The 56270-nt window shown below is 70.9% G+C and carries 52 protein-coding genes (1 of these 52 only partly in view); 31 read left to right on the plus strand and 21 right to left on the minus strand.

Annotated features, from left to right (window positions below):
- The first annotated feature begins 262 nt into the window (after nt 1–262).
- From ACGFJ2_RS48610 to ACGFJ2_RS48625, 4 genes are read left to right on the plus strand one after another with little or no spacing between them, the layout of a single operon-like run.
- The gene (locus ACGFJ2_RS48610; RefSeq protein ID WP_393480237.1) at nt 263–2899 is read left to right on the plus strand and encodes an MXAN_6230/SCO0854 family RING domain-containing protein; all 2637 of its coding nucleotides are present in this window, start codon (nt 263–265) and stop codon (nt 2897–2899) included.
- A complete protein-coding gene (locus ACGFJ2_RS48615) occupies nt 2896–3549 on the plus strand; it encodes a DNA polymerase beta superfamily protein (protein ID WP_358182612.1) in 654 nt (217 codons plus the stop codon). Before ACGFJ2_RS48610 ends, ACGFJ2_RS48615 begins: the two co-directional genes overlap by 4 nt.
- Nucleotides 3546–4283 (plus strand): DNA polymerase beta superfamily protein, encoded by a 738-nt coding sequence (locus tag ACGFJ2_RS48620; RefSeq protein WP_393480241.1) that lies wholly within the window; start codon nt 3546–3548, stop codon nt 4281–4283. Before ACGFJ2_RS48615 ends, ACGFJ2_RS48620 begins: the two co-directional genes overlap by 4 nt.
- Nucleotides 4284–4326: 43 nt before the next feature.
- On the plus strand, nt 4327–7092 hold the full coding sequence (locus tag ACGFJ2_RS48625) for an ATP-binding protein (RefSeq protein ID WP_393480243.1): 2766 nt from the start codon (nt 4327–4329) through the stop codon (nt 7090–7092).
- Between the two features lie 63 nt (nt 7093–7155).
- On the opposite strand, the gene ACGFJ2_RS48630 is transcribed toward ACGFJ2_RS48625, so the two are convergent.
- The 3 genes from ACGFJ2_RS48630 to ACGFJ2_RS48640 all read right to left on the minus strand — a co-directional run bounded on the left by ACGFJ2_RS48630 (nt 7156) and on the right by ACGFJ2_RS48640 (nt 8986).
- Nucleotides 7156–7563 carry an arylamine N-acetyltransferase gene (locus tag ACGFJ2_RS48630; RefSeq protein ID WP_393480246.1) on the minus strand — a complete coding sequence of 136 codons (408 nt, stop codon included), beginning with the start codon at nt 7561–7563 and terminating at the stop codon, nt 7156–7158.
- A gap of 35 nt (nt 7564–7598) precedes the next feature.
- Nucleotides 7599–7925 (minus strand): arylamine N-acetyltransferase, encoded by a 327-nt coding sequence (locus ACGFJ2_RS48635; protein ID WP_393480248.1) that lies wholly within the window; start codon nt 7923–7925, stop codon nt 7599–7601.
- A 116-nt stretch (nt 7926–8041) separates the two neighbouring features.
- Nucleotides 8042–8986: a GNAT family N-acetyltransferase gene (locus ACGFJ2_RS48640; protein ID WP_393480251.1), complete on the minus strand. Its 945-nt coding sequence runs from the start codon at nt 8984–8986 to the stop codon at nt 8042–8044.
- 142 nt (nt 8987–9128) lie between these two features.
- On the opposite strand from ACGFJ2_RS48640, the gene ACGFJ2_RS48645 reads away from it, so the two are divergent.
- Together ACGFJ2_RS48645 and ACGFJ2_RS48650 are read left to right on the plus strand one after the other, a co-directional pair.
- Nucleotides 9129–10103: a hypothetical protein gene (locus ACGFJ2_RS48645; RefSeq protein WP_357953190.1), complete on the plus strand. Its 975-nt coding sequence runs from the start codon at nt 9129–9131 to the stop codon at nt 10101–10103.
- 11 nt (nt 10104–10114) lie between these two features.
- Nucleotides 10115–10660: a hypothetical protein gene (locus tag ACGFJ2_RS48650; RefSeq protein WP_358182597.1), complete on the plus strand. Its 546-nt coding sequence runs from the start codon at nt 10115–10117 to the stop codon at nt 10658–10660.
- 129 nt (nt 10661–10789) lie between these two features.
- Here ACGFJ2_RS48650 and ACGFJ2_RS48655 read toward each other — a convergent pair whose 3' ends face one another.
- Nucleotides 10790–11584: a class I SAM-dependent methyltransferase gene (locus ACGFJ2_RS48655; protein WP_393480255.1), complete on the minus strand. Its 795-nt coding sequence runs from the start codon at nt 11582–11584 to the stop codon at nt 10790–10792.
- A 140-nt stretch (nt 11585–11724) separates the two neighbouring features.
- Between ACGFJ2_RS48655 and def the strand changes: the two genes are divergently transcribed.
- Together def and ACGFJ2_RS48665 are read left to right on the plus strand one after the other, a co-directional pair.
- Nucleotides 11725–12264 carry a peptide deformylase gene (gene def, locus ACGFJ2_RS48660; RefSeq protein WP_358182591.1) on the plus strand — a complete coding sequence of 180 codons (540 nt, stop codon included), beginning with the start codon at nt 11725–11727 and terminating at the stop codon, nt 12262–12264.
- A gap of 79 nt (nt 12265–12343) precedes the next feature.
- Nucleotides 12344–12706, plus strand: coding sequence for an MmcQ/YjbR family DNA-binding protein (locus ACGFJ2_RS48665; RefSeq protein WP_357953198.1), 363 nt, complete (start codon nt 12344–12346; stop codon nt 12704–12706).
- Here ACGFJ2_RS48665 and ACGFJ2_RS48670 read toward each other — a convergent pair.
- A complete protein-coding gene (locus ACGFJ2_RS48670; protein ID WP_393480258.1) occupies nt 12675–13538 on the minus strand; it encodes a hypothetical protein in 864 nt (287 codons plus the stop codon). The two genes, ACGFJ2_RS48665 and ACGFJ2_RS48670, sit on opposite strands and share 32 nt — an antisense overlap.
- 21 nt (nt 13539–13559) lie before the next feature.
- Here ACGFJ2_RS48670 and ACGFJ2_RS48675 point away from each other — a divergent pair, with 21 nt between their 5' ends.
- The gene (locus ACGFJ2_RS48675) at nt 13560–14165 is read left to right on the plus strand and encodes an SAM-dependent methyltransferase (protein ID WP_358182585.1); all 606 of its coding nucleotides are present in this window, start codon (nt 13560–13562) and stop codon (nt 14163–14165) included.
- Nucleotides 14166–14199: 34 nt separating this feature from the next.
- On the opposite strand, the gene ACGFJ2_RS48680 is transcribed toward ACGFJ2_RS48675, so the two are convergent.
- Nucleotides 14200–15108 carry a hypothetical protein gene (locus ACGFJ2_RS48680; RefSeq protein WP_393480261.1) on the minus strand — a complete coding sequence of 303 codons (909 nt, stop codon included), beginning with the start codon at nt 15106–15108 and terminating at the stop codon, nt 14200–14202.
- 88 nt (nt 15109–15196) lie between these two features.
- On the opposite strand from ACGFJ2_RS48680, the gene ACGFJ2_RS48685 reads away from it, so the two are divergent.
- From ACGFJ2_RS48685 to ptsP, 8 genes are all read left to right on the plus strand, one after another.
- Nucleotides 15197–15958 carry a DeoR/GlpR family DNA-binding transcription regulator gene (locus ACGFJ2_RS48685; RefSeq protein WP_357953205.1) on the plus strand — a complete coding sequence of 254 codons (762 nt, stop codon included), beginning with the start codon at nt 15197–15199 and terminating at the stop codon, nt 15956–15958.
- A gap of 34 nt (nt 15959–15992) precedes the next feature.
- Nucleotides 15993–16943 (plus strand): 1-phosphofructokinase, encoded by a 951-nt coding sequence (gene pfkB / locus ACGFJ2_RS48690; protein ID WP_358182579.1) that lies wholly within the window; start codon nt 15993–15995, stop codon nt 16941–16943.
- Between the two features lie 76 nt (nt 16944–17019).
- Complete coding sequence (locus tag ACGFJ2_RS48695; RefSeq protein ID WP_357953207.1) at nt 17020–18192, plus strand: PTS mannitol transporter subunit IICB; 1173 nt, start codon at nt 17020–17022, stop codon at nt 18190–18192.
- 3 nt (nt 18193–18195) lie between these two features.
- Entirely contained in the window at nt 18196–18504 is a 309-nt protein-coding gene (locus ACGFJ2_RS48700) for a PTS lactose transporter subunit IIB (protein WP_357953209.1), read from the plus strand.
- Nucleotides 18485–18925, plus strand: a complete 441-nt coding sequence (locus ACGFJ2_RS48705; protein ID WP_393480266.1) for a PTS sugar transporter subunit IIA — start codon at nt 18485–18487, stop codon at nt 18923–18925. Before ACGFJ2_RS48700 ends, ACGFJ2_RS48705 begins: the two co-directional genes overlap by 20 nt.
- Complete coding sequence (locus tag ACGFJ2_RS48710) at nt 18922–19926, plus strand: zinc-dependent dehydrogenase (RefSeq protein ID WP_357953212.1); 1005 nt, start codon at nt 18922–18924, stop codon at nt 19924–19926. Before ACGFJ2_RS48705 ends, ACGFJ2_RS48710 begins: the two co-directional genes overlap by 4 nt.
- Nucleotides 19927–19937: 11 nt before the next feature.
- Nucleotides 19938–20219, plus strand: coding sequence for an HPr family phosphocarrier protein (locus tag ACGFJ2_RS48715; protein ID WP_225292945.1), 282 nt, complete (start codon nt 19938–19940; stop codon nt 20217–20219).
- Complete coding sequence (gene ptsP / locus ACGFJ2_RS48720; RefSeq protein ID WP_393480269.1) at nt 20212–21828, plus strand: phosphoenolpyruvate--protein phosphotransferase; 1617 nt, start codon at nt 20212–20214, stop codon at nt 21826–21828. Before ACGFJ2_RS48715 ends, ptsP begins: the two co-directional genes overlap by 8 nt.
- Nucleotides 21829–21831: 3 nt before the next feature.
- Here the strand turns inward: ptsP and ACGFJ2_RS48725 are convergent, their stop codons facing one another.
- On the minus strand, nt 21832–22866 hold the full coding sequence (locus tag ACGFJ2_RS48725; RefSeq protein ID WP_393480272.1) for an aldo/keto reductase: 1035 nt from the start codon (nt 22864–22866) through the stop codon (nt 21832–21834).
- A gap of 85 nt (nt 22867–22951) precedes the next feature.
- Here ACGFJ2_RS48725 and ACGFJ2_RS48730 point away from each other — a divergent pair, with 85 nt between their 5' ends.
- Together ACGFJ2_RS48730 and gndA are read left to right on the plus strand one after the other, a co-directional pair.
- A complete protein-coding gene (locus ACGFJ2_RS48730) occupies nt 22952–23644 on the plus strand; it encodes an HAD family hydrolase (protein WP_357953218.1) in 693 nt (230 codons plus the stop codon).
- A 66-nt stretch (nt 23645–23710) separates the two neighbouring features.
- Nucleotides 23711–25135, plus strand: coding sequence for an NADP-dependent phosphogluconate dehydrogenase (gndA, locus tag ACGFJ2_RS48735; RefSeq protein ID WP_357953220.1), 1425 nt, complete (start codon nt 23711–23713; stop codon nt 25133–25135).
- A 55-nt stretch (nt 25136–25190) separates the two neighbouring features.
- Here gndA and ACGFJ2_RS48740 read toward each other — a convergent pair whose 3' ends face one another.
- Both ACGFJ2_RS48740 and ACGFJ2_RS48745 read right to left on the minus strand, forming a co-directional pair.
- A complete protein-coding gene (locus ACGFJ2_RS48740) occupies nt 25191–25961 on the minus strand; it encodes a thioesterase family protein (RefSeq protein ID WP_358182573.1) in 771 nt (256 codons plus the stop codon).
- 11 nt (nt 25962–25972) lie between these two features.
- A complete protein-coding gene (locus ACGFJ2_RS48745; RefSeq protein ID WP_393480275.1) occupies nt 25973–26911 on the minus strand; it encodes a helix-turn-helix transcriptional regulator in 939 nt (312 codons plus the stop codon).
- Nucleotides 26912–26962: 51 nt separating this feature from the next.
- Between ACGFJ2_RS48745 and ACGFJ2_RS48750 the strand changes: the two genes are divergently transcribed.
- Nucleotides 26963–28087, plus strand: a complete 1125-nt coding sequence (locus ACGFJ2_RS48750; RefSeq protein ID WP_393480278.1) for an epoxide hydrolase family protein — start codon at nt 26963–26965, stop codon at nt 28085–28087.
- Here the strand turns inward: ACGFJ2_RS48750 and ACGFJ2_RS48755 are convergent.
- Both ACGFJ2_RS48755 and ACGFJ2_RS48760 read right to left on the minus strand, forming a co-directional pair.
- The gene (locus ACGFJ2_RS48755; protein WP_393480280.1) at nt 27985–28401 is read right to left on the minus strand and encodes an SRPBCC family protein; all 417 of its coding nucleotides are present in this window, start codon (nt 28399–28401) and stop codon (nt 27985–27987) included. The genes ACGFJ2_RS48750 and ACGFJ2_RS48755 overlap by 103 nt on opposite strands.
- Nucleotides 28402–28405: 4 nt before the next feature.
- The gene (locus ACGFJ2_RS48760; RefSeq protein ID WP_393480283.1) at nt 28406–28765 is read right to left on the minus strand and encodes a VOC family protein; all 360 of its coding nucleotides are present in this window, start codon (nt 28763–28765) and stop codon (nt 28406–28408) included.
- Nucleotides 28766–28979: 214 nt separating this feature from the next.
- On the opposite strand from ACGFJ2_RS48760, the gene ACGFJ2_RS48765 reads away from it, so the two are divergent.
- The 4 genes from ACGFJ2_RS48765 to ACGFJ2_RS48780 all read left to right on the plus strand — a co-directional run bounded on the left by ACGFJ2_RS48765 (nt 28980) and on the right by ACGFJ2_RS48780 (nt 33072).
- Nucleotides 28980–29822, plus strand: coding sequence for a helix-turn-helix domain-containing protein (locus ACGFJ2_RS48765; protein WP_393480284.1), 843 nt, complete (start codon nt 28980–28982; stop codon nt 29820–29822).
- Nucleotides 29823–29971: 149 nt separating this feature from the next.
- Entirely contained in the window at nt 29972–30403 is a 432-nt protein-coding gene (locus ACGFJ2_RS48770) for a type II toxin-antitoxin system PemK/MazF family toxin (RefSeq protein ID WP_357953234.1), read from the plus strand.
- Nucleotides 30404–30444: 41 nt separating this feature from the next.
- Nucleotides 30445–31662 carry an NAD(P)/FAD-dependent oxidoreductase gene (locus ACGFJ2_RS48775; RefSeq protein WP_393480288.1) on the plus strand — a complete coding sequence of 406 codons (1218 nt, stop codon included), beginning with the start codon at nt 30445–30447 and terminating at the stop codon, nt 31660–31662.
- Between the two features lie 198 nt (nt 31663–31860).
- Nucleotides 31861–33072 (plus strand): cytochrome P450, encoded by a 1212-nt coding sequence (locus tag ACGFJ2_RS48780; protein ID WP_393480291.1) that lies wholly within the window; start codon nt 31861–31863, stop codon nt 33070–33072.
- A gap of 233 nt (nt 33073–33305) precedes the next feature.
- Here ACGFJ2_RS48780 and ACGFJ2_RS48785 read toward each other — a convergent pair whose 3' ends face one another.
- Nucleotides 33306–33884, minus strand: coding sequence for a helix-turn-helix domain-containing protein (locus tag ACGFJ2_RS48785; protein ID WP_357953239.1), 579 nt, complete (start codon nt 33882–33884; stop codon nt 33306–33308).
- A gap of 94 nt (nt 33885–33978) precedes the next feature.
- On the opposite strand from ACGFJ2_RS48785, the gene ACGFJ2_RS48790 reads away from it, so the two are divergent.
- The 4 genes from ACGFJ2_RS48790 to ACGFJ2_RS48805 all read left to right on the plus strand — a co-directional run bounded on the left by ACGFJ2_RS48790 (nt 33979) and on the right by ACGFJ2_RS48805 (nt 38389).
- Entirely contained in the window at nt 33979–34767 is a 789-nt protein-coding gene (locus ACGFJ2_RS48790) for an SDR family NAD(P)-dependent oxidoreductase (protein ID WP_393480293.1), read from the plus strand.
- Between the two features lie 90 nt (nt 34768–34857).
- Nucleotides 34858–35979 (plus strand): MBL fold metallo-hydrolase, encoded by a 1122-nt coding sequence (locus ACGFJ2_RS48795; protein WP_357953243.1) that lies wholly within the window; start codon nt 34858–34860, stop codon nt 35977–35979.
- Entirely contained in the window at nt 35961–37232 is a 1272-nt protein-coding gene (locus tag ACGFJ2_RS48800; protein WP_393480296.1) for an MFS transporter, read from the plus strand. Before ACGFJ2_RS48795 ends, ACGFJ2_RS48800 begins: the two co-directional genes overlap by 19 nt.
- Before the next feature lie 242 nt (nt 37233–37474).
- Nucleotides 37475–38389, plus strand: coding sequence for a pirin family protein (locus ACGFJ2_RS48805; RefSeq protein WP_357953246.1), 915 nt, complete (start codon nt 37475–37477; stop codon nt 38387–38389).
- 165 nt (nt 38390–38554) lie between these two features.
- On the opposite strand, the gene ACGFJ2_RS48810 is transcribed toward ACGFJ2_RS48805, so the two are convergent.
- Together ACGFJ2_RS48810 and ACGFJ2_RS48815 are read right to left on the minus strand one after the other, a co-directional pair.
- Nucleotides 38555–41089, minus strand: a complete 2535-nt coding sequence (locus ACGFJ2_RS48810; RefSeq protein ID WP_393480298.1) for a serine/threonine protein kinase — start codon at nt 41087–41089, stop codon at nt 38555–38557.
- Between the two features lie 61 nt (nt 41090–41150).
- Nucleotides 41151–42305, minus strand: coding sequence for an Lrp/AsnC family transcriptional regulator (locus tag ACGFJ2_RS48815; protein ID WP_393480494.1), 1155 nt, complete (start codon nt 42303–42305; stop codon nt 41151–41153).
- Nucleotides 42306–42441: 136 nt separating this feature from the next.
- Here ACGFJ2_RS48815 and ACGFJ2_RS48820 point away from each other — a divergent pair, with 136 nt between their 5' ends.
- Together ACGFJ2_RS48820 and ACGFJ2_RS48825 are read left to right on the plus strand one after the other, a co-directional pair.
- Nucleotides 42442–43911, plus strand: a complete 1470-nt coding sequence (locus tag ACGFJ2_RS48820) for an MFS transporter (RefSeq protein WP_393480301.1) — start codon at nt 42442–42444, stop codon at nt 43909–43911.
- Between the two features lie 38 nt (nt 43912–43949).
- Nucleotides 43950–44483, plus strand: coding sequence for a hypothetical protein (locus ACGFJ2_RS48825; protein WP_393480303.1), 534 nt, complete (start codon nt 43950–43952; stop codon nt 44481–44483).
- A 333-nt stretch (nt 44484–44816) separates the two neighbouring features.
- On the opposite strand, the gene ACGFJ2_RS48830 is transcribed toward ACGFJ2_RS48825, so the two are convergent.
- From ACGFJ2_RS48830 to ACGFJ2_RS48860, 7 genes are all read right to left on the minus strand, one after another.
- Entirely contained in the window at nt 44817–45461 is a 645-nt protein-coding gene (locus ACGFJ2_RS48830; RefSeq protein WP_357953253.1) for a hypothetical protein, read from the minus strand.
- 347 nt (nt 45462–45808) lie between these two features.
- Nucleotides 45809–46786: an ABC transporter permease gene (locus ACGFJ2_RS48835; RefSeq protein ID WP_393480306.1), complete on the minus strand. Its 978-nt coding sequence runs from the start codon at nt 46784–46786 to the stop codon at nt 45809–45811.
- Nucleotides 46783–47721 (minus strand): ABC transporter permease, encoded by a 939-nt coding sequence (locus ACGFJ2_RS48840; RefSeq protein WP_358182526.1) that lies wholly within the window; start codon nt 47719–47721, stop codon nt 46783–46785. Before ACGFJ2_RS48840 ends, ACGFJ2_RS48835 begins: the two co-directional genes overlap by 4 nt.
- Before the next feature lie 41 nt (nt 47722–47762).
- A complete protein-coding gene (locus ACGFJ2_RS48845; RefSeq protein WP_357953258.1) occupies nt 47763–49325 on the minus strand; it encodes a sugar ABC transporter ATP-binding protein in 1563 nt (520 codons plus the stop codon).
- On the minus strand, nt 49312–50373 hold the full coding sequence (locus tag ACGFJ2_RS48850; RefSeq protein ID WP_358182520.1) for an ABC transporter substrate-binding protein: 1062 nt from the start codon (nt 50371–50373) through the stop codon (nt 49312–49314). Before ACGFJ2_RS48850 ends, ACGFJ2_RS48845 begins: the two co-directional genes overlap by 14 nt.
- A gap of 17 nt (nt 50374–50390) precedes the next feature.
- Complete coding sequence (locus ACGFJ2_RS48855; protein ID WP_393480311.1) at nt 50391–52901, minus strand: PA14 domain-containing protein; 2511 nt, start codon at nt 52899–52901, stop codon at nt 50391–50393.
- An 11-nt stretch (nt 52902–52912) separates the two neighbouring features.
- Nucleotides 52913–55720 carry a PA14 domain-containing protein gene (locus ACGFJ2_RS48860; RefSeq protein ID WP_393480313.1) on the minus strand — a complete coding sequence of 936 codons (2808 nt, stop codon included), beginning with the start codon at nt 55718–55720 and terminating at the stop codon, nt 52913–52915.
- A gap of 151 nt (nt 55721–55871) precedes the next feature.
- Here ACGFJ2_RS48860 and ACGFJ2_RS48865 point away from each other — a divergent pair, with 151 nt between their 5' ends.
- On the plus strand, nt 55872–56270 hold the 5' end (the start) of the coding sequence (locus ACGFJ2_RS48865; RefSeq protein ID WP_358182511.1) for a DeoR/GlpR family DNA-binding transcription regulator. 402 nt of this gene lie beyond the right edge of the window; only the first 399 of its 801 coding nucleotides appear in the window; its start codon is at nt 55872–55874; its stop codon lies off the right edge, out of view.

Here is a 56270-nt window from a genome sequence, read left to right on the forward strand (position 1 = left end):
GTCGAATTCGGAGACCCTATCCATCGGAGCGGCTCTCGCGCATGCCGGGCCTTGCCGGACTGGAAATTCGGCGGACATTTGGCTATTTGTGCCGGTACCGTGGATCACCGGGGTGGCTCTTTGGGCGTGCTTCCTTCTTCATCTTTCAAATGATTCCAGCGCGCCCGCTCTCCACCTCTCCAGAGGTCGCGCGGTGCTCCCACGCGGCCTCTCTCAATGCGAAGGGTCGCTCCGCGGTCTCTAGGGCATCGGAGGTGCCTCCATGAACGGTCCCGCCGAGATCCTGCTGCGCCGTACGCGGGTGGTCGCGCCCGCGCTGCTGGCCGCCGATCCGCGCATGCCCGAAGCCGTCGGCAAGCTGCCCAAGTCCCTGAGCATGACGCGGGCCGATGTGCGGTCCGGGGTGGCGGCGCTGGAGTTCGAGCTGCTGCAGCTGGGCTTCCTGGTGTCGGCGGAGCTGTATCGGGCGCTGGCGGCGCTGTCGTCGAAGGAGCTGACGCGCGTCGGGCGGCGGCTGCTGCACGGCCTGCGGGGTGAGCTGGGCGCGGCGGTCTCGCACGTACCCCTGTTTAGGAAATTTCCGGACAGCGTGCCCAGGGACACCGGCGACTTCTACGTGCGGCGGGTGTTCTCGCTGCTGCTGCAGCAGCCGGAGCGGCCGTGCGTCCTGTGCGGGAACGTCGGCACCGTCCACGCCGTGGCGCCCTGCGCGCACCTGGTGTGCCGTTCGTGCTGGGACGGGGCCGACTTCAGCGCCTGCCCCATCTGCCACCGGCGCGTCGACCCGGACGACCCGTTCCTGCTCCCGTCGGAGGAGCGCGCGGGCGTCGACCGCGCCGCCGTCACCGCCACCGGCCTGCTGCGTCTCGCGGACGACCCCGCGGCGGCCTGCCGTGAGGTGGCCGTGGACCTGATGACCCGCCGCACCCCCATGCCGCCGCACGACCGGGCCGACCTGGAGGCGCTGCTGGAGGCGTTCTGGCCCGAGTCGGGCGACTGGCTGCCGGAGAGCGTCCCGGTCAAGGAGACGCGCGCCGTCGTGCTCGCCGTCGCGCTGCGCCGGGGCGCCCCCGACGAGCTGCTGCGCAACCATCTGGAGACGGCCACGGACGTGCTGCGGCTGCTGTACGTGCTGATGGACGCCGATCCAGGGCTGCGGATCCGCCCGCGGCGCCGCGTGTCGCTGCCGCGCGCCGTCCGCCGGACCCTGCTGTCGTGCCTGGACGCGATGCCGTACGCGATCGAGGACCTGTTCCGGTACGGCGAGCAGTGGAAGCGCATGGCCGAGGTGCTGCACCCCCACGAGCACCACGCCCGCTACCCGAACGCCGCACTGGCCTTCGCCGCCCTGCGCGGCACCCGGCTCGACTCGGAGACGGCGTTCGGGCGGACCTTGCTGGAGCTGGCCGCGCGGCGGCCGGGGGTGCTGCGGGTGCGCGACGGGCGGCTGGTGGCCACGTCGTTCGCGAGCCGCGTGGAGACGGCCCTGGCCGACGGCCGCCACTCCGACGCGGCCGACCTGCTGGTCCACCGGCCCGGCGAGCTGATGCGGCGGCTGTCGCAGCTGCTCCGCCTCTCCCCCGGCCTGCTGGAGACCCTCGGCCGGGCAGAGGCGGACACACCCGCGTCCGGACCGGCGGTTGCCGGACCGGCGGTTGCCGGACCGGCGGGCGTGGCGACGCCTACCGGGCTGGCGGGCGTGGCGACGCGGGTCGCGCCCGGGGTGCTCCTCGCCGCCCTGGGGCAGCTGCGGACGCCGCCCGGCGGGCTGCGGCTGTTCCTGCCGCGCGGTGGCACCGCGCGCTTCCACACCCGGCCCGACGACCGGCCGCCGCTGCCGGACGAGGTCGTGCTGGAGGCCGAGCGGACGCTGGCCGCCGAGCTGCTGCGCCGCGCCGCCGCGCTCCCCCCGCTGCGGCGGGTGCTGCTGGACGAGGGCCTGGCCGACCTGATCGCGCCGACGTCCGAGCGGACGGCGGTCAAGGCGCTGGTACAGCTGCCGCGCGGCAGCGTCCAGCCCATCCCCGGCGGCGAGCGGCTCCGGTTCTTCCTCCACTGGGCCGAGCCGAAGGACACCCGGGTGGACCTCGACCTGTCCGTGGCCGTCTTCGACGAGCGCTGGGCCTTCGTCGGGCTGTGCGACTACACGAACCTGCGGCTGGGCACGGCCGTCACCCACTCGGGCGACCTGACGTCGGCGCCCGAGCCGCTGGGCGCGTCGGAGTTCATCGACGTGAACGTACGGGCCCTGCGCGGCCGCTACCTCGTGCCGGTCGTCTTCAGCTACAACGACGTGCCGTTCGAGGATCTGGTACGCGGGTTCGCCGGGTTCATGAAGCAGCCGAAGGGGCTGTTCGACCCGCTGGCCGTCCGGCAGCGCTTCGATCTGACGGGGCAGGCCAAGATCCTGGTGCCGCTGGTGGCCGACCTGTGGACGCGGACGATGCGGTGGGCGGACTTCAACCTGGGCGCCGCCGGTTACGGGCACAGCGTGGACGGGAGCGCCGACGAGCTGAGCCTGCTGGGCGCGGCGCTGGAGCAGGCGTTCACGCACCGGGTGACGCTGTGGGAGGTGGGCTGCTGGCACGCCGCCGCGCGCGCCGCCGAGGTCCTCGTCCGAAACCGCCAGGGCGAGCTGGTCCGCTACGAGCGGCGGCCGGGCGAGAACGTGGCCGCGTTCGCCGACCGGCTGATGGCCCGCGCCGACGCCCCGGCCGTCGGGCGGCCCGCGTCGTTCGACGGGGTCGAGCTCGCCATGCTCGTCCAGGGCGACCTGCCCCTGCCCAGCGGCTGCGCGGCGTACGCGCTGCACCCGGACGGCCTCGGCGACGTACACCGGCTTGGAGCGGCCGACCTGCTGGCCAGCCTGTCCCCCGACCCCGTGAAAGTGGCCACGTGAGCGAAGACCTGATCCTCTCGGTCGTGGTGGGGTCGCGGGCCTACGGTCTGGACACCGCCGAGTCCGACACCGACCGGCGCGGCGTGTTCGTGGTGCCGACGGAGGCGTTCTGGCGGCTGGACAAGCCGGTGACGCACCGCGACGGGCCGCTGCCCGAGCAGTTCTCGTGGGAGGTCGAGCGCTTCTGCGGGCTCGCCCTCGACGCGAACCCCACGGTCCTGGAGTGCCTGTGGTCTCCCCTCACGGAGGTGCTCACGCCGGAGGGCGGGCGGCTGCGCGACCTGCGCGGGGCGTTCCTGTCGCGGCGGGCGCACGAGTCGTTCACCCGGTACGCCGACGCCCAGTTCCGCCGCCTCGACCCGGCCGCGCCGAAGTGGAAGCAGGCGATGCACCTGATCAGGCTGCTGCTGAGCGGCCGCCACCTGGTACGCCACGGCGAGCCCCTGATCCAGGTGGGCGACTACCGCGACCGGCTGCTGGCGATCAAGCGGGGCGAGGTGGCGTGGGCGGAGATCGCCGCCTGGCGGGCCGAGCTGACCGGCGACCTGGCCGACGCGGCCGGCGTCCTGCCCGCGGCGCCGGACCGGGCGTCCGTCGAGACGTATCTCGTGGCCGTACGGAGGGCCCACCTGTCCCGGGAGCGCGTGTGAACCTGCCTGCCTGGCTGCCGGAGATCCCCGAAGAGCAGCCGTACCCGCTGGTGTTCGCCACGATCAGCGGCGCGCACCTCTACGGTTTCCCCTCGGCCGACTCGGACGTGGACCTGCGGGGCGTACACCTGCTGCCGCTGCGGGAGGTCGTCGGCCTGCGTACCGGACCAGCGACCCTCGACCGGACCTGGACGCGCGACGGCGTCGAGGTGGACCTGGTCACGCACGACCTGGCCAAGTTCTGCGGGCTGCTGCTGAACCGCAACGGCTACGTCATGGAACAGCTCCTCTCCCCCTTGGTCGTGTCCTCCTCTCCGCTGCACCAGGAGCTGACGGACCTGGCGCCCGGCTGCCTGACGCGGCATCACGCCCACCACTATCTGGGGTTCGCGCGTACGCAGTGGCGGCTGTTCGAGAAGAACGGGGAGCTCAAGCCGCTGCTCTACACCTTCCGTGTGCTGGCCACCGGCATCCACCTGATGCGCACCGGTGAGCTGGACGCCGACCTGACCCACCTGTTCGCGTACGTCCCGGCGTATCTGCCCGACCTGGTGGCCGCCAAGCGGGAGGCCGAGCACGGCCGCGCGCCGGGGGTGAGAACGGCGGGCGACGACGTGGCGCGCCTGACCGCCGAGCTGGAGGCGGCCAGGGACTCCTCACCGCTGCCGGAGGCCGCCACGGTCCGGGACGCCATGCACGACCTCGTGGTCCGGGCGCGCCTCGCCACCGCGTGAGGATTGGTCCGGACGTTCCTCGGTACCGCGTGAGGACGACGTCGTGACGGGGGAAGCCAGAGGCGACGCGCTCCGGCACATCGAGGAGATCCTGCCGTCGGGCGGCTGTGTGATCGTCGACGGGGTGGCGGGGATCGGCAAGAGTCACCTGCTGGCGGCGGCGATGGCGCTGGGACGCTCGCGCGGGCTGGCGATCGGCGCCGGGCGCGCCACCGAACTGGATCGCCTCGCGCCGCTGTCCACCCTGCTCACCGCCCTCACCGTCCTGCCCGGCACACTCACACCGCCGTCACGGCTCGGCGGGTTCCGGGAGATCCACACGCCGCCGTCGCGGCCCGGCGGATTCCGGGAGATCGAGCAACTCGGTGACGCGATCGAGCGCTTCACCCGGGATCGGCCGCTCATGGTGGTGCTGGACGACGCCCAGTGGGCCGATGAGCTGACCTGCCTGGCGCTGCGACTGCTCGTTCCCGGGCTGAGCTCGTCCCCCGTGACCTGGCTGCTGGCCCGCCGTCCCCTGCCCGCCCAGGAGGCCCTCGACCGGCTGATCGCCGAGGGCGCGCGGCGGCTGTCGCTGCCGCCGCTCACTCCCGGCGAGTCCGCCGAGCTCAGTGCCCGCCTCCTCGGCGCCGAGCCCGGCCCGTCGGTGCTGGAGCTGGCCGAAGCCGCCGGCGGCAACCCGTTCCTGCTCCAAGAGGTGCTCACGGCCATGCGGGCGGAGGGGCGGGTCACGGTGGCGGACGGGCGCGCCGCGATCACCGGGGCGCCGGACGGGCCCGGCGCGGCAGGGATGGGGCTTCCCCTGCGGTTCGTCGCGCCGGAGCTTCCGCAGCGGTTCGTCGCGCCGAAGCTTCCACAGCGGTTCGTCGTGGCGGGTCTTCCGCAGCGGTTCGTCGCGGCGGTGGAGCGGCGGTTGCGCGACCTGTCGCCGCAGGCCCGCAGGCTGCTGGAGGTGGGGGCGGTGCTCCGGCGCCCGTTCTCGGTGCATGAGGCGGCCGGGCTGCTCGGCGTGCCACCGGTCGGGCTGCTGGCCACCGTGGAGGAGGCCGTCGGCGCGGGAGCGCTGACGGGTGAGGGTGAGCGGCTCGGGTTCAGGCACGATCTGATCAGGGAGGCGGTGTACGGCGGGCTCTCGACGCCGGTCAGAACCGCGCTGCACCGGGAGGCGGCGACCGTGCTCAGGGCGGAAGGGCGGCCACCGGCCGAGCTGGCCGAGCACCTCCAGCACGGCGCCCGGCACGGAGACACGACCGCGATCCGCGAGCTGCGGGCCGCCGCCGAGGAGATGAAGTCCACCGCCCCGTCGGCCGCCGCCGACCTCATGCTGCGCGCCCTCGACCTGGCAGGCGGCCCGGACGCCGCCGTCACGGGCGATCAGCCGACCTCGCCAGGTGGGCCGGTATCCGGGCTGGTCGCCGGGGCGGTGCGGTTGCTGGCCTCCGCAGGACGGCTGGGCGAGGCCCGGCAACTGGCCGACGGTGCCGGTCAGCTGGGCGCGGCCCAGGAGGCGGACGTCGTACTGGGGCTGGCCGAGGCGCTCAAACACGCGGGAGAGGACCGGGCGGTGATCTCGCGGACGGCGCGGGTGCTGGCCCGGCCGGGAGTGCCGGTCGCGGCGCGGGCGCGGCTGCTGGCCGTACAGGCTCACGCGCTCATGATGTCCGGGCGGATCGACGCCGCCGACCTGGCGGCGGCCGAGGCGGTGGCCGGTGGGGAGCCGTTCGGGCAGGTGGTGGGGTTGCAGGCGCGCTCGACCGTGGCCCTGTTCCGGGGCGAGCTCGCCGCCGCGCTGGCATACGCCGAGGAGTCGGTACGGCTGGCCGACGCGGCCGGCGGGGAGGTGGCGCACAGGCATCCCCGGCTCTGGCTGGGGGCGGCGCTGGTGGCGCTGGATCGGTTCGAGGAGGCGGACGACGCCTACGCCGTCGTGGAGCGGCGGTCCGGGGCGCTGGGCACCGCGTGGTCGATGCCGTTGCGCCACCGGCTGCGGGCCGAGCTCCTGCTGGCCTGGGGGCGGCTGGCCGACGCGGCGGCCGAGGCGGAGGCCGGGCTGCGGGTGGCCGAACAGCTGTCGGCGCCGGCGCTGGTCCCGGCCCTGCTGGGGATACTCGGGTACCTGGCGCTGTCGCGGGACGACGTGGCGAACGGCCGTACCCACCTGGAGCACGGACGTCGTCTCGCCGGCGACCAACCGGGACTCGTGCGGGACGAGCTGCGGTGGCGCATCGGCCTGTTCCGTCAGGCCACCGGCCCGGCGCAAGGAAGCGGTTGGGTCGATGAGATGGCGGGGACGCTGCCGTACCTCATTCTCCAGGAGCCGCAGGCCGCGGCGCGGTTGCGGGCGATCCCGCGCGTCACGGCCCGCGTGCGGGAGCTCGCCGACCGCAATCCCGGAGTCCCGTCGCTCAAGGCCGCGGCCGTCCACGCCGAAGGCCGCCCGAAGGAGGCGATCGAGCTCTACCGAGCCGGCCCGCGCCCGCTCGGGCTGGCCGCGGCGCTGGAAGAGGCCGGTCAGCGCGACGAGGCCCTGGAGATCTACACGGCGTGCGGCGCCGCCAGGGACGCCGCCCGGCTCCGGGGCGCCCGCGGCCCGCTGCGCGGCTGGGCGGCGCTGACTCCGTCGGAGGTACGTGTGGCCCGGCTGGTCGCTGAGGGGCTGACGAACCGGGAAGTGGCCACGGCCCTGTTCGTGTCACCGCACACGGTCGACAGCCACCTCAGGCACGCCTTCGCCAAGCTGGGCGTGAACAGCCGCGTCGAACTCACCCGCAAGGTGCTGGCCGCCCTCGGCCACGACCCTGGCTCATGACACGACCCTGTGGCTCAGGAAACGGTCACGACCCCGGCGCATGAAGCGGGCACGATCCCTCGTTCATGAATCGGCCGCGGGTCGGCTCGCCAGCCGAGGCAGCAGCTGCGCCGCGTCCGACTCCACGATGTCGATGCCCAGCCGGTCGCGCAGTGCGGCCGCCAGCTCCCGCGCCGTACTCGCGGGGGGCAGGTCCTCGACCCGGATCCGGGCGTCCGCCGTGGTGCGCTGGGCGAGGACATGGTGGACGAACGGCGAGTGCGGATTCGTGGCGACGTAATAGTTGGCCACCTCGAAGTCGCTCGGGTAGTGCGGCTCGTCCTCACGGAAGGCGTACAGCTCGACGTCACCATGATGCAGCACCCAGAAGTCGTCGTCCCTGCCGAGACGCCACCGCCACGGACCCACCTCGGCCGTGGCGCCGTCGGCGAAGGGCAGCGGCTCCACCAGCCCGTCGCCGCCGAAACCCACGTCGGCCAGCCAGCGAGTGCCCGACGCCTCGACGGTCAGCGCGGCAGGTGGCGGCGGCCCAGCCGGATCCTGGCCAGGTGCCTGGTCAGGGGGAAGCCCAGGCGTTCGAGCACGGCGGCGAACAACAGGTTGTGCTCATGGCAGTAGCCGCCGCGCCCGCCCGTCACCATCTTGTCCTGCAAGCTCCCGAGGTCGAGGGAGATGCCCCTGCCGAGCACCGCGTCCAGGTTCTCGAACGGGATGGCCAGGACGTGCGCGCGGTGGACGGCGCGTAACGTCTCGGCGGTGGGGTCGCGCGGGCCGTCGTAACCGACGTGAGCCAGATAGGTGTCAAGATCGAGCTTTTCGATGTTCCACGTCATGGCTCCACTCTGCCGGTCGCCACGGCCCGCGCACCATCACGTGTTCACGTGATCAGACGGCGCCGGCTCCCGTGTTCACCGGACCGGCGGCGCCACCGGATCACGTGTTCATGTGGTCAGGCGGCCCCCGCCGACAGGATGAGTCTGACGGCGAAGTTGTGGTAGCCGGACCGCTCGAAGGCCCTGGCCATCGGGACGTTCACGGCGTCGGTGTCGGCGACGATCCGCTCGGCGCCCCGCTCGGCGTGCAGCCGGGTGATCTCGCCGAGCAGGTCGTCGGCGTAGCCGTGGCCGCGGTGCTCGGGCACCACGCCGAGGTAGCCGACCACGGGCCCGCCCGCGTTGGCCGACGGCAGCGCCACGCCGACGAGGTCGCCGTCCGGCGTGTACGCCAGGCGCCACCAGCCCCTGTCGCCCGGCATGCTCCGGTAGTCCTCGACATCCTCGCGGGCCTGCGCCTCGGGGTCGGTAGTGGCCAGGGCCTGCCGGGTGTGGTGGTCGAGCGTCCCGACGGCCACGCGGCTGAACGCCTCGACGAACACCTCGTCGTCGTCCTCCGCCCGGAACACCAGCCGGTCCGACGCCTCCGGCACCGGCGTGCCCCGCGTCCACTCGTACCTGAGCCGTTCGAGCTCGTCGGTCAGCCCGGCCAGGGCCCCGGCCCGCCACCGCCAGTCGATGGCGGCCGTGACCTTCGGGTCGTCCCGCCAGCCGTTCGCGACGAACACGTGATAGGCGGGCGCGTCGCCGTACCCCTTATGGGCGTGTCGCAGCAGCTCGGCGGCCAGTTCCACGCGGTCGGGCACCGACGGGTGGACCCAGAGGCAGTCGAGCGCGAGCGGGCTGTCGCCGTCGGGCAACCCCCACCAGACGGCGCGGGCGATGATGCGGCCGTCCTGTTCCGCGACCCACATGCGGTCGTGGCGGTAGTGGCCGGTCTCGAGAAAGGAGCGCAGCCGGTCGGGGTCGGCCCAGCTGATGGGCTCGTCGACGGCGCAGTCGAGCAGCCGGTCGAGGTCAGCCTCGACCGTGGAGCGGAAAAGCGTTGTGCCAGAAAGCACGATTCCTCCGGAAGGTTACAACAGCGGACGCGGGGAGCGCCCGGACAACACGGACCATCTCGACGTCTCCCTTCTTCCGGACTTTTCACGGTCAGCGGGGACTTTATCGCAAATGTAAGGCGAGTTCCGACAGGATAAGGACGTGGGCTCCTACGACGACGACACGCTTCCGCTCCAGCCTCCCGTCCGGCTGCCGGCCGACGACGAGCTGGTGGCGGCCGTACGCGAGACTCCTCTGGCCACCGGCGACGCCGACGCTTCCGCTCATCCGGCGTTCGCGCCGGACGCGGCCGAGGCGCTGCGTGACGGCTCCGACGACAAGGTGCTCCAGGTGTGGGCGGACGTCTGCCGCCGCACGCTGAGCACCGACGAGACGCTGTTCATGGAGGTGGTACGCCTCTATCTGGGCCGCGGCCCACTGACCGACGAGGTGCCCTCCGTCCTGACGGACCTGGGCCTGGTACGCCAGGCGCCGCCGCGCACCCTGACCCCGCTCGGCATCTGGGCGGCCGGGCTGGTGATCGGCGAGGCGACCGGGCAGGACATCCCGGTCATGGGCTCGCTGGCCGGCCGGGACGCCGGCGCGCTGCTGTACGGCCTGCGCTCCTACCCGGAGCCGGAGCGCGACGAGGAGCTCGCCGGCTGGCTGGCCGGCCGGGATCAGGGCGAGGCGGCGGCCGAGATCGCGGCCGCCCTCAGCGAGGTCAGCCCACTGAGCCGGGCCGTCGGCGTGGAACTGCTCGCCACGGGGCTGGGCGACGCGGGCACGCAGGCGCTCGACGGGCTGCTCGGCGCGCCGAGGCTGGGCGCCGTCGTGGCCGCCCGGCTGGGCCGCGAGGAACGGCCGCCGACGCCCGAGGAGATCGCGTGGGCGTTCGTGGACATGGCGGCGGCGCTGCTGGAGTTCGGCGGGGAGGCGGCCGAGGTCATCAAGTCGGTCTCCCAGGGCATGGAGAAGGACGAGCAGGCGGGCACGATCGCCCTCCTGGCCCTCGGCGACCATCCCTGGACCGAACGGGTGCTGCAGGTGTTCATCGACCACCATCCGGACGAGCGGGTGGTGGCGGCGGCCCGCAAGGCGCTGCGCCGGCACGGCCTGATGGACGTCCGAGGGTAGGGTTTCCCGAGATGACGAACCACACGATCAGCCCGCGGACCGGCGTTCTCGGCGCGTACTCCTGCGGTTGCGAGGCTGACCTGCCCGACCTCATGTCCGCCGAGCTGCACGCCTCCGAGACCAACCAGTGCACCGTCTGCCTCGGCTCGGCGGAGCAGCCGGTGCTGCCCGGCCTGGTGCCCGCCATCCTGCCCGGCCTCTCGCGTGGCCTGATGCGCCCCTGCACGGCCTGCGCGGCCACGGGCCGCCGCAGGGAGCAGATCGTCTGGGAGCTGGCCCACGCCGAGGCCGAACAGATGATCACCATGAGCCTGGTGCGGGGTGTGGTGGCGGAGTTCGGCGGGCCGTTCCACCTGTCGGAGGTCGCGGACGCGGTCCGATCGGGCCTCGGACTCCCGCCCGGCCGCCTGCCGGTGGGGCCACGGGTCCGCGACCTGCTGCTACGGCTGCAGGCGGCGGGCGAGATCACCATGCTGTCGGCTCCTGACGAGCTGCTGGACGGCGCCGACGTGGTCCTCTACCGCGACCCGCAGTGGGCCCGCACCTCCAGCCTTTAGCGCCGGGGCCACCGAGGTCTCCCTCGGGTTCGGTCCGCTCCCTGTGACGGTCCGTCGTGGCTGACGTCCCTAAGGAGGGATACCCCCTTCGGGTGGGAAGAGGAACGCGGTCCGTCGGGAGAGAACGGGCTAGCGTGCGATGCGGCAGAGGATTTCGCCGTGGGTGATCGAGATCCAGCCGTCGTCGGCCGCGGCCCACTTCAGCCAGCCCTCGGAGATGCGCCGTAGGTCCTCCTCCGTGGCGGCGCCCGTGGCGAGCGCCTGTTCGGCCATCGCGGACTGCTTGATCCGGTCGGCCCACATCCCGCCCCACCAGGCTCGGTCCTCCGGCGCGGCGAAGCACCAGGTGGACGAGGTGGCGGTGACGTCGTCGAAGCCCGCGGCCCTGGCCCACGACAGCAGGCGTCGCCCGGCGTCCGGCTCGCCGCCGTTGCTCCGCGCGATGCGCTGATAGAGCGCCAGCCACTCGTCGAGCTCCGGCAGCAGCGGGTACCAGGCGAACGCGGCATAGTCGCTGTCACGCGCCGCCACCAGGCCGCCCGGCTTCGTCACCCGCCGCATCTCCCGCAGCGCCCGTACGGGGTCGCCGACGTGCTGCAGCACCTGGTGGGCGTGGACGACGCAGAACGTGGCGTCGGGATAGTCGAGCGCGTGCACGTCGGCGACGGCGAACTCGACGTTGCCCACGGCTCCCACTCCGGCCCTGGTCAGCTCCAGCGTCTCCGCGCTCACCTCGGACGCCGTCACGTGCGCCACCCGGCCGGCCAGGTCGGCCGTGATGGTGCCGGGCCCGGCGCCCACGTCCAGCAGCTTCATCTGCGGCTTGAGGTGGGGCAGCAGGTACGCGGCCGAGTTCTCGGCGGTGCGCCAGCGGTGGGAGCGCAGCACGGACTCGTGGTGGCCATGGGTGTAGACGGCGTCCATCGAAACTCCTTCGTCTCGCCTCGGTAGGACGACCATAGCCTCTATCTCACAATTCAAGAATATATGTCTCATTATATGAGCAACATTGAGTGCTGATCATCTCCTGGTCGCTCGTACACTTTGTGGCGACACATCCGCATGTGGAAAGGGCACTGGTCGTGGGAGAGGTCCGGCCGATCGTTCAGGTGGGAGACCCGGTGCTGCATACGCCCTGCGAGCCGGTCACCCGGTTCGACGGAGCGCTGGCGGCGCTGGTGGAGGACATGTTCGCGAGCATGTACGCGGCGGAGGGCGTGGGCCTGGCCGCCAACCAGATCGGCGTGGCGTTGCGGGTGTTCGTCTACGACTGCCCCGACGAGAACGGCGACCGGCACAAGGGCGTCGTGGTCAACCCATCGCTCGAACTGCCCGGACTCGGCGAGCGGCACCTCGACGCGGGCGAGGAGGGCTGCCTGTCGGTCCTGGGCCAGTACGCCCCGCTCCCCCGCCCCGACCACGCCACCGTGCACGGCTTCGACGCCGAGGGCGCGCCGGTCACGGTCGAGGGCACCGGCATGCTGTCGCGCTGCCTGCAACACGAGACGGACCACCTCGACGGCTATCTCTACATCGACCGCCTCCCGGCCAAGCGCCGCAAGCAGGTGCTGGCGGCGTACGAGGAGTCCCGCGCCGTGAGGTAACCACGGAAAGGAGACTGCCCGCGGAAAGTGGGCTGCCCGCGAAAAGTGGACTAAAGCGGAAATGGACTACGGTGGCGATGTGATCACGGTGGAGGACGTGCGGCGGCTGGCGATCACGCTCCCGCGCTCGTCGGAGCATCTCATCAGAGACCGGATCAAGTTCCGCGTCGGCTCGATCGTCTACGTCGCCTTCTCCCGCGACGAGACCCTCATGGGCTTCGGCTTCCCCAAGGAGGAGCGGGCCGCCCTGGTGGCGGCCGAGCCGGACAAGTTCCTGCTGCCCGGCGAGTCCGACATGCGGTTCAACTGGGTTGTCGCGCGACTGGCCGCCATCGACGCCGACGAGATGCGGGAGCTGGTCGTCGAGGCGTGGCGGCTGGCGGTCCCGAAGAAGGTCTACGCCGCCTACATCAGCTCAGCCGGTCAACACCCAACGCGCTGATCAGCAGGCGCTCCTTGCGGTTGCCGAGCAGGCGGGCCGTCCAGTCGACGAAGCCCCCGTCACCCAGCTCCACGCCGTCCGCGTAGATCTTGAAGCACAGCCCTGTGTAGTAGCCCCGCCCGGACTGCCGGTCCAGGTCGTCCGTCGCGCCGATTCCGTCCGCCACCCGCGCGAAGCGAGGATCGAGGACGGTGAGGCGGACCTCCGGCTCGGGGATGCCGCACGCCCGGACGGCGTCCGTCAGCACGCCCAGGTGCTCGGCCAGGTGACGGCGTTCGAAGGCCAGGTTCCCCTTATCCCGGTCGCCCGACACCAGCGCGAACAGACCGAAGTGCGCGGACATCCCCGCGCCCGCGAAGTGCTGCGCCCGCACCACGCGCTGGAACGCGGCCAGCCGCACCGGACCGGTGGAGCGGCGCCGCCGGACGGCCGCCTCCAGCGCGAGAGCGTTCGTCGGGTCGGCCGCGACCTCGGTGTTCCTGATCGTGGTGATCACCTTGTTCTGGTCCACGGTGGCCGGCGCCGAGTGCGCCCCGAGCGGCGCGACCGGCGCCAGAGTGAGCAGCTCGAAAGCGTCCGGTACGACCGACAGCACCGCGTCCTCGGCCCGGCGGACGCGCTCGAACGGCACCGTGGCCGGCCCCACGAACCGGTCGGTCGTGTAGCGGCGCAGCACATCGGCCGGGGTCAGGCCTTTCGCCCGCACCCGCATGACTTCGAGCAGCAGTGTGGTGAGGTCGGCGCCGGACAGCCGCTCGGCCAGCACGTCGAGGATCTCGGGACCGCCCGCTTTGCTGAGCACCCGCCGCAAAGCCGTTGATTCATCACCCATCACCCAAGCATGATCGTGATCATGAGTGAGCGCGACTGGATTACCTGGCACGACCACTACGACACGCCCGGCTCCTCCCTGAGCCGGCGGCTGGCCGTGGTACGAGAACGCGTCCGGCTCGCCCTTGACGCCGGCGCCGAACGGGTGGTGAGCCTGTGCGCCGGACAGGGCCGCGATCTGCTGCCCGTGCTCGCCGGCCACCCCCGCCGGGACCGCGTACGCGCCCGACTGGTGGAGCTCGACGAGCACAACGCCCGGATCGCCGAGCGTGACGCGCCGGACGGCGTCGAGGTGGTGTGCGGCGACGCCGCGCTGACCGACGCCTACGCGGGCGCCGTGCCCGCCGATTTGGTTCTCGCCTGCGGGATCTTCGGCAACATCAGTGACGCCGACATCCGGCGTACGGTCGCCACGCTCCCCCGCCTCTGCGCGCCCGGCGCGACCGTGATCTGGACCAGGGGCCGCCACGAACCCGACCTGCTGACGACGATCTGCGACTGGTTCGAGCAGGACGAGTTCGAGCGGATCCACCTGGACAGCGACGGCCACTACGGCGTCGGCGTGCACCGCTACACCGGCCCGCCCAGGCCGCTGGAGCCGGGCGTCCGGATGTTCACCTTTCTTTAGGACGCACTCCGGCCTTTAGGACACACTCCGGTCTTTAGGACACACTCCGGTACAGGCTCTGGGTCAGCCCGGTGATGCGCTTGACCGAGGAGCTCCAGGTGCCGCCCACGGGGTGCGCCGTGAGCAGCGCCATGATGAACCGGTCGTCCTTGCCCAGCAGGCCGGTGGTGTGCAGCACCGGACGGCCGTAGTCGGGCACGCCGGACCCGGTGGCCCGTGACGCGACCCCGCTGATCGACAGGTCGGCCCCCGGCGCCCGCAGCGGGACCGGGTTCACCGAGGCGCCGGTGCCGCACTTGGTGGGCGCGACGTCGCCGAACCCCGACCAGCCCTGCTTGACCGCCCACGGCTTGGGCACCGCGCGCGGGATGCCGAAGTACTGGTCGAAGCCGTCGGTGCCGCACGGCGTGGAGTTGCGCAGGTGCCCCAGGATCGTCTCCCGCACCCCGGGCGCCGCCGTGTCGAGCAGGTAGCGGTACGTCCGCACGATGTCGTACGCGCTCAGCGACGTGTAACCCCAGAACCCCGGCTTGGACGCGGGCGGCGGTGCGGTGTCGGACAGGCCGAGCTTGCGCGCCATCCGCTGGACGATCGCGCCCTTGCCGCCGCGGTTCCAGAACGTGGTGGCCGCGCCGTCGTCGCTGGAGCGCAGCATGACCTTGAGCAGCCGGGCGTCGGCCGCGGGGACGCTCTTGCGCTTCTCCAGGTAGTCGATCGCGATCAGGATCTTGACGACCGAGGCCGAGCGGAACTTGCGGTGCGCGTTGCGGGTGGCGACGAACTTGCCCGCCTTCCTGTCGAACACCAGCCACGACGCCGTCGTACCGGCCGGCACCGTCGGAGGCTTGACGCCATCGGTGGACGCGGCCGCCGGCGGCCCGGCGACGCAGGCCACGGCGAGAGGTAAGGCTGCCGCGACGGCGGCCCAAGGCTTGGTTCGCATCCGACATATCTACCAGAGTCTTGACCTTCCAACAGAGTCGGGTATAAACACAGATGAAACCACATTGAAACGGCGGTGAATCAACATCATGTACGCCGAGGAGCGGCAGCAGGAGATCCTTCGCAGGGCCCGCGCCGCGGGCCGTGTCGACGTGGTGTCGCTGGCCGGCGAGCTCGACGTGACCACCGAGACGATCCGCCGCGACCTGACCGCGCTGGAGCGGGCGGGCGTGCTGCGCAGGGTGCACGGCGGCGCGATTCCCGTGGAGCGGATGGGGTTCGAGCCCGCGCTCGCCACCCGCGACGAGGTGATGACCGCGGAGAAGGAACGCATCGCCAAGGCCGCCCTGGCCGAGCTGCCGGAGGACGGCTCGGTCATCATCGACGCCGGCAGCACCACCGGCCGCCTGGTGCAGATCCTGCCCGCCGACCGGGAGCTCACGGTCGTGGTCAACTCACCGCCGCTGGCCACCGCGCTGGCCGCCCGCGCCAACATCAGCGTCATCATGCTCGGCGGCCGGCTGCGCGGCCGGACGCTGGCCACCGTGGACGACTGGGCGTTGCGGCCGCTGTCCCAATTGCACGTGGACGTGGCGTTCATGGCGACGAACGGCTGCTCGGTCGCCAAGGGCCTGACCACGCCCGATCCGGCGGAGGCGGCGATCAAGCGGGCGATGGTGTCGGCCGCGGAGCGCAGCGTGCTGCTGGCCGATCACACCAAGTTCACCAACACCTACCTCGCGAGCTTCGCCGAGCTGAGCGAGATCGACGTGGTGATCACCGACGCGGGGCTCGACCTCGCCCTGGCCGCCGACCTGTCCGCCGCCGGCCCGGAGGTGGTCCGCGCATGACCCCTTACAGAGACCTCGGCGGAGGGTGGCGGCCATGATCCTCACGCTGACGCTCAACCCCAGCCTGGACCGCACGATCGAGATCGGCTCGCTCGACCGGGGAGCCGTCATCCGGGCCGCCGCCGCCCGCCTGGACCCCGGCGGCAAGGGCGTGAACGTCTCGCGCGCGCTGCTCGCCAACGCGGTCGCCTCGCGCGCGGTGGTCCCGTTCGGCGGCGACGAGGGCAGGCAGCTCGTCCGCCTGCTCACCCTCGAAGGACTCGACATGGTGACGGTCCCGGTGACCGGCACGACCCGGTCGAACGTCACCCTGGCCGAGCCCGACGGCACCATCACCAAGATCAACGAACCCGGCACCGCCCTGTCCCCCGGCGAGCTGGACACGATCGCCGACACCGTACTGGCCGCCGCGCACGAGGCCGACTGGGTGGTGGCCTCGGGCAGCCTGCCACCGGAGGTGCCCGCCGACGTCTACGCCAGGCTCTGCCGCCGCTTCGCCGGCGCGGGCATCCACGTCGCCGTCGACACCAGCGGCCCGGCGCTGGCCAACGCGCTGGCCGCCGGGCCCGCCCTGGTCAAGCCGAACCTGGAGGAGCTGGCCGCCGCCACCGGCATGCCGATCCGCTGTCTCGGCGACGTGGTGGAGGCCGCGGGCAAACTCCGGGCGGCGGGCGCGCGTACGGTCCTGGCCAGCCTCGGCGCCGACGGCGCGGTTCTCGTCGAGGACAGCGGCATCTGGTACGGCCACGCCACGGTGACCGAGCCGCGCAGCTCGGTCGGGGCCGGGGACGCCATGCTGGCGGGCTTCCTCGCCGGCGGCGGGCACGGCGAGCGGGCGCTGGTCGAGGCGCTGGCCTGGGGCGCGGCGGCGGTGTGCCTGCCGGGCAGCCGGATGCCCGGACCGGCCGACATCCGCCCCGACGGCGTCCGCACCGGCCCGCCCGTCCTGACCCGCCCGCTGGAATCCCCCGCCGACCCCACCTGACCCCCTCCTGGAAGCCCTCGCCGACCCGACTTCGACATACCAGGAACCTGCTCATCCCCCCGAAGGAGCACGTCCAATGGCCGAAACCTACACACCCCCGGTCTATGGGACCGGGGCCAAGGCCACCATCCAGCGCATCGGCGGCCACCTGGCCGGCATGATCATGCCGAACATCGGCGCGTTCATCGCCTGGGGGCTGATCACCGCGCTGTTCATCCCCACCGGCTGGCTGCCGAACGCGGCGCTGGGCGCGATGGTCGACCCGATCATCAAGACGCTGCTGCCCATCCTCATCGCCTACACCGGCGGCCGGATGGTCCACGGGCAACGCGGCGCGGTGGTGGGCGCGGTCGCGGTGATGGGCGTCATCGTGGGGTCGGACATCCCGATGTTCCTGGGCGCCATGATCATCGGCCCACTCACCGCCCTGATCCTGAAATATGTGGACAAGTTCACGGAGGACCGGACCAAGTCCGGCTTCGAGATGCTCGTCGACAACTTCACCGCGGGCATCGTCGGCGCCGCCATGGCCATCGTGGGGATGTTGGCCATCGGGCCGGTCGTCCGCGTGGTGACCACGGCCGCGGGCAACGCGGTCGAGTGGCTCATCGTCAACAACCTGCTGCCCCTCGCCTCGGTCCTCATCGAGCCCGCCAAGGTGCTGTTCCTCAACAACGCCGTCAACCACGGCGTCCTCGGGCCGCTCGGCGTCGCCGAGTCCGTCAAGCACGGCAAGTCGATCCTGTTCATGCTGGAGTCGAACCCGGGCCCCGGGCTCGGCCTGCTCATCGCGTTCCTGCTGTTCGGCCCGCGCCCGCTGCGCCCGAGCACGCCCGCCGCGATGATCATCCACTTCTTCGGCGGGATCCACGAGATCTACTTCCCGTACGTCCTGATGAAGCCCCGCCTCATCCTCGGGGTCATCGCGGGCGGCGCGGCCGGCGTGTTCACCTTCATGATCACCGGTGCAGGGCTGGTGGCGACTCCTTCGCCGGGCAGCATCTTCGCCTACCTGGCGGTGACGCCGAAGGGCGGCTGGCTGGGCGTGATCGCCGGCATCCTCGTGGCCACCGCCGTGTCGTTCGCGGTCTCCTCGCTCCTGCTCGGCTTCGGCCGCGGCGAGAAGGAGGAGCCGCCGGAGGACACCCCGGAGGCCGCCGCCGCCCCCGAACCCACGGCCGACCGCGTCGAGGAGAGCGGCGCGAACGACCGCGACACCCAGGCCCAGCCCGTCGCCAAGGAGGCGTGAACCATGGCCAGCATCGACAGCAAGGACATTCACAAGATCATCGTGGCCTGCGACGCGGGCATGGGCAGCAGCGTCATGCTCGCCAGCCAGCTGCGCAAGCAGCTCAAGGACACCGGCGTCACCGTGGAGCACACGCCGGTCAACGAGATCCCGGCCGACGCCGACGTGGTGGTCTGTCACTCCGGGCTCGCCGCCCGGGCCAGGGTCTCGGCGCCGGGCAAGGTGCTGGTGTCCTTCCAGATCTTCCTCGGCGACCCGGCCGTGACCAAGCTGGTCGCCACCATCAAGAACGGTGGCACGGTCGATGCGTGACGACCTGCTCGATCCGCGCGCCGTACTCCTGCACGAGAGCGCGGCCGACCGGGACGAGGCGATCAGGCGGTGCGGGCGCGCCCTGGTAGACGTGGGCGCGGTCGCCGAGCCGTACATCGACGCCATGCTCGAACGCGAACAGACGATCTCCACCTACGTCGGCGAGGGCGTGGCCATCCCGCACGGCACCGCGGCCGCCAAGGAGGTCGTCCGGCACGACGCGATCTGCGTCGTACGCTTCCCGGACGGCGTCGACTGGGGCGGCGAGCCCGTCACCTTCTGCGTCGGCATCGCCGCGAAGAACGACGGGCACGTACAGCTGCTGGCGGCGCTCGCCGACATCCTGCTCGACCCCGAACGCGCCAGAGCACTCCGTGAGGCGACGGAGGTCGGCCAAGTCATGAAGGAGCTCAGATCGTGAAGGTCGCCCGTTTCCACGCCCCAGGGGACATCCGCGTGGAGGACGCGCCGGAGCCGGTCGCCGGTCCCGGCGAGCTGAAGATCCGGGTACGCAACTGCTCGACCTGCGGCACCGACGCCAAGATCTTCAAGCACGGCCACCACCACATCCGCCCGCCCCGGGTGATGGGCCACGAGATCGCCGGCGAGGTGGTCGGCACGGGCGAACGCGTGCAGGTCATCGCGGCCATTCCGTGCGGCACCTGCGAGGAGTGCCGGCGCGGCCGCCTCACCGTCTGCCCGAACCAGGAGTCGATGGGTTACCACTACGACGGCGGTTTCGCCGAGTACATGGTGATCCCGGCGAAAGTGCGGGCCGTCAACGGCGTCAACGTCATCCCGTCAGGCGTCGGTTTCGCCGAAGCGTCGGTGGCCGAGCCGCTCGCCTGCGTGCTGAACGGCCAGTCACTGGCGCGGGTCGGCCCGGGTGACGACGTGGTCGTCATGGGCGCGGGCCCGATCGGCTGCCTGCACGTGCGGCTGGCCCGCGCGCGCGGCGCCGCGCGGGTGTTCCTGGTCGACGTGAACGCCGACCGGCTGGCGATGGCGGCGGAGCTGGTACGCCCCGACGCGGTCGTCGACACCGACGCGGTGGACCAGGTGCTCAAGCTGACCGGTGGCCGCGGCGCCGACGTGGTGATCACGGCGGCGGCCTCCGGCGCGGCCCAGGAGCAGGCCCTGCGCATGGCGGCCAGGCAGGCCAGGATCAGCTTCTTCGGCGGCCTGCCCAAGGACGCCCCGATCATCGCCCTGGACTCCAACCTGGTGCACTACCGCGAGCTGACCATCGTCGGCGCGAACGGCTCCAGCCCGGCGCACAACGCCGAGGCCCTCGGGCTGATCGCCGAAGGTCTGGTGCCGGTGGCGGACCTGATCACCCACCGGCTGCCGCTGTCCCAGGTGCTCGACGGGATCGACCTCGTCAGCCGGGGCGCGGCCATCAAGGTCACGATCGAGCCCTGAGGGGGGTTGTGATGGCACAACGTACGGTGACGGTGGCATCGGCGAGCGGCCTGCACGCGCGGCCCGCGAAGCTGTTCGTCCAGGAGGCGGTGCGGCTGGGGGTTCCGGTGCGGATCCGGGTGGGCGAGAAGTCGGTGCCCGCGAACAGCATGCTCGGCGTGCTGTCGCTCGGCGCCACCCAGGGCACCGAGGTGACGCTGGAGTCGGACGCGCCGGGCGCGGACGCCGCGCTGGACGCGCTGGTGGCGCTGCTCGCCCAGGATCTGGACGCGGAAGGGGCCCTCGATGGCTGACCCCGGCCGACCGGCCGAGGTCCCGCCGGATACGGAGTTGGCAGGGCTGGGGGTCAGTCAGGGGCGGGCCGCGGGGCCGGTGATACGCATGGCGCCGCCGCCCGTACTTCCCAGCCCCCGACAGGTCGCCGACCCTGCCGCAGAGTCCGCCGCAGTAGTGAAGGCCCTGGAGTCGGTCACCGCCGACCTGCGGCAACGCGGCGCCCTCGCGGGTGGCGGTGACGCGGCGGAGATCCTCGACGCCCTCGCCATGATCGCCGACGACCCGATGCTGCGCGAAGACGCCGAGGCCGCCGTCCGCGGCGGCCTGGACGCGCCCCACGCCCTGGACGCCGCCTTCACCCACCACCGCGAGACCCTGGCCGCCCTGGGCGGCTATCTCGCCGAGCGGGCCGCCGACCTGGACGACCTCAAGCACCGCGCCGTCGCCGCCTGCCTGGGCCTGCCGATGCCCGGCATCCCCGCCCCCGGCCACCCGTACATCCTGGTGGCCGAGGACCTCTCCCCCGCCGACACGGCGGGCCTGGGCACGGACGTGGTGGCGCTGGTCACCGAGAAGGGCGGCCCGACCAGCCACACCGCGATCCTGGCGCGCGGCCGCGGCCTGCCCGCCGTGGTCGCCTGCGCGGGCATCACCGCCCTGGCCGACGGCACGGTCATCTCGGTCGACGGCAAGACCGGTCAGGTCGGCGTCGGCCTGACGGACGAGGCCGTGGCGGAGCTCCGCAGGAGCGACCGGGAGGAGCGCGCGCGCCTGGCGAACAGCAGCGGCCCCGGCAGGACGGCCGACGGCCACCCGGTCAAGCTGCTGCTCAACATCGGCTCGGCCGCCGACCTCCGGCCGGGCGCGGAGGGGGTCGGGCTGTTCAGGACCGAGTTCCTGTTCCTGGACCGCAAGCAGGAGCCGTCGTTCGAGGAGCAGGTGGCCGCCTACGCCGAGGTGTTCGCGCGGGCCGGGACGGTCGTGGTGCGCACGCTCGACGCGGGCACGGACAAGCCGCTGCCGTTCCTCGGCCTGCCGCCGGAGCCGAACCCGGCGCTCGGCATCCGCGGCCTGCGGGTGGACCGGGTGCTCCCGGCCGTACTGGACACGCAGCTCGACGCGATAGCGGAGGCGGCCCGCGCGACGGGCGCCGACGCCTGGGTGATGGCCCCGATGGTCACCACCCCGGCGGAGGCGGCCGGCTTCGCCCGCCGCGCCCGCGCCCGGGGGCTCACCCGGGTCGGCGCGATGGTCGAGGTGCCGGCCGCCGCCCTGCTGGCCGACCGCCTGCTGGCGGAGGTGGACTTCCTCAGCATCGGCACCAACGACCTCAGCCAGTACACCTTCGCGGCCGACCGTCAGCACCCCGGCCTGGCCGACCTCCTGGACCCGTGGCAGCCCGCGCTCCTGAAGCTCATCGCCGCCTGCGCGGACGCCGGCCGCGCCGCCGGCAAGCCGGTCGGCGTCTGCGGGGAGGCCGCCGGCGATCCCCGGCTCGCCCCGGTGCTGGTGGGATTGGGGGTGACGAGCCTGTCCATGGCGGCGGTGTGTGTGCCGTCCGTACGCGAGGAGCTGTCCCAGCACTCCCTGGAGGAGTGCCGCGAGCTGGCGGCACTCGCCCGGTGACGGTCAGGGGCGCCGGCGGAGCTTCGCGTCGGACAGCTGCGGGGGCTGCCAGCCCTCGTCGCCCGGGTTGATGGTGACGCCCGGCGCCACGATGGCGTCGATCCTGTCCAGTACGTCGTCGCTGAGCCGTACCTCGGGGGCGCTGAGCTGGCCCTCCAGGTGTTCCATCGTGCGTGGCCCGATGATGGCCGAGGTGACCGCCGGGTGCCTGATCGTGAACGCCAGGGACAGCTCGATCAGCGTGTGCCCGGCCTCCTCGGCCAGGACGGCGAGCTGTTCGACGGCGTCGAGCTTGCGCTGGTTGACCTCCAGCTTCATGTCGTAGCGGTGCGGCAGCCGGCTCGCGCGGCGGCTCTCCGGCAGTTCCTGGTTCTTGCGGTAGCGGCCGCTCAGCCAGCCGCCCGCCAGCGGGCTCCAGACGATGGCGCCCATGCCGTACTTCTGGACGGTGGGCAGCACGTCAGCCTCGATGCCCCGGGCGAGCAGGGAGTACGGGGGCTGCTCGCAGACGAAGCGTTCGAGCCCGCGCCGCTCGGCCGCCCACTGGGCCTCGACCACCTGGTGCGCGGGGAAGGTGGAGCTGCCGATGTAGCGGACCTTGCCCTGCCGGACGAGGTCGGTGAGGGCGCCGAGCGTCTCCTCGATGTCGGTGGCGGGGTCGGGGCGGTGGATCTGGTAAAGGTCGATCCAGTCGGTGCCGAGGCGGCGCAGGCTGTTCTCGACGGCCTGGAAGATCCAGCGCCTCGAGTTGCCACCCTCGTTGGGGCCGTCACCCATGGCACCGTGGCACTTGGTGGCCAGGACGACGTCGTCGCGCTTGCCCGACCTGGCCAGGGCCTTGCCGACGAACTCCTCCGACTGGCCCCGCGAGTAGACGTCCGCGGTGTCGATGAAGTTGATGCCCGAGTCGAGGGCGCGGTCGATGATGTCGGCCGACTTCTCGGCCGACTCCTCACCGAACCCGCCGAACATCATCGCGCCGAGGCAAAGAGGGCTGACCTTGAGACCGGTATGTCCGAGTACCCGATATTCCGTCATGCCCCTCACTCTGGCATGACCGCCTGGGCGGCGGGCAGCCGCACCGCGATGATGGCGTTCATGGCGGCCGTGGTGTCATGGAGCCATGACGGAGTTCCCGCACGCACCCACACCGGCGTTCCTCTTCGACCTCGACGGCACCTTGATCGACAGCGTCTACCAGCATGTCATCGCCTGGCGCCAGGCACTGTCCGGGCTGGGCATCGACCTGTCGGTGTGGCGCATCCACCGCCGCATCGGGATGAGTGGCGGGCTGTTCGTGAGCGCGCTGCTGCGGGAGACGGGGCTGAAACTGTCGGCGGAGCAGATCGACGAGTTGCAGACGATCCACGGTGACGCCTACACCGAGCAGATCGACTCCGTCCGCCCGCTGCCGGGCGCCGCCGAGTTGCTGAGCGAGCTGACCTCGCGCGGCGTGCCGTGGGCGATCGCGACCAGCGGTTACGCGCGTACGGCCCGGCTGGCGCTGGGCATGCTGGGCCTGCCGGAGGACACTCCGATGGTGACCCGCGACATGGTGCGCAGGGCCAAGCCGGACCCCGACCTGTTCCTTGCGGGTGCGGCGCTGCTGGAGGTGGATGTGCGGCATGCGATGGTGGTAGGAGACAGTGTCTGGGACCTGCTCGCCGCCCGCCGGGCGGGGGCGCTCGGGATCGGGGTGCTGTCCGGCGGATACGGCAGGGACGAACTGGAGCGCGCGGGTGCTTTCCGCGTGTACTCCGATCCGGCTGACATGCTGCATCGGCTCGACGAGCTGGGCGTACGCCAAAGCGACTGAAATATTGGAATATCCAGCCGAACCTCTACCGCTGGATCATGCGTATCCCCCACAGAGGAGCTTGATATGGACTTGGCAGATATCGGGGTCACCGGCCTGGCGGTCATGGGCAGGAACCTGGCGCGCAACCTCGCCAGGCACGGCTACGCGGTGGCCGTGCACAACCGCACGCCCAGCCGGACGCAGCAGCTGGTCAAGGAGTTCGGCGGCGAGGGCACGTTCGTACCGTCGGAGGAGCTGGCCGCCTTCGTGGCCTCGCTCAAGCGGCCGCGCCGGGCGATCATCATGGTGAAGGCGGGTCCGGGCACCGACGCGGTGATCGACCAGCTCGCCGAGCTGATGGAGCCGGGCGACATGATCGTCGACGGCGGCAACGCGCACTTCGCCGACACCCGGCGGCGCGAGGCGGCCCTGCGCGACAAGGGGATCCACTTCGTCGGCACCGGCATCTCCGGCGGCGAGGAGGGCGCGCTCAACGGCCCGAGCATCATGCCCGGCGGCTCCAAGGAGTCGTGGGAGGCGCTCGGCCCGATCCTGCAGGACATCTCGGCCAAGGTCGACGGCGTCCCGTGCGCGGTGCACGTGGGCCCCGACGGTGCCGGGCACTTCGTCAAGATGGTGCACAACGGCATCGAATACTCCGACATGCAGCTCATCGCCGAGTCCTACGACCTGCTGCGTCAGGCTCTCGGCGCCACCCCGGCGGAGCTCGCCGAGGTCTTCCGCGAGTGGAACCAGGGCGAGCTGGAGTCCTACCTGATCGAGATCACCGCCGAGGTGCTCGACCAGGTCGACGCGGCCACGGGCAAGCCGTTCGTGGACGTCGTGGTGGACCAGGCCGAGCAGAAGGGCACCGGCCGCTGGACCGTGCAGGGCGCGCTCGATTTGGGCGTACCGGTGACGGGCATCGCCGAGGCGGTGTTCGCCCGCGCGCTGTCGGGCCACCCGGAGCAGCGCGCCGCCGCCGCGTCCCTGGAGGGGCCGAAGCTGTCGGGCGTCGGCGGGCGGGAGCTGATCGAGGACGTACGGCAGGCCCTGTACGCCTCCAAGATCGTCGCCTACGCGCAGGGCTTCGACCAGATGGCCGCCGCCTCCAAGGAGTACGGCTGGGACCTGGACCTGGGCGCCATGGCCACGATCTGGCGGGGCGGCTGCATCATCAGGGCCCGCTTCCTCGACCGGATCCGCGCCGCCTACGACACCGACCGGGCGCTGCCGACGCTGCTGGCCGACCCGACGTTCGCGGCGGCACTGAACCTGGCGCAGGAGTCCTGGCGCCGGGTGGTGACCACGGCGGTGCAGATCGGCGTGCCGACGCCGGGCTTCTCCTCGGCGCTGGCCTACTACGACGGGCTGCGCCGTGAGCGGCTGCCCGCCGCGCTGATCCAGGGGCTGCGCGACTTCTTCGGCGCGCACACCTATCTTCGGGTGGACCGTGAGGGCGCCTACCACACCGACTGGTCCGGCGACCGCACCGAGCGCCCCGCGTAGTCTTCAGCGGCCGCGTTCTAAAGCGGGCCCGTTTCGAACGGCTTCGTCCTGTTCTTCAGCGGGTCCGCAAGGGGATCGGATTGGCCACGGCGGTCACGAGGCAGAAGCCGATCGGCCCGGCGGCGTCGTGCAGGGTGCACTGCCCTGTGGCGACGCCGCCGTCGCTGAGGTGCCCGGTCGCCTCCACGCCGACCAGTTCCCCCTCGGGGACCCGGCCGAGCGTGATCGTGTAGTCGGCGTTGATGAAGTGCACGCCGCCGGTGCCGCCGGTGCTGAGCGGGCTGGCGAAGTCGGCCGCGAGCGCCACCCTGGTGAACGGCGTGACCGGCTCGTCGTCCACGAGCGGATGGGTCTCGCGCAGCCAGACCCGGTTGGGGCCCGGCTCGCTCCAGTCGGTCAGCCGCCACAGGTCGAACGGCGGCTCCCACTCCCCGCCCGTCACAGGCGGTCCGGCGGGCGGCGGCTCGTCCCAGGCGGGCGTGTCGTTCCGCTCGCCGTCCGGCTGCTCGCTCTGCCTGAGAAGCACGGCGCTGGCCCGGCCGATCACGCCCTGGTCGGTACGGATCGTCACGTCGGCCACCCGGATCCGGCGCCCGTCTCTGACCAGCTCGGTCTCGACGGTGACCGGGAGCATCGGGCTGTTGCGGAACAGATCGACGGTGAGCCGGGCGAACCGCAGGTCCGCCTCACCGTACTCCTGCTCGACGGCCATGGCGGCCAGGCCCCCGAGCAGGCGGCCGTGGAGCATGTCGGGCGACCAAGGGCTGCGGGCGTGCGGAGCGGGCACGAACTCGCCCGTCTTACGCGTGAAGAACGCTGACGTCACAGAATGAGATTCTAGAGGGTGGTGAGTCGCCGCCCGAGCCCGCGCAGCCGTTCCTTGAGCTCGACCGGCTCCAGTACCTCGAAGTCGAGGTCGAGGAAGGCCACGACCACGGCGATCAGATACAGGTCGTCACCGCGCAATGTCAGCACGCAGGTGTCCTCGCCGACCGGCTCGACGACGCCCGCCGTACGGCCCGCGACCTGATCGGCAGGAGCGTGCAGCAGGACGCGGGCCTGGATCGGCCACATGTCGTGACCCATTCGGCGCTCGACCCAGGCCGCGACGTCGCCGCCTGGCGGCTCGCGCGGTGTGAAGCGGGGACCGTTCGGCGTGCGCGGGCGCAGGCGGTCGGCGCGGTAGGTGCGCCAGTCCCGCCGGTCGACGTCCCAGCCGACCAGGTACCAGCGGCGCGACCAGTTGACCAGGGTGAGCGGCTCGGCCTTGCGCTCGGTGGTGACGCCGTCGCGGCCGGTGTAGTCGAAGCGGAGCTGCTCGTGGTCGCGGCAGGCGGCGGCCACGGCGGTCAGCACCTCGGCGGCGACCGTCGGACCGCCGGTGGTGATCGGCACGGTGTGGGTCTGCAGCGCGTTGACCCGGTGCCGCAGCCGGGCGGGCAGCACCTGCTCCAGCTTGGCGAGGGCGCGCAGGGAGGTCTCCTCGATGCCCGTCACCGTGCCGCCCGCGGCCGTGCGCAGGCCGACTGCGACGGCCACGGCCTCGTCGTCGTCCAGCAGCAGCGGCGGCAGCTCGGCGCCCGCGCCCAGCCGGTAGCCGCCGGAGACACCCGGCGTGGAGTGGACCGGATAGCCGAGACCGCGCAGCCGCTCGACGTCACGGCGCACGGTCCTGACCGCGACGCCGAGCCGTTCGGCCAGGTCGGCGCTGGGCCAGTCGCGCCGTGCCTGCAGCAGGGACAGCAGGCGGAGCAGCCTGGCGGAGGTGTCCAACACAAGGGCAATTGTGTCCTGATCCTGGCCGCAATGCCGCCTAGCTTTGGCGACATGGAGAAATTCGTGATCGATATCCCGCAGGCCGCGTTGACCGATCTGGCGGAGCGGCTGCGCCGTACGCGCTGGCCCGACGCGCTGGAGGGCGTCGGCTGGTCCTACGGCGTACCGCTTCCAGCGGTACGCGAGCTGGCCGAATACTGGCTCGACGGCTATTCCTGGCGTGCACACGAGGCCAGGCTGAACGCCCTTCCGCAGTACACGACCGTGATCGACGGCCAGCGCGTGCACTTCGCGCACCTGCGCTCCCCCCGCGAGGACGCGCTGCCGCTGCTGCTGACGCACGGGTGGCCCAGCACGTTCGCCGACTTCGCGCGTGTCGCCGAACCTCTCAACCGCGACTTCCACCTGGTCATCCCGTCGATCCCCGGCTTCGCCTTCTCGGGACCGACGGCGGAGACCGGCTGGGGCGTGCGGCGCGTCGCCGCCGCCTGGGCGGAGCTGATGAGCAGGCTCGGTTATCCGCGGTACGGCACCCAGGGCGGCGATTTCGGCTCGCTGATCTCCCCGGAGGTGGCCAGGCTCGACCCGGACCGCGTCGTCGGGGTGCATCTGAACGCGCTCACGACGCTCGTCAACGACGACCAGGCGGGACTGAGCGCGGCCGAGGTGGAGCGGGCCAAGGGGGTGGAGCGCTGGCACCGCCACTACTCCGGGTACGCCATGATCCAGGGGACCAGGCCGCAGACCCTGGCCTACGGCCTGGCCGACTCGCCGACCGGGCAGCTCGCCTGGAACCTCGACGCGTACGCCTCCTGGGGTCAGGACATCGGCGGCTTGTCGCGCGACGACATCCTGACCAATGTGACGATCTACTGGCTCACGGACACGGCGGGCTCCTCCGCGCGTCTCTACCGCGAGGGCGCCTCAGCCTGGGAGCCGCCCGCCGAGCCGGGCAGGACGCCGACCGCCGTGGCGGTCTTCCCCGGCGACAGTTCGGTGCGGCGCTACGCCGAGGTCGCGCACAACGTGGTGCGCTGGTCGGAGTTCCCCGACGGCGGCCACTACGCCGCGCTTCAGGCGCCGACGCTGCTCGCCGAGGACATCAGGGCGTTCTTCATGGCGCTCAGCCCCCGATCCATGAACCCGGCGACGACGGGCACCGCCTCCTCAGGGTAGAGGTCCGCGTGCCAGACGAACCGCGACCGGCCGTCGCCCTCGTCCACCACTGTCGAGGACGCGTTGTGGTGCCGCAGCCCGAGCGGGCTGTCGACCATGGCGTAGGCGATGCGGCGGGCCTCGTCGTCGACGTCCAGGATGAGCTCATGGGCGACGGCTCCGTTGAAGAACGTGACGATCCTGACATCGCCCTCCAGGTGGCACTCGAGCGCGAACCCGGGCGCGAGCAGATCAACCCGGCCGGCCTCGCGCAGGACCGCCCACACCCGCTCGGCGGGGACGTCGAGCACCGTCTCCTTGTGAATGGCGGCCATGGGGTCAGGCACCTGCCGCGACGCAGAACGGGTGGCCTTCCGGGTCGGTGAGCACGGTCCAGTCGGCGCCACCCGGCTGGAACTCCGGTACGGCGGCGCCGAGCCCGACCAGCTCCTTGACGGCGAGCTCGACGTCGGTGACCTGGAGGTCGAGGTGGACGTGCTTGGCGTCGCCGGGCCAGCCGGGGCCGCGGTAGCCGGCGACACGCTGGAACGCCAGCCCGACGGGGCCGCCCTCGACGGTGGCGAAGTCGTCGTCGCTGTGGGCGATCCGGCCGCCGGTGGCCTTGGCGTAGAAGTCGGCGAGAGCGGCCGGGTCCTGGCAGTCGAAGATCACGGTGGAGACCGTGATGGTTGTTGTCATGGGTCCAGGGTGGGGCGGGGCGGGCGACCGGGTCTTGAACATCCTTGCACCGCCGCTGGGCGTTCGCCGACTGGCGGCACCATGCCGCGGCGCCGCGCTTTCCGTCCGCTGGCGCGGCGGCGCTGGGCGGCACTGCGCGCCGGTGCTGGGCATACCGTCGTGTGCCGGCGCGATGGCGGCAGGATTGTCGTAGCCGGAGCGTAGGGTTCGGCAGGTGCGTTCAGCAGTCCGTCTCGGCACCGGGTCCGGGTTCACCCTCGACGCGGTGACCTGCCACGACGATCACCGCAGGTGGTCGCCGCCCGAAACGAGCTCCGCCTACCGGGTGGTGCTGGTGCGCCGCGGCCGCTTCCGCCGCAAGGCCGACGGGCGGGCCGCCGTGGTGGATCCGACGATGGCCTATCTCGGCATTCCTGGCGAGGAGGAGCATTACGCACACCCGGCGGGTGGCGACGTGTGCACCTCCCTGTGCGTGACGCCGGATCTGTGGCGCTCGCTCGCGGGCGACAACGTGGTGCCCTCCCGCTCCACGATCTATGTGGATGCCCGCCTCGACCTGGCGCACCGCCGCTTCCTGGCCGCCGCCCGCACCGGCGACACGGCTTTCGAGCTCGCCGAAGCGCTGCTGCCCCTCCTCTCCACCGCCCTCGCCCGGCTCACCCCCATGCCGGCGCGGCGCGGCCGGGCTCCGGCGAGCTCGGAGGTGATCGTGGAGGGTGCCCGGGAGGCCATCGCCGCGGGCCATCCCGCCGCCGATGGGCTCCTGCCGCTGGCGGAGTTCCTGGCTGTCTCGCCGTACCAGCTGAGCCGGGCCTTCACCCGAGAGCTCGGCATATCCCTGACCCACTACCGCAACCGGGTGCGCGTCGGGCGGGCCCTCGACCATCTGGAGGGCGGCGCGGCGAACCTGGCGCTGCTGGCCGCCGAGCTGGGGTTCGCCGATCAGGCCCACCTGACCCGCACGGTCCGCCGCCACGCCGGCCGCACCCCCGCGGCACTGCGCCGCCTGCTCGCTCCTCCAGGATCTCCGACGGAGAGCCCGGGTCGCGACCGTTGACGTGTCCCCGTCCCTTTCCCCGCCGCTGTCACCGTCGGAGGACGAGGCTGAGCACGATCGCCGCCTCCTGTTTGCCGATATTTCGTGGCATTCCCGGATAGCCGCACCGGATTCGATCAACGACGGCCCGGTGGCGTAAGCTCCCTCGCGTGCGTGATTCAGGTGAGGACCCCCGGCCCGCCCGCGGTGCGGTGCGGGAGATCCACTCGCTCAGCCAGGCGGCGACCCTGTCCTACTCCCCCGACCTCGACGGACTGGCCGACCCCGGCGAGATCGTCTGGGCCTGGGTCCCCTACGAGGAGGACCCGGAGCGCGGCAAGGACCGGCCGCTGCTGATCGTGGGCCGCACCGGACGCAGGCTGCTGGGCATGATGCTGTCCAGCCAGGGCGACGACGGCCCCGACTGGCTGGAGGTCGGCGTGTGGGGGCGCGACGGCAAGACGTCCTACCTGCGGCTGGACCGGGTGTTCGGCCTGGACGAGGACGACATCAGGCGTGAGGGCGCGGTGCTCGACGGTGCGCGGTTCGCCCGCGTGGCGGCTCACCTCATGAAGACGTACGGCTGGACCGCCGGCGGCTGACCCGCTTCGTTCGGCGTCCTCCTGGCTGCGATCATGGGGACATGCGTGTTGCGGTGATCGGGAGCGGAATCGTCGGAGCGGCCGCGGCCTGGCACCTGAGCGGGCGCGGAGTGTCCGTGACGGTGGTGGACGGGGCTTTCAGCGGGCGAGCGACGGAGGCCGGCGCGGGCATCGTGTGCCCGTGGGTGGACCATCCCGACGACGACGCCTGGTACACGCTGGCGCGCGAGGGGGCTCGCCGCTACCCGGATCTGGTGTCGGCGCTCGGCGAGGACATCGGGTACGCACGGGTCGGAGCGCTGCTGGTGGCCACAGACCCGGGCGAACTGGAGCCGATACGCGCCCTCCTGCTGCGCCGCCATCCGGAGGCACCCGAAATGGGGGACATCACGGATGTGGCGGCTCCGTCGGCACTGTTCCCGCCGCTCAGGGAAGGTCTGAGCGCGATCCACGTGCCGGGGGCCGCTCGGGTGGACGGTCGGGCGGTACGTGACGCCCTCCTCCGCGCCGCCATCCGCCAAGGCGCCGACCTCCGTACGGGCACCGCGACCCTCACCCCCGACGGCGGCGTGCTCCTCCACACCACACCCGACGGCGATCCGCTCCTCCGCACCACCACCGGCGCGCCCGGCCCGGAGCCGCACGCCGGGGAGGCGGCGATGCCGGGAAGCAGGCTTGAGTCCCCGACTCGGGAGGTGGGAGCACCGAGCGACAGGCTCAAGTCGCCGGCCGAGGTTCGTGTGGAGGCGGATGTGGTGATCGTGGCCGCCGGAGCCTGGAGCGGGGAGGTGTGCCGGGGGCTCGGGGTGGAGATCCCGGTGTCCCCCAGGCGCGGGCAGATCGTGCATGCCGCCCTCGAGGGGGTGGACACCACCTCCTGGCCGATCGTGCTGCCCCGGAGCGGGCCGTACCTGCTGGGCTTCCCCGGCTCGCGACTGGTGGTCGGTGCGACCGTGGAGGACGCCGGGTTCTCGCCGTACGTCACCCTCGGCGGCATCCACGAGGTGCTGGCGGCGGGCCTGCGACTGGCGCCCGGCTTGGACGGCGCGAGGGTGGTGGAGACGAGGGTGGGCCTGCGTCCGGTGTACGGGGCGGGCACGGCTCTCATCGACCGGCTCACCGACCGGGTGGTGGTGGCAACGGGCCTGGGCGCGTACGGCCTGACGGCCGGCCCGTTCACCGGCCAGATCGCCGCCGCGCTCGCACTGGGCGAAACCCCACCCATCGACATCAGCCCGTACGCGCGCATCCCCGCCTGAGCCCGCCCATCGAGATCCGGCCCCCAGACGGCGGGCAGGACGGCTGAGAGCTGTTCCTTGGATCAGGTTTGGAGCCAAAGGACCAGGCCAGCCGCTCCACGCACCCCTTCCACGCATGGTTGGGGTCTTGACCGTCGGCGGCTTGTTTCGTACGTTCCCGGCGAGCTTGTTGGACGACGACATCGCCCGGAGGCGGCTTTGACAGAACAGTCCAGCACCACATCGACCTGGCCGGACCTTCCCCCTGGACCGTACGGCACCCCGTCGCCCGACCTGACCCGCCGGTACGCTGAGGCGCCGATGGAGGCGGCCACGCTGCCGAGCGGTGACCGGGTGCCCATGATCGTCCGGTACGCGGATGTCCGCAGCGTGCTCACCTCGCCGGCCAGCAGTCGTAACCTGCGTGAGCCCGGCCTGCCCAGAATGGTCAGCGGCACATTCCTGGACGACGACCCGGCGGCGCTGATGAACCAGGATCCGCCGGAGCACACCCGATACCGGCGCATCATGCACGGCACGTTCACACCCAGGCACATCGAACGCTGGCGGCCCCGCGTGGCGGCCATCGCCGGCGAGTTGATCGACGCGGCCGGTGATGAGTTCGATATGGTCGCGGGCTTCGCGCTGCCGCTGCCCGCTCGGGTGATCTGCGAGCTGCTCGGCGTGCCGATGGACCGCTTCGAGCAGGTCCGCGGCTGGACGGAGATGTTTCTGTCCGCCTCGGACGCGAGCGCCGACGCTCGGGCCCAGGGATTCGCCGCGTTCACGGCCTATGCGCGGGAGCTGATCGAGCAGCACCGGACCGAGCCCGGCGAGGACCTGATCGACTTGCTCATCGCGGCACGCGATGAAGGCGATGGGCTCAGCGAGGACGAGCTGACCAACATGGTGTTCACGCTGATCATGGCCGGGCACGAGACGACCGCCTCAATGATCGTCCGGGGCAGCTTCCGCCTGCTCTGCCACGCCGACCAGTACGCCGAACTCGCGGCCCATCCCGAACTGGTCGAGCCGGCGGTGGAGGAGATCCTGCGTCACGAAGGACCTGGCTCCAACGGCATGCTCCGGCGGATCACTGATGACGTCGAGGTGTCCGGCGGGACCATCCTGGCCGGCACGGTTGTGCTGCCCAACCTTTGGGCCGCCGACCACGACCCGTCGGTGTTCCAGGACCCGCTGCGGTTCGACGTGAAGAGGTTCACCCATGCCCAGTCCACTCCGCACCTGGCATTCGGCCATGGCCCTCACTACTGCTTAGGCGCGAACCTGGCGAGAATGGAACTGCAGGAGGCGTTCCACGCTCTGGTGACACGCCTGCCAGGACTGCACGCGCAGGAGGACCTGTCGGCCGTGGTGTGGAGCGACGGGTTCGTCTACTGGCCACGCCGACTGCTGGTCAAAGCAAGCTGAGCCCGAACATGCGACCGCATCGCCGGCGCCGCCTCGGTGAGAGCAGCCGGGCGGCTCGGTCTGGATCGCGGTCAGCAGCATCTGCCAGGTGCCATCTGCCGACCCAGTTCTCAGCCCAGGCCCGGTCAGTGCCCACACCGCATGGCAAGGTGTCGACCGGGCCCCGGTCGGTGCCGACGCGTTGCGGGACGACTATCCCAGGCCCCGGTCGGTGCCGACGCGTTGCGGGACGACTATCCCAGGCCCCGGTCGGTGCCGACGCCCCGTAGCAGGGTGTCGACCAGGAGCGTGGCCAGGGTGTCGGCGTCGTCGCCCTGGCTCTGCGCGGCCTCGTGGATCAGCGCGTAGTAGACACGCCTGGCCCACGCCGGATCCACGTCGGCCCGCAGCAGGCCGGTGGCCTGCGCCTTGCGGAACAGCTGGTCGCACCTGTCCTCGACCTCTGAGTGCACGCGGGCCACCTCGGGGTCCGACGACGCGCGGCTCATCGCGAAGCCCCAATCGATCTTCACCCGCAACACGCTGGCCGTGACCTGGTAGAGCGCGACCAGCGGCGGCGTGGTCTCGGGATTGGCGGACTCGACCGCCGCCGCGAACTGCCGCGTGGCCCACCCTTCCATCGCGCTGACCAGGGCATCGCGGGACGCGAAACGCCGGTGCACGGTCGTGCGGGCGACCCCGGCCGCCTCGGCGATCTGCTCCATGCTGGCCGACGGATTCTTGCTGAGCACCCGCTCGGCCGCTTCCAGGATCGTGCGTACGGTCCGTTCGGCGTCGGAACGCAGCGCGCGCCCCTGCTGACTCGCTTCCACAGTGCAACCATACACTCCAGAGTTGCAACACTGATGTTGCAACTGCTACCTTCCTAGCATCATCAGCGATGCACTTACGGAGGCACGCGTCACCATGGACATGCGACTCACCGGCAAGACCGCCGTCGTCACCGGCGCCAGCAGGGGCCTCGGTCTCGCCATCGTCGCGGCGCTGCGAGCGGAGGGGATGCGGGTCGTGGCCGGTTCACGGACGATCTCGCCCGAGCTGAAGGAGACCGGCGCGACGGCGATCGCGGTCGACCTGTCCAGCGCCGAAGGCCCGGCCGAGCTGATCGGCACCGCCCTGGCCGAGCTGGGCGAGCTCGATCTGCTGGTCAACAACGTGGGCGGCGGCGACGGCGGCGAGGGACAGCTGGACGGGTTCCTGGGCTTCACCGAGGAGCACTGGCACCAGACCCACGATCTCAACTTCCTCAGCGCCGTCCGCGCCACCAGGGCCGCCCTGCCCAGCCTGCTGCGACAGGGCGGGACCGTGGTCAACATCTCCTCCAACGGCGCCCGCATGCCGCACGCCGGCCCGATCACCTACACCACGGCCAAGGCCGCGCTGACCGCGTTCGGCAAGGCGCTGGCCGAGGAGTTCGGGCCGCAGGGGGTGCGGGTCAACACCGTCTCCCCCGGCGCCAGCCGCACGTCGATGTGGGAGGACCCCAACGGTTACGGCGCGGCGCTCGCCGCCAAGATGGGCCTGGAGCACGACCAGCTCCTGGCGGGGCTGCCGTCGAGCACGGGGATGACGACGGGTAGATTCGTCGCTCCCGCGGAGGTCGCCGCCCTGGTGACCTACCTGGCCTCACCACACGCCGCGAGCGTCAACGGCGCCGACTACGTCATCGACGGCGGCGCGATCAAGACGGTCTGAATCTATCGCGATATATCGTCGAAATCGGGAACATCGGAGATATCGCGATCAGTTGAGTGGTGTGGACCGACTTTCAGGGGAGTGTGAGCGATGGCGAGACTGCGGACGATACGACGGATTCTCGTAGGCGGGGCGGCCTTGGCCGCGGCGGGCTGGGCCCTGCGTGACGTACCCGCCGAGCTGGGCGTGCGGCCTTTGACCTCGGGACCGGACCGGGCGGCCAGGGTGCGGCGCTCCCCGCAGTTCAAGGACGGCGCCTTCTACAACCCGATGCCGGAATCCACCACCATGCTGTCCGCGCCGCCCCCGGGTCTGCTGCGCGAGATGTCCAAGGACAGAGACCTGCGCCGCCCGTCCGGCCCCGTTCCGCTGCGCGTGCCGCCGACCGGCGACCCGTCGCCCACCGGGCTGAGAGCGATCTGGTACGGCCACGCCTCCACGCTGGTGGAGATCGAGGGGCGTCGGGTGCTGTTCGATCCGGTGTGGAGCAGACGGCCGTCGCCGTCGCAGCTTGTCGGGCCGAAGCGGCACCACCCGGTGCCCGTCCCGCTGAACCGGTTGCCGCAGGTCGACGCGATCGCGATCTCGCACGACCACTACGACCACCTCGACATGGGGACCGTGCGCACGCTCACCGCGACGCAGAAGGCGCCGTTCCTGGTGCCGCTGGGCATCGGCGCCCACCTGGAGCGATGGGGCGTGCCCGCCTACCGGATCATCGAGCTCGACTGGGACGAGGAGGCCGAGGTGGCCGGGCTGCGCTTCATCGCGACGGCCGCCCGCCATTTCTCCGGCCGCGTCCTCACCCGCAACGACACGCTGTGGGGCTCCTGGGTGGTGGCCGGAGCGAGCAAGCGGGTCTTCTACGCGGGCGACTCCGGCTACTTCGAGGGCTACCGGGGCATCGGGTCGGCGCACGGCCCGTTCGACCTGACGCTGATGCCGATCGGCGCCTACAGCCCCTCCTGGCCCGACATCCACATGAACCCGGAAGAGGCGGTCAACGCCCACCTCGACCTGGGCGGCAGGCTGCTGCTGCCGGTGCACTGGGCGACGTTCACGCTGGCGCTGCACCCGTGGGCGGAGCCGGTGGAGCGGCTGTGGCGCGAGGCGAAGGCCCGCGACGTCGAGATCGTGGTGCCACGCCCCGGTGAGGCCGTCGACACCGACGGCGCTCCGGCCGTCGACGGCTGGTGGGAGACCCTGGGCTGACCACCTTCGACCACACCCGGCGGGCCTGCTATGCCGGATATGTCACCCAGGCCATCGTCAACAACCTGGCGCCACTGCTGTTCATCGTCTTCCAGACGCGCTATCAGGTGCCGTACGAGATGCTGGGCCGCCTGGTCCTGCTCAACTTCGCCACCCAGCTCGTCACCGACCTGATCGCGGTCAAGGTGGTGGACCGGACGGGTTACCGGGTGCCCTTGGCACTGGCGCACGTGTTCAGCGTGGCCGGGCTGGTGCTGCTGGCGGTCGCTCCGTCGGCGTTGCCGTCGCCCTACACAGGGCTGGCCGTGGCGGTGGTGATCTACGGGATCGGCGGCGGGCTGCTGGAGGTCCTGGTCAGCCCGGTGGTGGACGCCCTGCCCGCACCGGCTGAGCACCGGGCCGCCAGGATGAGCCTGCTGCACTCCTTCTACTGCTGGGGCCAGGTCGCCGTCGTGCTGGGCACGACGCTGGTGCTGGCCTGGATCGGCGACGCGGCCTGGCAGGCGCTGCCGCTGCTGTGGGCACTCGTACCCCTGGCCGGCCTCGTGCTCTTCCTGCGGGTCCCGCTGCCCGCGACGGTGCCCGAGGAGCACCGGACCGGGCTCGGGGCGCTGCTGCGGACCCCGTTCTTCGCGGCGGCGCTCCTGCTCATGCTCTGCGCGGGCGCGGCCGAGCTGACCATGTCGCAGTGGTCCTCGCTCTTCGCCGAGCAAGGGCTGGGCGTGGCCAAGGTGTGGGGGGACCTCGCGGGACCCTGCCTGTTCGCGGTGCTCATGGGACTCGGCCGGATCGCCTACGGTCTCTGGGGTAGCCGGATCCCCCTGCTGCCCGCCGTGATCGCCTGCGGCGTACTGGCCACCGCCTGCTACCTCACCGCCGCCCTGGCCCGGGACCCGGTGCTCAGCCTGGTCGGGTGTGCGGTGTGCGGGCTGGCGGTCAGCCTGATGTGGCCGGGGACGTTCAGCCTGACGGCCGCCCGCTTCCCATTGGGCGGGACCGCGATGTTCGGGGTCCTGGCGATGTTCGGCGACGCGGGGGCGGCGGCGGGCCCGTGGCTGGCGGGCGCCGTCGCCCAAGGCGGCCTGCTCGGGGACGGCGCTGTCACCCAAGAAGGCCTGCTCGGCGACGGCTCAGGACTCCGTGCCGGGCTGCTGGTCGGCACCGTCTTCCCGCTCGCGATCGTCGTGGTGGGCATCGCGCAGTCACTCCTGGCCCGCCGCCGCACCTCCACTCCCGCACCCGCCGAGAACTGACCCATGCCGCCATATTCCGCCACCGCTTCCGCTCCCGCACCCGCTGAGTGCGGATCCATGCCGCCGTACTCCGCCTCCGTCTCTGCCCCCGTGCCCGCAGCCGCACCCGCCGAGAGCTGACCCATGCCGCCGTACTCCGCCTCCCGCCCCCGCACCACACCCCCACCCACACCCACACCCACACCCACACCCACCGAGAGCTGACCCATGCCGCCGTACAGTGCCGTCGTACAGTTCATAACGTGAGCAACCTGGAGCAGGACCCCGACGAGATCCGCTGCGCTGCCGAGAGCGGTGGTGAGACCGAGTTGCTCGCCGGACGCGCGGTGCCGCTGGGCGGTCCGCGCAGCATGTCGGTGAGCAGGACGCTGCCCAACGCGCACCGCCGCATGATCGGCGCGTGGTGCTTCGTGGACGCCTACGGCCCCGAGGTGGCGGTGATGCGGGTGCCTCCGCATCCGCACACCGGTCTGCAGACTGTGAGCTGGCTGATCGCCGGCGAGGTGCTGCACCGCGACAGTGTCGGCAGTCTCCAGGAGGTACGCCCTGGCCAGCTGAACTTGATGACCGCCGGACGCGGCATCTCCCACTCGGAGGAGTCGCCCGAGACGCTGCTGCACGGCGTTCAGTTGTGGGTGGCGCTGCCCGACGCGGACCGGCGTACCGGGCCCGGGTTCGAGCACCACGCGTCACTGCCCGTGCGGTCCGGCACCGGGTTCGACGCCACGGTGATCATGGGGTCGCTCGGCGGCGTGACCTCGCCCGCGACCACCTACAGCCCCCTGGTGGGCGCCGAGGTGGCCGTCGAAGGGAACGCCGAAGTGCCGCTCGACCCCGGCTTCGAGCATGGGGTGCTGCTGCTCGACGGGGAGGTCGAGCCGCTGGAGGCGGGACCGCTGCTCTATCTGCCGCCGGGCCGCAGCCTGTTGCGGCTGAGCGGGCGCGGGCGGGTGCTGCTGATCGGCGGCGAGCCGTTCGCCGAGGAGATCGTGATGTGGTGGAACTTCGTCGGCCGCGACCACGACGAGATCGTCGCGTTCCGCAAGGAGTGGATGGAGGGCGAGGGGTTCGGCGCCGTCGAGGGGTTCGACGGCGGCCCGCTCCCCGCGCCCGTCCTGCCGGGCACCCGGCTGCGGCCCAGGGGCCGCGTCCGCTAGTCCTGTCTTTTTCGCACATACCGCCTTGTCGTAGGTCAGCCGCTAGGGCTGATCCAGCACTCGGTGTCATCGGTGTAGCCCGTGGACAGCGACCCGTGGAGAACAGGGCTGGTTCTGGTGACATGCGGAAACTGGGCAAGTTCCGGTGACACGCGGGGAATTGGGCTAGTTCCGGCGTGGGAAGGTGTAGATCACGTCCATGTTCGAGCTGTTCGTCGGTATCTCGGCCAGCAGGCGCAGCGCGGTGCCCGTGAAATCGACCACCTGTATCTGCTGCTTCTCCGCGCTCGCGTCGGGCCTGATCCAGCAGACCAGATGGCTGTCGTCGTACCAGGTGGCCAGGCCGGTGCAGGGCGACTCGAAGCGCTTCAGCTCGGTGCCGGTCTGGGCGTCGTAGACGCAGTTGTTGCCGCTGCCCAGACCGGGGCAGTTGGTGACGAACTGCTTGCCCGACGGCGAGAACAGCGACTCGGCGATACCCGACCCCACGTTCGGGATCCGGCGCAGCCGCACCCCGTTCGCGTCGAAGAAGCGCAGCGCCTGCTGCTTGGCGTCGTTCGACAGGGCCACCACGCCCGTGTCGGCCTGGTCGAAGCCGTAACGGATGCCGTGCAGCGAGCCCTCCCTGAGCGAGGCGACCGTGGCCTGCCTGGTGGCGACGGTCACGATCGCGAACCCGGTCGACTGCCAGACCCCCTTCACCGGGTTGCCGACGTTGAACAGCAGGCGGCCGCTGTCACGCGACCAGCCCTGCACGTACGCGCTGAGCGGCTGGCGTGACGTCTTGACCGTGAACGCCTCACCCGACACCTTGTCGGTGATCTTGACGCTGTCGTAGCCGTCGACGAACTTCTTGCCGCGCTGGGCCAGGTACCGGCCGTTGGGCGACAGCATGCTCTCCCACATGTCCGGATATTTCGTGAACGGTCCGGCCAGGGAGTCCCGGGCGTAGTAGATCCAGTTCTGAGTCTTCGCGTCGCGGACCAGGTAGGTGGTGAGCCTGACGGCATCGCCCGGATTCTCGTAGATGACCGCGTCGGTGTCGGGAAGCGTTGAGGTGACCAGGTTCGCGGTGGGAACGACCGTCGGGGCCGCGGATGTGGCCGTGCCTTCGGCGCTCGGGGAGGAGGTCAGGGTCGGCGGGCCGGGCAGGTTGGTCAGCGCGACGGCCACCACGACGACGGTCGCGACGATGGCCACAGCCGCGGCGATCGCCGCCACCACGTAGCTCTTCTTCCCGCCCGATCGAGGCGGCGGCCCCTGCGGGCCGGAGCCGTACTGCGGAGACTGCCCCTGCGTGCTCGGGGAGACCCACTGCGCCTGCTGGTGCGGCCCCGACTCCGCGTACGGACCCTGTGGAGACGGGCCCTGTGGTGGCGGGCCCTGCGGAGGTGGACCTTGTAGTGGCGGGCCCTGCGGAGATGGGCCCTGTAGTGACGGGCCCTGCGGGATCGGACCTTGGGGTGGTGGCCCGTACGGGTGCGCCGCCTGCGGTTGCGGCCCTTGGGGGTACGGCCCCGACTGCGGTTGCGGCCCCTCGGGGTATGACCCCGGCTGCCCGTACGGAGCCTGGGGGTACGGCCCCTGGGGGTACGGCCCCGACTGCGCGTACGGAGGCTGACCGTATGGGGGTTGTCCATATGGGGGCTGCATGGGGGACCCTGACCCCGGCTGGGACGGCGGCTGGGGCTGGAACGGAGGCTGAGGCGGAGCCGAGGGGTGAGACGGAGGCTGCATGGGGAACCCCGGCCCCGGCTGGGACGGCGGCTGGGATTGGAGTGGAAGCTGAGGCGGAGCCGAGGGGTTGGACGAGGGCTGAGGCGGAAGCGAGGGGCGGGACGGGGAGCCGCTGACCACGGCGGCCGCCTGCTCCAGTTCCGCGGGGTTCGACGTGGGATGCTCCAGCAGCCGCATGATCACCTGTTCGGCGGTAGGCCGCCGGGCGGGGTCCTTTGACAGGCAGGCGGCCACGAGTTCGCGCAGCGGCCCGGTCAGTGAGGACAGATCGGGCTCGTTGTAGAGCACCTGGTCGACGATCTCCGGCACGGACTCCGCCTCGAACGGCCCGGTGCCCGTGGCGGCGAACACGATAGTGCTCCCCCACGCGAACATGTCAGCGGCCGGCCCCACCGGCTGCCCCAGAACCTGCTCCGGCGCCATGAACGCGGGCGTCCCCACCGGGGTGGAGGTGATCGTCGAGGTGGCGTCGAGCGCCTTGGCGATGCCGAAGTCGATCACCCGGGGGCCTTCGCCGGCGAGCAGCACGTTGTTCGGGCTGAAGTCGCGGTGCACGATGCCCGCCTGGTGGATGGCGGCCAGCGCGGTGACGCTCCCGATGGCCAGCCGGTACAGGGCGGCGTCCGCGCGCGGCCCCTCCTCGGTCACCACCTGCCGCAGCGGCGGCCCCTCGACGTACTCGCTGACGATGAACGGCCGCTCCTCATGCACCCCGGTCGCCAGCACCTTCGCGGTGCAGAACGGCGCCACCCGCTGCGCCACGGCCGCCTCCCGCGCGAACCGCTCGGCCGCGACCACGTCGCCCGCCAGGTTCGGCCGTAACCACTTGATGGCGGCCTGGTCGCCCTGCTCGTCGACGCCCAGATAAACGACGCCTTGTCCGCCTTCTCCCAGCCGTCCGCGGATCTCATAACCTCCGAGACCGGCGGGATCTCCTGCTCTCAGCTCACTCATCGACGGCATGACCAAATTATGGGCGTGCTTCTTGCGAATGACTTAACTTGCCCTGTCCGGAAATTTCGTGTCAGTACGGCATGGACGACTGTGCGCGCGTGCCCATCGGGACCAGTGGGCCCGCGGCCTTGACGGTGTGCAGCACGGGGGCCGTTTCGAGTGTGTGAATGGCGTCGAGGCCACCCAGCCGATGGGTGAGGTAATCGTGCAGATCGGCGGGGCTGCGGCAGAGCGCGTTTGCCAGCAGGTTGGTCCGGCCGGTGGTGGCGGCCACCAGGGCGAGTTCACGGTGACCGGCCAGGGTGGTCGCGACTCGGTCGAGCTGTCCTGGCTGAACGGACATCCAGAGCAGGGCTTGGGTGGTGGCCCCGAGAACGGCGGGGGCGACCTCGACATCGAAGAAGATCGCCTCGTTGGCGCGGAGTTCGGCCAGACGGCGGGCGACGGTGGCTTGGGACACTCCGGTGGCCGCGGCGAGGTCGGCGTGCGTCGCCCGGCCGTCGTGACGCAGAGCGTCGATCAGGTCGTGATCGACGCGCGCCAGCGGCGGCCGACCGTCCGACTGATCCGTCGGCTGATCGGCCAGCCGATCGGCCGACCGATCAGTCTGCCGATCAGTCGGAGATGACTGGCGGGCCGACTGAGGGGCCGACTGAGGGGCCGACGATGGCGGGTGGGCCGATTGATGGGTCGGTGATGGCCGGCGGGCTGGCGAATCAGTGTCGCGGGCCTGTGCGAGCCGCTGTTGCTGCTGTTCGGTGAGGGTCTCGAGGCGGCCTCGCCACCCGGTCGGCCCGCCCAGGTAGGTGTGCAGCAGGCAGTGGGCGGAGACCGCGGTGATGCCGGCCCTTCGGGGGATGTCGTGCAGCAGCAGCGACGGTACGGCCTGCGCACCATTCGGCGCGTGGATGACGGCGAAGATCTCCGTACCTCCGGAGGCCAGTTTGACCCACGAGGTGTCGGCTCGCCGGGCCAGCGAATGCGAAAGATCTCGCACGGTGGACGGGGTGGCGGTGAGCCGGATCATCCACTGGGTCTGGCCTGCCCGATCCGGGTTCGGGAGCCCGACCACGCGCAGCGCGGCCTCAGCGCGCAGCCGCCGATAGCGGCGGGCCACGGTCTGCGCCGAGGTACCGATCACCTCGGCGATACGGCCGAAGGGTGCTCGCCCGTCAATGCTCAGGGCGTGGATCAGCCCGCGGTCCACATCGTCGAGCGTGAGCATTTCCCTCACAAATCCGTCAGTTATGGAAGATAGTCGCCAACTATACATTCCAGATGGAACAACCGACCCGGCCTCTTTCACGCTGGGACCCCGCCCGTCGACGGCGCGGGTTCGCGGAGTTGGAGAGGAACGTGGGATGTCGGTACATGTGTCATCGCCCCCGAGGAGGGCTTACCGGTGGCGGTGGGTGGCGCTGGCGGCGTTGCTGGTGGCCGAGGCCATGAATCTGCTGGACTCGACGATCGTGCAGGTCGCCACGCCGGCGATCCGGGCCGACCTGGGCGGGTCGGCGTCGGACATGCAGTGGTTCAGCACGGCGTACACCTTGCCCTTCGCCCTGCTGCTGATCACCGGGGGCCGGCTGGGTGACATCGCCGGTCGGCGGCTGGTCTTCCGGATCGGTGTCGCGGGATTCCTCGCCGCGTCGCTGGCCTGCGCCCTGGCGGACTCGGTCGGCGCGCTGATCTGCTTCCGCGCCGTGCAAGGCGCCGCGGCCGCGGCGATCATTCCGCAGACCATCGGCCTGATCCGCGCCATGTTCGACGGCGAGGAGATGTCCAAGGCCTTGGGCAGCATCGGTCCCGTCATGGGTCTGGCCGCTGTCTGCGGGCCCATTCTCGGTGGCGTGCTGACCCAGGCCGACCTGTTCGGCTCGTCATGGCGGTCGGCGTTCCTGGTCAACGTCCCGCTCTGCGTCGCCGTGCTGGCCGTCGCGCCGACCCTGATCGAGGACCGCGCGCCGCGGCGACCGGGTCTCGACCCCGCGGGCACCGCGCTGGCGATGCTCGGCACGGCTCTGATCGTCTACCCCCTGATCGGGGCTGGGACGGCGCACATGTCGACGGAAAACTGGGTGGCCATCGGCATCGGCTTGGCGGCCGTCTTCGGCTTCGGCCTGCAGCAGCGACGGCGAGCCGGGCTCGGCCGCAGTTCGCTGGTGGAGACCAGCCTGTTCGCGCATCGCGTCTTCCCGGCCGCGCTGGTGACGTCCGCCCTGTTCTTCGCGGTGACGACCGGGCTGATGTTCGTCGTGGTCCTGCACCTGCAGCTGGGAGTGGGCGCCGACGCGCGCACCGCGGGTCTGACCATGACGCCTTGGTCGGTGTGCCTGGCGGTGTCGTCGTGGATGGCGGGCGCGTATCTGGTTCCTCGTTACGGGCGGCGGGTGATGTTCGCCGGACTCGCCACGCTGGGGGTGGGCATAGTGGCCGCCATCGCCGTGTACCACGCGGCCTCCCCCACGACCTATCCCACCCCGCTGCTCGGCGCCCTGGGAGTCGCGGGCCTCGGCGTCGGGGTGTTCACCCCGTCGTTCTTCACCGCCGCGCTGAAACCGCTCAAGCCGCAAGAGATCGGCTCAGCCGCCGGCCTGCTCAACGCCGTCCAGCAACTCGGCGCCACGCTCGGCGTCGCCGTCCTGGGCAGCGTCTACCTCAACGGCTCCATGTCCGGTTCTCCTGGTGGCGCGATCCAGGTGACCTGCTGGGTCGCGGGTGGCATGCTCGTGGCGAGCTTCCTCTCCGCTGCGCTTATGACGAGGGCCAAGCCGCGGTTACAGGATCTTCATCCCGGGAGTAAAGATGCCCTCCTCGATCTCGACCTGTGACGCCGCGTGATGTATTGATCACCGTTAGTATTCTCGGCATGACAACCCTCCAGGAGCTGGAGATCCGGGTGACTCGCCTCGAAGAGCGCTCGGACAACCAGCGAGAAGACATCCGGATCATCGGCTCAGAGGTCTCCAAGATCCTTCTGACTCAGGACGAGATCCTGAAAGTCCAGCGTACGCACACGCAGAAAATCGACGCACTGGACAAGAAGTTCAACAAGCTAGACGACAAGGTCGGGAAGCTGGACGAGAAGGTCGGCAAGCTAGACGAGAAGGTCGGGAAGCTGGACGAGAAGTTCAACAAGCTCGCCACGGTGGTGGGCGGGCACAGTGAGACGCTAGCCGGGCACACCCAGATACTGGCGGGGCACACCCAGACGCTAGCCGAGCACGGCCAGATACTGGCCGGACACACCCAAACGCTAGCCGAGCACGGCCAGATACTGGCCGGACACACCCAAACGCTAGCCGAGCAGGGTCAGACGCTGGCCAAGCACACTCGGATGTTCGAGATGCTGTTCGCCCACTTCGGCATCCCCCTCCCCGCCGAAGACCCCCAGCACAACTAGTGCGGCGACCACGATGGCTCCCGGGCAGTTCGCCACACGACCGTCCCGATGCCCGTGACGGTCCGTGGCGGCTGGGGTCCTTTTAGCGGAATGCCCCTTCGGGGGACAGGAAGAAGACGGCCCGTCGTGGCACAGGCCCCTTGAAGGGATGCCTCCTCCGAAGGAGGAGAAGAAGAAGACGGCTCGTCGCGACACGGGCCCCATGGAGGAAATACCCCTCCGGGGACCCGAGGAAGACGGCCCGTCATAGCTGCCCTTCGGGGAGAGGAAGAACGGATAGCCGGCTTCGCCTTTTGGCGCCCGGGGCCGGAAAGACCCCGGGCGGCTCGGCCCTTACTTGTCGGAGAGTTTGTGGCCGCGGAAAATCGGGTGGTCGGTCTCCCAGTAGCGCCAGCCTTCGATTCTCGACGGAATGTCGGCGATACCCGTGGCGATTCTGACCTCGGCACAGTTGTGGAGCCGGGCCCACTGACCCCAGCCGATGCGGTAACCGAAGACGCGGTACCACATGTTTCCGTACTTGCCCTTGGTGATCTCCTGCGTGTAGTCGTGGCCCGTGAAGATCATGTGCCTCTTCTCAAGGTGCGGAGTGACCTCCCTGGCCAAGGCGCGGACGATCTCATCGGTGGTGACCGTGTTGCGGACCGTCGTGTCGACCGACTCTCTGTGCGATTTGGTCTTGATCTTGTCGGCCTCCACGAATGCGAGTACCTCATACTCGTGGTGGACCGAGACGGTCATCGAGCCGCCGGGGCCGTCGGTGTACCTGGTGCGAGGAATGAAGAAGTTGTGGGGCCTCAGCGAGTGAGCCCTGATGAAGGTTCCCGGCTCGCAGCCGTTCCCGCTGTCGGTCAGGACTGTCTTGTGGAATTTGTGGAAGAAGTGGTGGTGGCGGTGGAACCGATGGTCCGGCACCGGATCGGCGTTGGCCGGGATGGTCGTGATGCCGGCAAGGGCCACGGACAGGGGGGCTGCCACGGACAGCATCATCCGTCTTCTTGTCACCCGCCGCTTCGCCGGTCGGGTCGGTGTGCCTACGGCGTCGGCTCTCGAAGTGTGCGTGAACATAGAGGTACCGTTTCTTTTGGAGCGCGGCCAGCGGTCGCGGCTAACCCATTGGCCGGAAGACGGCCCATTCCTGCCCGCTGAGCAACCCAGCGTGACGATAAAGATGCTTACAGTCGCCACTGGTCTCCTCTCGACGCCACGCCGAAAGGGACTTCCCCGGACAGGGAAAGCAAAGGTGAATAAAACCTCAGTGCTTAATCGTCTCGCTGGTTCGAGAGGACACAGCCCCCGCAACTCCCCGGAGGCCACGCCACCGACTACGACAGCCGCTGCGCCTTGCTCAGCAGTCGCTGCGCCACCACCACCAGCGCCAGGAACGCCCCGCTGACCACCTGCTGAAAGGCCGACGTCAGGTTCCCCACCTGGTTGATGAGGCTCTGGATCACGCCCAGCAGCAGCACTCCCGCCACCGTCCCGGTGATCCCGCCCGCGCCCCCGGTCAGCAGAGTGCCGCCGATGACGACGGCGGCGATGGCGTCCAGTTCCAGGCCGATGCCCAGGATCGTCACCCCGGACGAGAGCCGCGCCGCGTTCAGCGCGCCGGCGAGGCCCGCCAGCAGGGCCGACATCACGTACACGGTCACCTTGGTACGCGCCACGGGCGCGCCCATGAGCGCCGCCGCCTGCTCGTTGCCGCCGATCGCGTAGACGTTCTGCCCGAAGCCGGTCCGTTGCAGCAGCACCATCGCGACCAGCGCCAGCGCCGCGGTGATGTACACGGGGTACGTCAGGCCGAGCAACTCCCCCTGCCCCAAGGACGCGAAAGCAGGATTTTTCACCAAATAGGTGGTTGCGCCCTCATCCGAGATGGCGAGCATCAACCCCCGCACACCCAGCAAACCCGCCAATGTCACGATAAAAGGAGCCATACCGGTGCGAGCTATGACCAAACCCTGCAGCAAGCCGACGATCCCGCACGCGCCCAGCGGCAGCGCCAGCGCCACGAGCAGGCCGTACTGGGACCCATAGGCCGCCAGCACGCCACCCAGCACGAACAGCGACCCCACCGACAGGTCGATCCCGCCGCTGATGATCACGAACGTCATTCCGATCGCGATGATCGCCAGGAACGACGACGAGACCACCACGCTGGCCGCGTTCCCCGCGGTCGCGAAGGAGTCGAAGGCCAGGCTGCCCACGATCACCAGCAGCGCCAGCACCATGAGCGCCCCGTGCTGCTGGAGCACCCGGCTCACCTGCTCACGTCGCAATGAAGCAAGAGAAGCGGAGGTCATCGGTTCGCACGCTCCCTGGTGGCGTAGACGGCGGCCAGGATGATGACCGCCTGGACCATCTGGGTCCACGACTGCGGCAGATTGTGCTTGATCAACGTCGCCGCGAGCAGTTGCATCAGCAGCGCGCCCATGACCGTGCTGAGCACCCTGATGCGCCCGCCGGTGAGCGGCGTGCCGCCGACCACGACGGCGGTGATCGCCGACAGCTCGATGAACAGGCCGAGCGACGTCGGGTCGCTGGCCTGCAGGCGGGCCGTGGCCAGCACCCCGGCCAGCGCGGCGAGCAGCCCGGAGATGACGTACACGATCAGCAGCACCCGTTTGACCGGAAGCCCGGACAGTTCGCTGGCCGACCGGTTGCCGCCGATCGCGACGACCTGACGGCCGAACGTCGTGCGCCGCACCACGAACAGCACGATCAGGGTCAGCGCCGCGGCGATCAGCACGATGACCGGGATCCCGGCCACAGAGCTGCCGCCCAGCGCGATCAGGTCCGGGTTGCGGAACTCCACGAGCTGCGGCACCAGGACGTTGGCGATGCCGCGTACGCCGACGAGCAGCGCCAGTGTGGCCACGATCGGCTGGACGCCCACGTAGGCGACCAGGGCCCCGCCCGCCGCGCCGACGACCGCCCCGCCGATCACGGCGACGATCAGCGCGGGCAGCGCGCCGTACCCCAGGTAGAGGGCGACGAGCGCGGCGGCCAGCGCCATGACCGAGCCGACGGACAGGTCGATGCCCTGCGTGCCGATCACCAGCGCCATGCCCAGCGACACGATCACGATGGGCGTGACCTGGACGAACTGGGTGCGGAAGTTCGAGGCGTCGAGGAAGTGCGGCGTGAACAGCACGTTGAACAGCAGCAGCGCCAGCACGGCCGCGTACACGCCGTAGTCCTGCACCCAGGCGAAGATCCGCGGTTTGAGGTCTGCCATCCCCCCGCTCCGAGGGGCCGGTTTCGAAGTGAGCTCAGTCATCAGGTCACTCCGCGATCGTCGAGGTGAGCGCGGTCATCCGCGATCGTTGCCATGATCCTCTCCTCGGTCACCTCGTCGCCGGTCAGCTCCCCGACGACCGCGCCCTCGCGCAGCACCAGGATGCGGTCGGCGCCCTCGACCAGTTCCTCCAGGTCGGAGGAGATCAGCAGCACGCCCAGCCCCTCCTCGGCCAGCTCGTCGATCAGCGCCTGCACCTCGGCCTTGGCGCCCACGTCGATGCCGCGGGTGGGCTCGTCGAGCAGCAGCACCTTGGGGCGGACGGCCAGCCAGCGGGCCAGCAGCACCTTCTGCTGATTGCCGCCGGACAGCTCCGAGACGAGCTGGTTCGGCGAGGCCGCCTTGATGCGCAGCCGCCGCATGAAGATCTCGACCATCCGGTCGATCTTCGCGTCGGACACCACGCCCGCCCTGGCCAGAGCGGGCAGGGCGGCCAGCGCGATGTTCTCGCGGACGGACAGCGTCGGGACGATGCCCTCGGCCTTGCGGTCCTCGGGCAGCAGGCTGACGCCCGCCCTGATGGCCGCGGTGGTGGAGCCGCCGCGCAGCGGCAGCCCGGCCACGAGCACCTGCCCGCCGTCCAGGGGCATCGCGCCGACGATGGCCTTGGCGGTCTCGGTACGGCCGGCGCCGAGCAGACCGCCGAGACCCACGACCTCACCGGGCCGTACGGACACGTCGATCCCGTCCAGGACATGCCGCCGCGTGAGGCCGCGCGCCTCGACGGCCGGTGGCTCCTGGCCGTCGGCGGCGCGGTGGCGGTCGCGGGAGAACCTGGTCAGGCCGTCCGCTTTGACGTCGTTCAGGTCGCGGCCCAGCATGAGCGAGATGAGCTTGAGCCGGTCCAGCCCGGCCAGCGGCCCGGTGTGCGCGACGCGGCCGTCACGCAGCACGGTGACCCGGTCGCACACCTGGTAGAGCTCGTCGAGCCGGTGGCTGACGTACATGACCGCGATGCCCTCGTCGCGCAGCCGCCTGATCACCCCGAACAGCGTCTCGACCTCGCGCGGCTCCAGGGACGAGGTGGGTTCGTCCATGATGACCACGCGGGCGTCGACGGCCACGGCCCTGGCCAGGGCGACCATCTGCTGGGCGCCGATGCCGAGCGTTCGCAGCGGCCGCCGGACGTCGGTCTCGACGCCGTAGCCGGACAGGACGCGGGCGGCTTCGGCGTACATCTTCGTGGCGTCGATGACCCCGAATCGGCCGCGTGGCTCGCGGCCGAGCAGCAGGTTGCGGGCGACGCTCATCATCGGGACGAGGTTGACCTCCTGGTAGATGGTGGAGATCCCGGCGCGCTGCGCGTCGAGCGGCGTGCCGAAGACGGCGGGCGCGCCGTGGTGGCGCAGCTCGCCGCCGTCGGGATGGTACACGCCGGTGAAGACCTTGATCAGGGTGGACTTGCCGGCGCCGTTCTCCCCCACGAGGGCGTGCACCTCGCCGGGGAGGAGGGCGAGATGCACACCGTCGAGAGCGAGGACGCCGGGGAAGCGCTTGCTGATCCCCTTCGCCTCGAGAACCGCTGCCAACTCAGTACGCCTCACCGAGGGAGTCCTTGGCGTTGGACGTGTCGTAGTCGCGGTCGGAGATGATCACCTTGTCGGGGATGGCCTGGCCGTCGAGGAACTTCTGCGCGGTCTCGAAGGCGAGCGGCCCGAAGCGGGGGTTCGACTCGATGACCGCGTGCAGCCAGCCGTCGGCGATGCCCTGGACGGCGCTGCGGGTGCCGTCGACGGACACGATCTTGATGGTGCCCGCCTCCTTGCCCGCGCCCTTCAGGGCGGTGACGGCGCCGAGCGCCATCTCGTCGTTCTCGGCGTAGATGCCGTTGATGTCGGGGTTGGACTGGATGAGCTGCTCGGTGACCTGCTGACCCTTCTCGCGGGCGAACTCACCGGTCTGCTCGAAGGAGATCGTGATGCCGGGGGCCTTCTCCTTGATCCGGTCCTTGAACCCGTTCGTCCGCTCGGTGGTGACGTTGTTGCCGGGCGCGCCCAGCAGGATGGCGACCTTGCCCTTGCCCGCGAGGGCGTCGATCATCCGGTCGGCGGCCCGCTTGCCCTGCTCGTAGAAGTCGGAGCCGATGAAGGTCAGGTAGTCGCTGCACGCCTTGGCGTTGATCTTCCTGTCGACCGTGATGATCGGCACCTTCTTGGCCGCGGCCTGCTGGAGCACCGGCTCCCAGCCGTCGGAGTTCAGCGGCGCGATGACCAGGAGCTGCGCGCCCTGGGCGATGAGCTGCTGCACGTCGGTGATCTGCTTGGAGAACTGCGACTGGGCGTTGGTGACCTTGAGATGGGCGATGCCGAGCTTGGCCGCCTCGTCCTTGATCGACTTGGTCTCGGCGATGCGGAACGGGTTGGCCTCCTTCTCCGACTGGGAGAAGCCGACGGTGGCCGTCTTGAGGTCGAACTTCTTGCCGCCGAACTGGTCGAGCGTGCATGTCGGCCCTACCGTGCCGCTGGGGCTCTGCACGACCTGCTGCCCGGCCGTGCTGGTGGCGGCGGGCGCGCTCTGCGGCTCCTCCGCCTTGGCGCAGGCCGACGCGGTCAGGAGTACGGCCAGCGCCAGGCAGGCTGTCCGGAGATTCATGGGGGGGTTCCTTCCTATCAGGCGCAGGCCGGGCTGATCTGCCCGGTGAGCGCCCGGTTGACGGCGCTGACCCGCTCGACGTCGGGCTTGGTGACGGCTCTGTCGTAGGTCATGAGGCCGTTGAGCTCGGTCTCGACGTCGGTGGTCTGGGTGTAGATGGCGGCGCTGAGCTGGTCGCAGGCGTGCAGCTTCTGGAGTTCCTGGACCATGCCGACGTAGCGGGTGGTGAGGGCCGCCGGGTCGGGCTCGACCGCGTAGCCCCAGCCGCCGCCCGACCAGGTGTGGCCGATGAGCGGGAGTCCCAGGCCGCCGTACTCGCCGATGACGACCGCGCGGGTGCCGGTGGGCTTTCCGGGGACGCCGGGGCCCGGGTAGATGTGGTAGTCCTTGACGTCGCCGTTGCCGCCGTCCTGGGCGCCGCAGCAGTTGATGCCGCTCATGTTGTCGACGAGGCGCGAAGGGTCCCAGCTCTTGACCAGGTCGGCGATGCGCGCCTGGTCGTACTGGCCCCAGCCCTCGTTGAACGGCACCCACATGACGATCGACGGGACGCTGCGGTGCTGGTCGACCATCTCCCGCAGCTCGGCCTCGAACTGGGGCTTGTCACTGGTCCTGAACATGGCGGGCATGTCCTGCCAGACGAGCAGGCCCAGCTTGTCGGCGTGGTAGTACCAGCGGTCGGACTCGACCTTGGTGTGCTTGCGTACGGTGTTGAAGCCGAGCTTCTTGGTCTGCGTGAGGTCGTACTTGAGCGCCTCGTCGGTGGGGGCGGTATAGATGCCGTCAGGCCAGAAACCCTGGTCGAGGGGGCCGAGCTGGAAGACGGGCCGGCCGTTGAGCAGCATGCGGTTGTTCTTCAGCTCGATGGAGCGCATCCCGAAGTAGGACGAAATATCGTCCTTCTTGGTGCGGACCTTCAGGTCGTACAGGAACGGCTTGTCCGGCGACCACAGCTTGGGATTCGGGACCGGCAGTCTGAGCTCGGTGCCGACGGGTCCGGTCACGGTGCCCACGACGCGGTGGCCGTCCTTGGCGACCACGGTGGCCGTGCCCGCCGCGCCCTGGACGGTCACGCGCAGCGCCTGGCCCGCGACGTCGGGGACGGTGTCGACCCGCTCGATGTGGTCCCTGGCGACGGGCTCCATCCAGACCGTCTGCCAGATGCCGGAGACGGCGGTGTACCAGATGCCGCTCGGGTCGAGCCGCTGCTTGCCGATCGGCTGCGCGCCGGAGTCGGTCGGGTCGGCGACGCCGACGACGAGTTCCTGCCGGCCGCCGCGCTTGAGCGCGTCGGTGACGTCCACGGTGATGCGGTCGTAGCCGCCCTTGTGCGTGCCGACCTGCTTGCCGTTGACGTAGATCGTGGCGTCCCAGTCGACCGCGTCCAGGTGCAGGAGCAGCCGGTCACCGCTCCACGAGCGCGGCACCTCGAACGTCCTGCGGTACCACATGCGGTCCTCGTGGCGGCCGATGCCCGACAGCTGCGACTCCACCGGGTACGGCACGACGATCCGCTCGGCCAGGTCGCGGCCGGTCGGGGCGGCCTCGCCCTGCTTGGCGGCGGCGAACTGCCAGACGCCGTTGAGGCTGCGCCACCTGTCCCTGACCAGCTGGGGGCGGGGGTACTCGGGCAGCGGATTCTTCCGGTCGACGTCCTTGGACCAGCGGGTGCTGAGGATGTATGTGGAGTCGTTGAGGACGTAGGCGTACGGGAAGGCCGCCACCGGCGTGCCGTCGGCGTAGCTCAGGCCGGTGCCGTCATAGGTGGCGCGGAGTGTGTTACCCGCCTTTGCTGGAACCGGATATTGCAGCTTAAGCACAACCGTGTCCCGATTTTTCAGGGCCGTGGAGGCTATGGGCCATTTGGTGCCTGCGACCGTCAGCGCCAGGTGGTCGGTCAGAGCCGTGGGCAGCGAACCCAGGGGCTTGGCGAACGTCAGCGTGGCCAGGTCACCGGAGGCGCCGACCGACGCGGCCGCCGGCCCGGGCGGGTCGAACCCGTCCGGCAGCGTGAACGCCGCCGCCGGGACCGCGGCCTTCGGCTGGCTGGCGCTCTGCCAGCGCAGGTGCAGGTTCGCCCCGCCGAAGTGCTCGAAGTACTCGACCTTGATGTCGTAGTCTTTGCCCGCCTCCAGCGCGATGGGCGTGCCCACCTGCTCCCTGTCCCAGTCGTCCACCCAGTGGTCGATGACGGCCTTGCCGTCCACCCAGAGCCGGAAGCCGTTGTCGCCGATGATCGAGAAGGTGTACGCCTCGGAGTAGGCGGGCCGGATCTTGCCGGTCCACCGGACGGTGACGTCGTCCTCCCGGCCGGCCAGCAGCTTGAACACGGGGTTGAGGTCGCCCTGTTCGAGGCTCGGGTCCACGACGCTGGCCTTGAGCTCACCGAAGTCGAACGCGCCGGGCGCCGAGGCGAGGTAGTAGTCGCCGCGCAGCCCATGTCGTTCGGCCGCGGCGCCCGCGGGGGCGGGAACCTGCCATAACACGGCCAGCAGCACGGCGATCATTGCCGCGAGTGACTTTCGCACAGATTGTCCTTTCACGCTGAGGGGCGGAGGGAGCAGGTCGGAATGGTCTCCTTGCCGGCACCGGGCGGCTGCCAGCGCAGCTGCAGATGGGCGCCGCCGAAGTGCTCGAAGTATTCGAGCTTGATGTCGTAGCTCTGGCCGGCTTCGAGGCGGACGGGGGCGCCGGTCTGCTCGATGTCCCAGTCGTCCACCCAGTGGTCGATGACGGCCTTGCCGTCCACCCAGAGCCGGAAGCCGTTGTCACCGGTGATCGAGAACGTGTGGTCCCCGGTGCTGCCGGCGGTGAGCCGTCCGCTCCACCGGACGGTGACGTCGTCCTCGCGCCCGGTGAGCTTGGCGAGCACCGGGTTCAGGTCGGCGAAGTCGATGACCGGGTCCACGACACTGGCCTTGAGCTCGCCGAAGTCGAACGCGCCGGGCGCCGAGGCGAGGTAATAGTCGCCGCGCAGACCGTGTCGCTCGACGGGGTCGGGGACGAGGTCGAGTGCCGCCCGCGCCCTGGTGAGCTGGCGGGCGCCGGCCGTGTAGCGTGCCTCGGCGCTCAGTGCGGCCTGTTGACACGGGCTCCCGCCGCCCGGGGGCGTCAGCTCCCATCGCGTGACCAGGCGCCCGTCTGCCGGCAGGCGCTCTTTCGTGGCGGCGGTGAGCGCTCTGGCCGCCCACCCCGCGGGCAGCCGGAGCCGCACCGCCACGTCCCGCGCCTGCCGCCCCTGATTGACCAGCGTGGTCGTCACGGTGCCGGTCTTCCCGGGGACGACCTCGCCGGGCGTGACGGCCAGGGTCATGGCCTCGCTGGAACGGCTCCACGACTGCAACTCGACCACGCCGACCGACTCGGCGCCGAACAGTAGCCGGATCCTGCTGGTGGTGATCTCCGGGAACGTGATCCGGTTGAGCCCGTTGCCCAGGGGTTTGTCCGGCGAGCGGACCTGGCCGGGGATGTCCTGCCAGGCGCTGCCCGTCCACTGCTGGAGGTGGTAGGCGGTGGCGGTGCGCACTCCCCCGCCGTCGTCGTAGCCGTACCAGCGGACGTCGCCGACGGGGGTCGGGCCGCCGAAGTCGACACCGTAGTAGTCCTCCGCGTTCGGGGAGGTGTAGTTGGTCCAGCGGGTGTTCTGCGGCACCTCGTCGAACCAGACCTTGCCGTCGATCGCGCTCCAGGGGTTGTCGTAGCGCGAGGTGAAGGAGGCGATCGGCTTCGGGAAGCCGGTGCGCAACGGGTTGGCCGCGTCGTTGACCAGCCGCTCGCCGTCGTCCTGCCGGGCCGGTCCGATCGGCACGGTGAGCGCGCGTACCCGGTCCGCCTGCCGTACCTGGACGCCGTCGACAGAGACGCGCAGGCCCGCGCCGCGTCCGTAGTGGGAGCCGTCACGGTCCCACACCACGGTGACGTCGTGTCCGTGGTACGGCACGTTCTCGACGGCGAAGTGGTCCCAGGTGGCGGGCACCAAGGGGTCGAGCCGCAGCGTGGCCCCCTCCTGGCCGCGGATGCCGAGCAGGCCCGACAGCACCAGGTCCGTGTAGGAGGAGTGCAGGTAGTCCTCGCTGTGGTTCCGCCCGTCGTACAGCCATCGGTTCTCGTCAGGGTGATGCGCCTCGGCCACGTACGGCTTGCCGTCGCGGTACTGCGTGAGCGCGTACGTGCGCAGCAGCCCGTAGTAGTCGTCCTTGGAGACGTAGGGCTGCGCCGGGTAGTCCAGGAGCAGGTTCGCCATCCCCGTGAGGACCTGCGAGGTGGTGAACGGCCAGCTCGGGCCGGTCCAGCGGCAGCAGCCCTGCCCCGTCTCGTGCATGAACCACGTGCTGCGGCGCTCCACGGTCGTCGGCCCGTACGGCGCGGCGAACCCCTGCGGGTCGAGCAGCTGCTGCCAGGCCCGCGACTGGGCCGCGTCCGGCAGGCCGAACTGCCAGGGGACGAAGCCGACGTCCTCCCGCGTGTCGAGCATCTTCAGCCTGGGGTTGTTCTCCTGGACGACGTCGTAGAAGAACGCCCGGTCGCCGTCCCACAACCGCTGGATCGTGTTGCGCTTCAGCGCGGCCGCGCGCTGCTCGAACCGCCTGGCGGTCGCCTGGTCGCCGGCCATGGCCGCGATGCGGCCGATCGCGACCGCGTCGCCGTACTGGTAGGCGTTGATCGACGGGCGGAGCGTCCTGACGCCGTTGAAGGTGTCGCTGCTCTGGTACGAGGCGGGCGACAGCTCCTTGGCGTCCCAGACGGGCAGTTGCCAGTACAGGCCGGTGGCGGTGTCGTACTGGCCGTTCCATCCGTCGTACTGCTTGATCAGCGCGGGCAGCAGGCGTTTGGCGAACGCCCAGTCGCCGGTCACCTCGGCTCTGGCGTGGACGGCGTCGGCGGCCCAGAAGCTGTACTCGTGCGCCCAGTCGGGCGCGTTCGCGTTGACCTGCTGCGCGCGCTGTCCGGGGCCGGTCAGCCAGAACCTGAGGTAGTCGTCCAGGTAGGTCTGGTCTCGCACCCAGCGTCCTTCGTAGACGTGGTGCCCGGCCGCGGCGTTGATCGCCTGGTACGGCGCGGCGTATCCGCAGCAGTCGAGGAACTCCGTCAGCACCCATCCGTTCGCCGGGTCGGTGTAGCGCAGGTGTTCCTTCCAGACGCGCCAGCGGTAGTAGTAGACGTCCTGGATCTGCTGGTCGGGCAGGTCGACGAACGGGATGTTGGCCTCGTACCAGCCGGGGTCGTTGAATCCCTCAAGGTAGGAGCCGTGGTCGAGCAGTGTCCGCGGCTGCGCCCGGGCCTGCGCGGGTACAGCGATGAGCGATAAGAGGAGGGCGACCAGACAGGCGAGACCGGGGGTGCGCATGGCATGTCCTTCGATCAGGATCGGACAGGTTATGACCCTGTCTGGCTCCCAAATAAGCACCCGTGGACCGAGCCGGTCAAGATTTCCGATCAAATTCGTTCTCATATGATCAGAGGTGAGCCGGAGTTGAGCATTCGACTATGATCGGGACGTGAGCGACACGCAGAGCGACGGCCGACGGCCGGTGTTCGCCGCGGAACGCCGGCAGCGCATCCTCGAATTGGTGCGCGCCAACGGCGCCGTGTCCTTGCGCGAGCTCGCCCAGTCCGTGCACTCCTCCGAGGTGACCGTCCGCCGCGACCTGCGCGCGCTGGAGTCGGAGGGCCTGCTCAACCGCCACCACGGCGGCGCCACCCTGCCCGGCGAGCTGTCACGCGAGGCGGGCTACGCGCACAAGGTCTCGCTGGAGTCCGCCGAGAAGGGCGCGATCGCCGACCTCGCCTCGGCGCTGGTCGAGGACGGCGACGCCATCGTGATCGGCCCCGGCACCACCACGCAGGAGTTCGCCCGCCGCCTGACCAGGCACGCCGAGCTCGCCGTGGTGACCAAC

It is taken from the genome of Nonomuraea sp. NPDC049028 (assembly GCF_043197735.1).
In the GTDB taxonomy this organism is placed as follows: Bacteria; Actinomycetota; Actinomycetes; order Streptosporangiales; family Streptosporangiaceae; genus Nonomuraea.

Excerpts from the sequence above, each read along its gene's own strand:
- ACGFJ2_RS48610 (WP_393480237.1), top strand. The coding sequence starts at position 263 with ATGAACGGTCCCGCCGAGATCCTGCTGCGCCGTACGCGGGTGGTCGCG.
- ACGFJ2_RS48635 (WP_393480248.1), bottom strand. The coding sequence starts at position 7,925 with ATGACGTGGAACATCGAAAAGCTCGATCTTGACACCTATCTGGCTCAC.
- ACGFJ2_RS48650 (WP_358182597.1), top strand. The coding sequence starts at position 10,115 with ATGACGAACCACACGATCAGCCCGCGGACCGGCGTTCTCGGCGCGTAC.
- ACGFJ2_RS48655 (WP_393480255.1), bottom strand. The coding sequence starts at position 11,584 with ATGGACGCCGTCTACACCCATGGCCACCACGAGTCCGTGCTGCGCTCC.
- ACGFJ2_RS48670 (WP_393480258.1), bottom strand. The coding sequence starts at position 13,538 with ATGGGTGATGAATCAACGGCTTTGCGGCGGGTGCTCAGCAAAGCGGGC.
- ACGFJ2_RS48675 (WP_358182585.1), top strand. The coding sequence starts at position 13,560 with ATGAGTGAGCGCGACTGGATTACCTGGCACGACCACTACGACACGCCC.
- ACGFJ2_RS48680 (WP_393480261.1), bottom strand. The coding sequence starts at position 15,108 with ATGCGAACCAAGCCTTGGGCCGCCGTCGCGGCAGCCTTACCTCTCGCC.
- ACGFJ2_RS48685 (WP_357953205.1), top strand. The coding sequence starts at position 15,197 with ATGTACGCCGAGGAGCGGCAGCAGGAGATCCTTCGCAGGGCCCGCGCC.
- pfkB (WP_358182579.1), top strand. The coding sequence starts at position 15,993 with ATGATCCTCACGCTGACGCTCAACCCCAGCCTGGACCGCACGATCGAG.
- ACGFJ2_RS48695 (WP_357953207.1), top strand. The coding sequence starts at position 17,020 with ATGGCCGAAACCTACACACCCCCGGTCTATGGGACCGGGGCCAAGGCC.
- ACGFJ2_RS48700 (WP_357953209.1), top strand. The coding sequence starts at position 18,196 with ATGGCCAGCATCGACAGCAAGGACATTCACAAGATCATCGTGGCCTGC.
- ACGFJ2_RS48715 (WP_225292945.1), top strand. The coding sequence starts at position 19,938 with ATGGCACAACGTACGGTGACGGTGGCATCGGCGAGCGGCCTGCACGCG.
- ptsP (WP_393480269.1), top strand. The coding sequence starts at position 20,212 with ATGGCTGACCCCGGCCGACCGGCCGAGGTCCCGCCGGATACGGAGTTG.
- ACGFJ2_RS48725 (WP_393480272.1), bottom strand. The coding sequence starts at position 22,866 with ATGACGGAATATCGGGTACTCGGACATACCGGTCTCAAGGTCAGCCCT.
- ACGFJ2_RS48730 (WP_357953218.1), top strand. The coding sequence starts at position 22,952 with ATGACGGAGTTCCCGCACGCACCCACACCGGCGTTCCTCTTCGACCTC.
- gndA (WP_357953220.1), top strand. The coding sequence starts at position 23,711 with ATGGACTTGGCAGATATCGGGGTCACCGGCCTGGCGGTCATGGGCAGG.
- ACGFJ2_RS48750 (WP_393480278.1), top strand. The coding sequence starts at position 26,963 with ATGGAGAAATTCGTGATCGATATCCCGCAGGCCGCGTTGACCGATCTG.
- ACGFJ2_RS48755 (WP_393480280.1), bottom strand. The coding sequence starts at position 28,401 with ATGGCCGCCATTCACAAGGAGACGGTGCTCGACGTCCCCGCCGAGCGG.
- ACGFJ2_RS48760 (WP_393480283.1), bottom strand. The coding sequence starts at position 28,765 with ATGACAACAACCATCACGGTCTCCACCGTGATCTTCGACTGCCAGGAC.
- ACGFJ2_RS48775 (WP_393480288.1), top strand. The coding sequence starts at position 30,445 with ATGCGTGTTGCGGTGATCGGGAGCGGAATCGTCGGAGCGGCCGCGGCC.
- ACGFJ2_RS48790 (WP_393480293.1), top strand. The coding sequence starts at position 33,979 with ATGGACATGCGACTCACCGGCAAGACCGCCGTCGTCACCGGCGCCAGC.
- ACGFJ2_RS48795 (WP_357953243.1), top strand. The coding sequence starts at position 34,858 with ATGGCGAGACTGCGGACGATACGACGGATTCTCGTAGGCGGGGCGGCC.
- ACGFJ2_RS48810 (WP_393480298.1), bottom strand. The coding sequence starts at position 41,089 with ATGCCGTCGATGAGTGAGCTGAGAGCAGGAGATCCCGCCGGTCTCGGA.
- ACGFJ2_RS48815 (WP_393480494.1), bottom strand. The coding sequence starts at position 42,305 with ATGCTCACGCTCGACGATGTGGACCGCGGGCTGATCCACGCCCTGAGC.
- ACGFJ2_RS48820 (WP_393480301.1), top strand. The coding sequence starts at position 42,442 with ATGTCGGTACATGTGTCATCGCCCCCGAGGAGGGCTTACCGGTGGCGG.
- ACGFJ2_RS48825 (WP_393480303.1), top strand. The coding sequence starts at position 43,950 with ATGACAACCCTCCAGGAGCTGGAGATCCGGGTGACTCGCCTCGAAGAG.
- ACGFJ2_RS48835 (WP_393480306.1), bottom strand. The coding sequence starts at position 46,786 with ATGACCTCCGCTTCTCTTGCTTCATTGCGACGTGAGCAGGTGAGCCGG.
- ACGFJ2_RS48840 (WP_358182526.1), bottom strand. The coding sequence starts at position 47,721 with ATGGCAGACCTCAAACCGCGGATCTTCGCCTGGGTGCAGGACTACGGC.
- ACGFJ2_RS48850 (WP_358182520.1), bottom strand. The coding sequence starts at position 50,373 with ATGAATCTCCGGACAGCCTGCCTGGCGCTGGCCGTACTCCTGACCGCG.
- ACGFJ2_RS48860 (WP_393480313.1), bottom strand. The coding sequence starts at position 55,720 with ATGCGCACCCCCGGTCTCGCCTGTCTGGTCGCCCTCCTCTTATCGCTC.